Genomic DNA, 57,671 nt, shown 5'->3' on the forward strand with positions numbered 1-57,671 from the left:
CGAGAAAGTCGCGATGAGGTAGCTGTACGCTGCGTCGGCCGTTCACGCCAACATGGAGTGTGTTCGCGTGAATGGCCGATTTTGTGTGAGCACCCCCGAAGCGATTACGACGCGGGGGTGCTGCTCGCGCGCACGATGAGCTCAGGCTCGAGCTGCACGGACTCGGGTACCTCGTTATTGAGTACCGACAAGAGCAGCGTGAAGCCGTGTCGACCGATCTCGTGCATCGGCGAGCGGACGCTGGTGAGGTTCACGCCGGTGGCAAGCGGGGTGTCGTTGTAGCCGCACAGAAGAAAATCGCGTGATGTCTGAATGCCTCGCTCGCTCAGGTACCCCTTGGCGCCGATGGCCGCAAAGTCGTTCGTGGCGAAAACACCTTCGGGCGTCCCCGCAATTTCGAGAATCCGTTCAATTGCCAGGCGCCCGTCCTGCGCGTCGAAGCCGTTGTAGACCGTGGTGATGTTTTCGTCGGGAATGCCGTGAGCTCGCAGCGTCTCCACGAATCCCTCGGTTCGATCCACACCAGTAGAGGCCCCCGGCCGTCCTGCGAGGACACCGAAAGTTCTGCATCCGGCGTCGAGAAGATGCTCTGCGGCGAGCCTCCCTCCGAGCCAGTCGTTGCCAGTTGCGGAGATTTGACCGGGAAGTCTCCGGCTCACGAGGACATACGGGATGCCTCGTCGTTCGAAGTCGGAAAAGAAGCTGGGAGTGTCAAGCCGGGCGTCGCCGAAGAGGAACCCTGACACTCGATGCTCAAGCATGGTGTCGGTTAGGCTTCGCCGCGCTTGAAGGCTGTCATGCGAGCTCGAAACTATTGAGAAGTAGCCGTGCTCGGAGGCTGCTTCACTGATCCCCTCGTAAATCGACGCGAACACATAGTCCTGCAGCCTCGGCGCGATGACACCGACCATATTGGATCGTGCTGTGCGAAGCGACGCGGCATAGGGGTTGCGTGTGTAATTGAGTTCGCGAGCGAGCTCGTGAATGCGGGCGGTCGTCTCAGGGGATGCCCACCGGCTGGATCCTTCAGACGTGTCATTGAGGACTCTTGAGACCGTTGAGGGACTCAAACCCAGCTGCTGAGCCAAGTCTTTAAGCGTGACCGCTTCCGAACGCCTCATTCCCGGTACTTTCCTGTATCTGCTTCGGTCCCTGGCGACTGGCCAGCCCCAAAAAGAACCGGGCAGGAACGCTCGATACGGTCAGGGAACTATGTGCTGAACTACTCACCCTATTCTATTTCGGCCCACGAGAGGACACGTGCGCGAATCAGCGTGGAAACTCGTTCCGGACGGAAACGGGATAAGACGATCAAGGACTGCGGATCGGGAGACCCGCAGTCCTTGAACAACTGACTTCGCGCTTCGAACGAGAACTCAGATCCCGCCGCGCTGCACGAGCTGAGAGGCGATGACGTTGCGCTGAATTTCGTTCGTGCCTTCTCCGACGATCATGAGCGGAGCGTCGCGGAAGTAGCGTTCGACATCAAACTCCGTCGAGTAGCCATACCCGCCGTGGATGCGTACCGCGTTGAGCGCGATCTCCATCGCCGTCTCGGAGGCGAAGAGCTTTGCCATGCCCGCTTCCATGTCCGCGCGCTCCCCGCTGTCGTACTTCTCCGCTGCGAGGCGAGTGAGCTGGCGGGCCGCGGTCAGTTTGGTTGCCATGTCGGCGAGGTAATGACCGATCGCCTGATGCTTCCAGATCGGCTTTCCGAACGTCTCGCGATCCTGCGCATATTTCAACGAATCATCCAGGGCGGCTGCAGCGACGCCGAGGGCCCGGGCTGCGACGTTGATGCGGCCGGTCTCGAGACCGCGCATCATCTGGGGGAAGCCCTTGCCCGGAACCGTACCGAGGATCTGTGCCTTGGGCGTGCGGTAATCCGCGAAATTGAGTTCGCACGTCTCAACACCCTTGTATCCGAGCTTCGGGAGATCCTTCGAAACCTCGAAGCCTGGGCCGGGCTCCACGAGAACGATCGAAATTCCCTTGTGCCGAGGCTCGGCGGAGGGATCCGTTTTGCACATCAGAGCGATGAGGCCGGATCGACGTGCATTGGTGATCCACATTTTGGCGCCATTGATAACGAGATCGTCGCCCTCCTCGCGTGCGACCGTTGTCATCGCTTGCAGATCAGATCCGCCGCCGGGTTCGGTCAACGCCATCGTGGCGCGCAGTTCGCCGGTAGCCATGCGCGGAAGGTATTTCTGCTTCTGTTCTTCGGTCCCGAACTCAGTCAGTAGCTTCGCAACGACCGTGTGCCCGCCCATCGCTCCCGTCAGGGTCATCCAGCCGCGCGACAGTTCCTCAGCGACCTGCGCGTAGCAGGGCATCGAGACGGGCAATCCGCCGTACTCCTCGGGAACCGCAAGTCCGAAAATGCCGAGCTCTTTCATCTGCTCGATCCATCGCTCCGGATATTCGCCAGAATGCTCTACCTCACGAACCGTCGGCTTGACCTCGCGTTGGATGAAGGCGCGAACAGTCTCGACGAGGAAGGTCTCTTCTTCATTGAGGTGCGGCATAGTGGCTCCTTTGCTGATGCGACGTGAGTACCGAAGCCCAGAAACGATCCGAGCCGTCAATATGAAATATAATATAGAAAAAGTGATGCGACAACCCGCGACGGCGCGGAGCGTATCGAGCCGCAAAGGACGCGAGGCGGAACTCAATAGAATGTATTCGCGAACTTTGGGTTGCCGACGGACGCAGTTTCTGACGCGAGAAATGCGCCGTCGGAAGCAAGGATCGATGGAGGGATCTTGAGATGCAGCGACGACAACTGAGCGATGAAGTGGCATCGCATCTGCGACAGTCGATCATGGCCGGAGAGCTCGCTCCCGGTGCATCGGTGCGTGCCGAGGCCGTCGGTGAGGCGCTCGATGTATCGGCGACGCCAGTGCGCGAAGCCCTGCACGCACTCCGGGCAGAGGGATTTCTCGAGCTTGTGCCGCGCAAGGGCTTCACCGTTCGACCGCTCGTTGCGGACGACATTCGCGACATCTTCGAGGCGCACGCACTCGTTGCAGGTGAACTCGCCGCTCGCGCCGCCGTGCGCATCACTGACGAGCAAATTGCCGAACTCGGAGAGAACCAGAAGCGGCTCATGGAGGCCGCGCAACGCGGCGACAAGGGGCAACTCGACAAACTGAACGACGGTTTCCACCGCGCCGTGTATCTCGCATCCGGCTCAGAGCGGTTGCGTTGGGCCCTCGGAAACTTTGTCAAATACGTTCCAACGGCGTTCTACGCTCAGATCAGCGGGTGGCCCGAAATCACGGCGCAGGATCACTCCGCGGTGTACGAGGCGGTCGTCAGCCGCGATCCCGAGGCCGCGCGATCCGCGATGTCCCAGCACATCCGCAACTCAGGGGAGAAGCTGGCTGAATACTTCGAGCAGCGGCAGAGCGCATAGCTCGAAGCGCTGAAACACCGCGCGTGGGGGAGAGGGGATTATTCATGGCTGGGCTTACCGCACTGCAGGGCGTTACCGTCATTTCGCTCGAGCAGTTCATCGCCGGACCGTATTGTACTTCCCTTCTTGCAGACGCCGGTGCGGAAGTCACGAAGATCGAACGCCCTAGCTCTGGGGACCCTCGGCGCGCGTATGAGCCAGGCGTCGGTGAGGGCGACGAATACATCAGTAGCGGCTTCGCGTCATACAACCGCGGCAAGCGATCGGTCGAGCTGGCTTTGAACACTGACGCCGGTGTCGCTGAGCTCGAACACTTGCTCGCCGATGCTGATGTGCTGGTCTGCAACCTCCGGCCGGGATCCCTGTCCCGCATGGGTCTCGCGCCAGAGCTGTTGCGGCAGCGCTTTCCGCGACTCGTCATCTGCGAGATCACGGGTTTCGGAGGAACCGGAGGCGAGGCCGCAGAATGGCCCGCCTTCGATTCAGTGATCCAGGGAATGGCTGGACTCGCGAGCCTCATCGGCGAATCCGACGGCCCGCCGACGCTCGCGCCCATGGGCACGACTGACATGCTGACCGCGGTGTACTCGGCAGTGGGCATCCTCATGGCGCTCGTGCAGCGCGGTCGCACGGGTGAGGGGAGCCTGGTCGATGCCGCCATGTTCGATATCACCGCGGCGTTCCTCGAACGTCCGCTCACGCTGCACGAGTTCACAGGGACGGTGCCTCGGCGGGGCATCGATCGTTTCAGCCCGGTCGGTATGTTTCGCGCAGGCGATGGCGGCTGGCTCTCGATCGTCATCCCGACGGACGAGATGTGGCGACGCTGCGCAGAGGCAATGAGGGACCCGGGGCTCACGAGCGATTCGGCTCTCGATTCCGTGCTGAAGCGCGCGGACCGAATGCATGATCTCGTGATCCCGAAATTAGAGGCGTGGGCCGCGGGGATGACGCGCGACGAGGCTGGTGAGGCGCTGCGCGCCGCGGGTCAACCTGTTGGTGTGGTGCAAGACATTGACGAGGTCCGGGCGAATCCGCACCTCGCGCACCGCGAGCTCTTCGTGCCGATGTCGGATCCAGCCGCACTGCATGCGGATGGAACGCCGATCTCGCTTCCGCGCCTGCCGCTGCTCTTCGACGGGCAGCACGCGGTACCGGGCCGGGTGCCGCGGCTCGGGGAGCACAACGGCGCCACCGGAGCTTAGAGCGGTCTCCCTCGAACTCGCAGTGAGGAAACGCGTGCGCGGCCGGGCGGCTGCCGGCCGCGCACGCCAGTGCGGTGCTTCGCAGGATCAGCTTGCGGCGGGCTGGTCGGCTGAGGCAGCCGCAGCAGCCTCAGCTGCCTCCTGCGCAAGCAATTCGCGCAGTTTGAAGTGCTGCAGCTTGCCGCTCGGGTTCTTCGGTAGCTCCGAGACGAAGCGGATCTCTCGCGGGTACTTGAACGGCGCGATCTGCTGCTTCACGAAGTCCTGGATCTCCTTCGCGGTCGCCGGGCTCGGATCGGTGCCCTCGGTGAGCACGATGAAGGCGGTGACTAACGATCCGCGCAACTCATCGGGCTTGCCGACGACCGCGCTCTCGAGCACGCTGGGATGCGAGTCGACGGCAGCCTCGACCTCGGGTGCTCCGATGTTGTAGCCCGATGAGACGATCATGTTGTCGCTGCGCGCCTGGTAGTGGAAGTAGCCGTCGTCGTCGCGCATGAACGTATCTCCGGTGACGTTCCATCCATTGATGACGTACTTCGTCTGGCGCTCGTCGTTCAGGTAGCGGCACCCGATGGGGCCGCGCACTGCGAGCCGCCCCAGTTCGTTGGTGCCGAGCTCGTTTCCTTCGTCGTCGAGGATCACCGCACGGAACCCGGGCACCGGCTTGCCGACTGCTCCGGCCCGAATGTCGTCGCCCGAGGCGGAGATGAAGACGTGCAACATCTCGGTGCCGCCGATGCCGTCGATCAGCCGGAGCCCGGTCGCCGCCTCGACCGCCTCGCGCGTCTGCAGCGAGAGCGCCTCGCCCGCCGAGACCGCCGTGCGCACGCTGTGGAGCAGGTCGCCGCGCCCCTCCTTGATGATGACGCGGTACGCGGTGGGCGCGGTGTAGAGCACGGTGACGCCCGCCGCCTCGACGTGCTCCGCGAGTTCGAGCGGTGTGGCGCGCTCGACGAGCAGCGACGCCGCCCCGAAGTACAGCGGGAACACCAGCAGGGCGCCGAGGCCGAACGTGAATGCGAACGGCGCGGAGCACGCGCAGATGTCGTCGGGCTGCAACTTCACGATGTGGCGGGCGAAGGTGTCCGCGTTCGCGAGGATGTCGCGATGGAAGTGCATGGTGACCTTCGGCACTCCGGTCGTGCCCGAGGTCGGGCACAGCAGGGCGACGTCGTCCGCCGCCGTCTCCACGTTCTCAAACGTCGTCACCTTCATCGCGGAGGTGCGCTGCAAGTCGTGAGCGGAGTCGCCGCCGACCGGAACCACCGTGACCCCGTTCGCCCGAGCCGGCTCCTCGATGTCCGCGAGGAAGCGGTGGTCGGTGATCGCGATGCTCGGCTTCGTCAGCTCGATCAGCTGGTTCACCTCGGCGGCGCGCAGTAGCGGCATCGTCGTCACGACCACACCGCCGGCCTTGAGCACACCGAGCCAGGCGGCGACGAGCCACGGTTCGTTCGGCGCGCGCAGCAGCACGCGGTTACCGGGCACCAGGCCGTGATCCTCGACGAGCACGCGCGCCACTTGGTTCGACCGGGCGAGCAGCTCGCCGTAGGTCCAGCGCTCGCCGTCGGGGGTGAGCAGCGCGAGGCGATCCGCCCCGAACCGGGCGACCCCGTCGTCGATGAGCGCGGCGGCAGCGTTGAGGCGGTCGGGGTAGATGACGTCGTCGATCGTGAATTCCAACACCGGCCAGAGCTCTGCCGGCGGCAGGTGATCCCGCGCGAAAGTGTCGATGTGGCTCGTCGGCGATAGCTCCATCAAAAGAGATTCCTCTCGTGTACTTCGTTGTATTCACGATGACGTGGCGCGCGGTCACGCCCCTTGCCCCGTTATGCGGTTTGCATTACGGGCGTCACGAACATGCAATGTAGCACAGGTTTCGCGGGCTCGATCACATGTCGTGAAGATCTCCTTACCGCTGCCTCGAACGACATGCTCTCGCCGTTTAGGGCGACCAAAAAAACCGGGGGCGGATCCGCCCGCCGTCGTATCGCAACGCATCTCCATGCCTGTCGCGGATGCCAGCGCCAGACGCCGGGCATAGCAAGGCGAGCCCTGACATCAGTAGGTGGCCCCGCACGGTGCAGTAGATTTGTCCACCGCTTGAGGCTGAGGGGTCAGCGCTCGTACGCTCGGGGTGACGGGCGGGGAGATGCCGCGCGCGTTTGTTCCACGAGCGGAGGACCCATGATTTCTGCAGCACTGACGCAGCGCATTCGCGCGGCGGTCGAGGCCGGATTCGATGAGCAGCTGCGAGCGACAGCAGAACTCGTCGCGGCGCCGTCGCTCCGAGCTGACGAAGAGGCTGCGCAGGATCTCATCGAGGCGCGACTCTCGGCCTTCGGACTCGAGGTCGACCGTTGGAAGATCGCGTCGGACGAGCTCGAAGCGCACCCGGGCTACGGGCCCTCGACCGTGGACTACACCAGGATGTCGAACGTGGTCGCGACTTACCGGCCCGAGCGCGAAACGGGCCGCTCGCTGATCCTCAACGGACACATCGATATCGTGCCCGAGGGTCCCGAAGCACAGTGGTCGCGTTCGCCATGGGATGCCGAAGTGCGAGATGGCTGGATGTACGGGCGCGGCGCCGGCGACATGAAGGCCGGGCTCATCGCGAACCTGTTCGCCTTCGACGCGCTGCGCCGAGCCGGTCTCGCGCCGCAGGGGCGGATCCATTTGCAGTCGGTCGTCGAAGAGGAGTGCACGGGCAACGGCTCGCTGGCGGCCCTTCTGCGGGGCTACACCGCAGATGCCGTGATCATTCCGGAGCCCGAAGAAGACGCACTCGTGCGGGCGAATGTCGGGGTGCTGTGGTGCACGATTCGAGTGAGCGGCGAGCCCACGCATCCGCGCGAGATGGCGAACGGCTTTAACGCGATCGACGCCGCCTACCAGGTGATCGGGGCACTGCGGGAGCTTGAGAGCGAGTGGAACGCGGAGAAGGATCGGCACCGCTACTTCGAGGACCTCGATCACCCGATCAACTTCAACATCGGGGGTATTCGCGGCGGTGACTGGCCGTCGAGCGTGCCCGCGTGGTGCGAACTGCGCTTGCGGGTGGCGCTGTATCCCGGGATGACGGCGGCGGAGGCGCTCGCCGCGGTCGAGGATTGTGTGCGCGCGGCGGCGGCCGGGTCGGGGTCCGCGGGGGAATCGGCCCGGCACTCGTTCGATGTCGAGGTAATTCCTGATGGGTTCTTCTCTGAGGGATACGTGCTCGAGCCAGGGAGCGACGCGGAGGCCCTGCTCGAGGTGACCCACCGCGCTGCGTTCGGTCACGAGCTGACGAGCTTCACGACTCCGGGCTACCTCGACGGCCGCGTCTTCGTGAACTACGGCGATATGCCGTGCCTCGTGTACGGTCCGGTGTCGGAGAACATCCACGGCTTCGACGAGCGCGTGAGCATCGAGTCGATTCGCCGGTGCACCGAATCGATCGCGCTCTTCATCGCCGAGTGGTGCGGCGTCGAGGAGATCGAGGAGTCGAGCGCGGCCTCCGCAGCTTCGGCCGCCTGAGCTCGGTCGCCTTTTGCTGGCGGGTTTCGCCATTGCGTTTTGCTGGCGTGTTTTGCAGGCTTGGCGATACGAGAACTGCATCAGGCTCGGCCGCCTGAATCCCTAAGAATGTCGGCGGTCGTCGGTAGCCTGGAATCACCTGCCCGGGCGTGCTCGGGCGCCCGTCATCCCGAGAAAGGAATCCCATGGCGTATCGAGTGCAAGGCGTTGTCGTCCGTGAGAAGAACGCCCCCGCGACCATCGAAACGGTGATCGTGCCGGATCCGGGTCCGGGCGAGGCGATCGTCGACATCATCACGAGCGGTGTCTGCCACACCGACCTGCACTACAAGGTCGGCGGCATCAACGATGAGTTCCCCTTCCTGCTGGGCCACGAGGCGACGGGGCGTGTTTCCGCTGTTGGCGAGGGCGTCACTGAGGTCGCAGTGGGGGATCGCGTGATCCTCAATTGGCGCGCCGTGTGCGGGCAGTGCCGCGCCTGCGCCAAGGGGCAGCCGCAGTACTGCTTCGCGACACTCAATGCATCGCAGAAGATGTCCCTCGAAGACGGCACGGAGCTCACCGCCGCTTTGGGCATCGGCGCCTTCATCGAGAAGACCCTCGTCGCTGCGGGGCAGTGCACGAAGATCGACGAGGAGTCGGATGCGGCCGCGGTCGGCCTGCTGGGCTGCGGCGTGATGGCGGGCATCGGCGCCGCGATCAACACTGCGGACGTGCAGCGCGGCGAGTCGGTCGCGGTGATCGGCTGCGGCGGCGTCGGCACGGCGGCGATCGCGGGCGCGCAGCTCGCGGGAGCGACGACTATCATCGCGGTCGACATCGACGACGCGAAGCTCGAGCAGGCGCGCCGCTTCGGCGCGACGCACACGGTGAACTCGCGCTCGGCCGACGCGGTCGAGGCAATCCGTGAGCTGACCGGCGGCTTCGGTGCCGACGTGGTCATCGACGCGGTGGGCCGGCCGGAGACCTACCTCCAGGCGTTCTACGCGCGCGACCTCGCGGGCCGCGTCGTGCTCGTGGGTGTGCCGACCCCGGAGATGCAGCTCGAGCTCCCGTTGCTCGACGTGTTTGGGCGCGGTGGGTCGCTGAAGTCCTCGTGGTACGGCGACTGCCTGCCGAGCCGCGACTTCGCGATGCTGATCGACCAGTACAAGCTGGGTCGACTCGACCTCGACGGTTTCGTGACCGAGCGCATCGGGCTGGGCGACGTCGAGGCGGCATTTGACCGGATGCACGACGGCACAGTGCTGCGTTCGGTCGTGGAGCTCTAATGGGCGCGCGCATCGAACGTCTCATCACGAGCGGCACCTTCTCGCTCGATGGCGGTACCTGGGACGTCGATAACAATGTGTGGATCGTCGGTGACGACTCCGAGGTCATCGTCATTGACCCGGCGCACGACGCGGCCGCGGTTGCGGAGGCAGTTGCCGGTCGCAAGGTCGTCGCGATCCTGCTCACCCACGGGCACGACGACCACATCCGCGCAGCGCGCGAGACGGCGGAGGCGCTCGACGCTCCGCTGTACCTGAACCCCGCCGACGGGATGCTGTGGCAGACCGTGTATGAGGCGGCGCCCGACGTGGAGATCGCGGACGGTGATGTGTTCTCGGTTGCTGGAGTGGATCTGACCGCGCTGCACACGCCGGGGCACTCGCCGGGCTCGACCTCGTTCAGTGCTCCGGCGCTCGGCGCGGTGTTCACCGGGGACACGCTCTTCCAGGGCGGGCCCGGTGCGACCGGGCGGTCGTTCAGCGACTTCCCGTTGATCATCCAGTCCATCCGCGAGCGCCTGCTCACGCTTCCCGCCGAGACCGTCGTTTACACCGGGCACGGTGACACCACGACGATCGGCGATGAGGCGCCGCACCTCGAGGAGTGGATCGCGCGCGGGCACTGATCGGGTCGGCGCCGGGCGCGCGCGAGCGCGGGCGCTCAGCGCGTGAGCTGCTCGGCCACTGCGTCGAGTACGGACTCGGGGGAGCCGAGCGCGTCGTACACGGCGACGAGCACGCGCCGCTCGGCGGGCGCATCGTTCTCCGACAGCCAGGGAGCGTAGAGGGCCGTGAGCTGCCGCAGGTCGTCGCTGAGCGCGCGGCTCGCGTCGCTCACGCGCCCCCGCAGCCACGAGCGGAGCGCCGAGTTGTGGGCGGCGACGAGAGACGCCCCGAGTGTGGGCGCCACCCACGACGGCGTGCCGGGCTGCTGCACCTCGCGGATGTAGCGGGTGTACACCCGCTCGTACCGATGCGTGATCACCAGTTCTCGGTCTCGCAGCGCGGGGGTCAGCCTCATGAGCTCGAAGCGCAGTCGCGCCGCATCGGGGTCACGGATGAGGAGCCGTAGCACGTCGGTCGTGCCCTCGACGAGCGCCGCAGTCGGCTCGAGCGTCGTGCGCTCGAGCCCCTCCTCGAGCTGAGCGAGGGCGTGGTCGTGGTCGGCGAACACGACGTCGTCCTTGCTGCCGAATCGCCGGAAGAACGTGCTGCGGCTCATCCCCACCGCAGCCGCAAGGTCCTCAGCCGTCGTCGCCTCGTAGCCGTGCTCCGCGAGAAAACGGATCGCGGCGGTTGAGCTCTCGGGGATCGTCCCCTGCGCGTTCGCTGGCATGCCCTCGAAAGTATCACAGCAGACGCGATTTGGGACTCAGTTCCATCATGCACCTGTGAAGCCGACGCGGTGCGGGCTGGGTGATCCGCCGTCCGCGACCCGCTTGACTTGGCACCGCGTCTCAGGCAGTCTCGATCTCGAGCGTCGGCGCCCGCCGGCGAGCGAGAGGAAGCGATGCCGAAGTCGATCAGTCCGCAGGGAACCGCCGAGCCGGAGTACGAGCTGTGGGAGCCGATTGATCCCGACGTGACCGGAGTGTTCCGCGACGTGTCGGCGGAAGACCGGGCCTACTGGGAGCGAGCGCGCGCCTTCGTGCAGGACGAGGTGCGTCCGGTGATCGCGGGCATCTGGGAGCGCGCCGAATACCCGCTGGACCTCGCGCGCCGCCTCGGCGAGCTCGACCTGCTGCGCGACGGCCTCGATGTGCCGGGATTCCCCGAGCAGAGCCTCCTCGCGGCGAGCCTCACCACGATGGAGCTCTCGCGCGGCGACGGCTCGATCGCGACGATCGTCGGAGTACAGGGCGGCCTCGCGATGCGCTCCATCGCCTACTGCGGTTCGGAAGAGCAGAAGGATCGCTGGCTCGAGCCGCTCGCCCGCGGCACCGAGCTCGGCGCGTTCGCGCTCACGGAGCCCACGCACGGTTCGGACTCCGTGAGCCTCGAGACGCGCGCCGAGTCGAGCGACGGCGGGTACCGCATTACGGGCCACAAGAAGTGGATCGGCTCGGGCAGCGTCGGGCACGTGTCGGTCGTGTGGGCGCGCGGCGACGACGGGAAGGTGCAGGGATTCCTCGTGCCGCAGGACAGCGCGGGGTATCGCGCGCGCACGATCGAGCAGAAGGTGTCGCTGCGGGCGATCTGGCAGGCGCACATCGAGCTCGACGGCGTGCAGCTGCCCGCGAGCGCGCGGATGCCGGGCGCGAACTCCTTCGCCGACACCTCGCGCGTGCTGCAGGCCACTCGCCTCGGCGTCGCGTGGGGCGCGCTCGGGCACGCGACCGCCGTGTACGAGACCGCCGTGCATTACGCGCAGCAGCGGGTGCAGTTCGGGCGGCCGCTCGCGGCGTCGCAGATCGTGCAGGCGCGGCTCGCCGAGATGCTGAGCGCGCTCACCTCACTGCAGACGCTGCTCATGCAGCTCACCCGGGCCGAGGAGCGCGGCGAGCTCTCTGGGCCCGGCGCCTCACTCGGCAAGTTCACGGCGACGCGCACGGCTCGCGACCTCGCTCGGAACGCGCGCGACCTGCTCGGCGGCAACGGAATCTTGCTCGAGAACCGCGTCGCGCGCCACTTCGCCGACGTCGAGGCGCTGCACACCTACGAGGGCACCGAGACCGTGCAGGCGCTCATCATCGGGCGCGACATCACGGGCGTCTCCGCCTTCGCCTGAGCGGGCGCAGATCGCGGTCAGCTGCGCTCAGTCGCGCTCAGCGGTCGAGCTCGGTCTCCGCGCGCTCGGGCAGCTCGACCGCCGCCGTCAACGGTCGACCCTCGCGCACGAGCCGGCGCTTCGTCACGATCCACATCACGCCGAGCACGACGAACCAGATCGGCGTGCAGAGCAGCGGCAGGCGCGTGTCTTCCGCGAGCATCAGCGTGACCAGGATGAATGCGAAGAACGCGAGCACGACCCAGGGCACGACGCGCGCGAGGGGCGTGCGATACGTGGAGCTCGCGTGCCGGTCCGGGTGCAGGCGCAGGTACCGGAGGTAACTGATCGCGATCATGCTCCAAATGAAGAGGATGAAGGTCGAAGCCACTGACGTCACGAACGTGAAGGCCTCGATCACGCTGTCTCCGAGGAGCAGGATCGGTACGGCCGAGAACACGAATACCGCCGAGAAGAACACCGCGCGACGCGGCACGCCCCGCGAATCCGTGATGCCGAAGCGCGCGGGCGCGTGGCCGTCGTGCGCGAGCGCGTGCATCATTCGGGTTCCCGAGTAGAAGCCCGAGTTCGCGCTCGACGCGGCCGACGTCAGCACCACGAGGTTGATCGCGAAGGCGGCGGCGCCGAAGCCCGCGTACGCGAACGTGGTGACGAACGGGCTGCGATCCGGATCCAGCTTGTCCCACGGGGTGATCGCCATGATCACGGTGAGCGCGCCGATGTAGAAGACGAGCACGCGAAGCACGATCGAGTTGATCGCGCGCGGAAGGTTGCGGTGCGGATCCTTCGTCTCGGCGGCGGCGGTGCCGACGAGCTCGACGCCGATGAAGGAGAAGATGCCGAGCTGGAAGCCGAGGAGAAACCCGCTCGCGCCGAACGGGAAGAGCCCGCCGTGATCCCAGAGGTGCGCGAGCGACGACGTCGTGCCGGTGTCGGGATTCTCGAAGCGAGTGACGAGCAGCACGATGCCGGTCGCGATGAGGGCGAGGATCGCCACGATCTTGATGATCGAGAACCAGAACTCGATCTCGCCGAAGAAGCGCACGGGCTGCAGGTTGAGCAGGGTGAGCACCGCGGCGGTGATGAGCGCGGGCACCCAGCTCGGGATGCCGGCGTTGATGTAGGAGACGTAGCTCGTGATCGCGATGATGTCGGCGACGCAGATGACCACCCAGGTGATCCAGTAGGTCCACGATACGAAGTAGCCCGCCCACGGCCCGATCAGATCTTTCGCGATGTCGCCGAACGTCTGGTAGTTCAGGTTCGACAGCAGGAGCTCACCGAGGGCGCGCATGAGAAAGAACATCATGCAGCCGATCACGGCATAGATGAAGAGCACCGAGGGGCCGGTGAGGCTGATCACCTTGCCCGAGCCGAGGAACAGCCCCGTTCCGATCGCCCCGCCGATCGCGATGAGCTGCAGGTGCCGGTTTGACAGGCCTCTCTGCAGCTTTTCGTGCGGCGCCTGCGCAGCGGTCTCTGTCATAGCGGTCCTCTCGATTGACGGCGCAATGAGTCTAGCCCCGAGGGCGCTGCCGCGATCCGCCGCCCCGGTTAGCTGAGCCGGAAGCCGAGGCCCTCGAGCGCGGCACGCACTGCAGCCTGCGCTTCGCCGGCGCTGAGTTGACCGGTGAGCCAGCGGCCCGAGAGACCCTCGACGAGGGATGTGAGGATCAGCGCGAGGCCGGCGGGGTCGCCCACGGGGCCGCGATCCGCCGCTTCTCGCACCGCCTCGCGCACGAGCGCCTCGACCGTGCGCTGCCAGCTCTCCGTCGAGCGGCTGACGGCCCCCGCGGGCGCCGCTTCGAAAACGGCCGCGGCGCGCACCTCGTTCCACGCGATCGAGCCGGAGCGGATCGCCTCGCTGTCGCCGAACTCCGAGCAGAGGAGGGCGGCGAGGCGGTCAGCCGCGGGCGCGTGCTCGGGAACGCCGCGGGCCCGGTCGACCGCCGCGGCCGTGACATGGTCGAGCGCCGCCTGCATGAGGCCGTCTCGGTCGCCGAAGTGGTAGGCGAGGAGCCCGATGGAGACGTCCGCCTGCCGGGCGACCTCCTGCATGCGGAACCCCCGCAGGCCGGCGCTCGCGATGACCCGCTCGCACGCACTGAGGATGCGCTCGCGCGCGTCGTGCACCACTGTGGCACCCCTATCTCGCGCGCCCGCTTGACAGGCGCCCGCTGAGAACTGAAACTGTTTTCAGGTTACGCGTCAAGGCGTGCATCGGCAAGCGCCCGGACTTCTCAGCGGCACGAGCCATCGCGCCGCGCGACGCAGCACAGAAACGAGGAATACATGGGCGACCCCGCCGCTCCCTTCACACTTATCGAAGCGTCGATCTCCGACGTGCTCGGCGCGCTGCGGCGCGGTGAGATCACCAGCACCTGGCTCACGCAGCGCTACCTGGCGCGTATTGAGGCCTACGACCGCGGGCCCGACGGCTTCAACGCGGTCGTCGTCGAGAACTCCGCGGCGCTCGCGCAGGCCGGGGAGTCGGATCGGCGCTGGCGCGAAGGGACCGCGCGGCCGCTCGAGGGCGTGCCCTTCACGGTGAAGGATTCGTACATGGTCGAGGGGCTCACGGTCGCCTCGGGATCGCCGGCGTTCGAGCGCCTCGTCGCCCAGTGGGACGCCTTCACGGTCGCGAAGCTCCGGGAGGCCGGCGCCGTGCTCATCGGGAAGACGAACATGCCGCCCATGGCCGACGGCGGCATGCAGCGCGGCGTCTACGGCCGCGCCGAAAGCCCGTACAACCGCGAGTTCCTGGCTGCGGCCTACGCCTCCGGCTCCTCGAACGGCTCCGGCGTTTCGACCGCCGCGAACCTCGCCGTGTTCGGTATGGGGGAGGAGACCGTGTCTTCGGGCCGCAGCCCCGCCTCCAACAACGGGCTCTGCGCCTACACGCCCTCCTGGGGCATCCTGAGCATCCGCGGCAACTGGCCGCTCTTCCCGGCGCGAGACGTGGTCGTGCCGCACACCCGCTCGATGCCCGACATGCTTCGCGTGCTCGACGTGCTCGTGCAGAACGACGACATCACGCGCGGCGACTTCTGGCGCAATCAGAGCGTCGTCGAGCTGCCGAAGCCGAGTGAGCACCGGCCGAAGAGCTACCTCGACGTGCAGGATCCCGACGCGCTCCGGGGCAAGCGCTTCGCGGTGCCGAAGATGTATCTCGGCGAGGATCCGAATTTCCCGATCGAGGTGCGGCCCTCGATCCTCGCCCTCTTCGATCGTGCCCGGAAGCGCCTCGAGGCGCTCGGAGCCGAGATCGTCGAGACGGACTTCCCGCTCATCGAGCAGTACGAGGGCGACCGCCCGGGTCAGGAGAACGTCGGCGCGCTGGGCGTGCTGCCCGAGGGGTGGATGGACACCGAGTTCAACCACTTCCTCGCCTACGGGTGGGACGACTTCCTCCGCGCGAACGGCGACCCCGCGACCCCGAACCTCGGCGCCGTGGACCCCGACACGATCTTCCCGCAGCCCCCCGGGTCGCTGCCCGACCGGTATGAAGAGGTCGAGGACTACGAGAACCGGTACCGGGCAACGGTCGCGATGGCGCAGCAGGGGATCAGCGACCCCCGCGAGCGCCCCGACTTCGCCGACGGCCTCCGCGCGCTCGTGCGGCTGCGTGAAGATCTCTTCGAGTCGTGGCTCGAGAAGAACGGCTTCGACGGCGTTGTGTTCCCCGCGAACGCCGACGTGGGGGCGTGGAATGCCGACGTCGATCAGGCGGCGGCGGATCGGGCCTGGGCGAACGGCGTCTTCTTCTCCAATGGCAACTACGCGCTGCGCCACCTCGGCATCCCAACCGTGACCGCGGCGATGGGTGTGATGGAGGACATCGGCATGCCGGTCGGCATCACATTCGCGGGCCGCGCGTACGCCGACCTCGAGCTGCTCGCCTATGCCGGGGCGTTCGAGGCGGGAGAGGACGGATCGCTGCGCCGGCCGCCAGCGTCGGCCCCCGCGCTCCCCGAGGATTACGTGCGCGGCACGATGTAACGAACGAGCGCGGCGCCGAGAAATCGGCGCCGCGCTGTTTCGTTTCGGGCTATTCGACTTTGCGTCGTTGGGGTGCCGTTACTCGGCGTCGCGCTCGGGCCCGGAGCTCGAGAGCGGCTCAGTCAGCGGTTCGGAGACCGGGACATAGCGGTCGATGCTGAGTGCGAGGCGACGCAGGAGCACGCCGAGTCGATCCCGCTCCGATCGCGGAAGGCCGTCGAGCAGTCGCTCCTCCGAGTCCGTGAGGCGGGTGATCGCCGCGTCGACCAGCGTGAGCCCCTGCGGCAGCATTTCGACGAGCACGCCTCGGCCGTCGTTCGGGTCGGTGAGTCGGCGCACGAGACCGCGGTCTGCCATCCGGTCGATCCGGTTCGTCATCGTTCCGCTCGATACCATCGTCTGCTGACCGAGTAACTTCGGGCTCTGCCGGAACGGCTCGCCGCTGCGCCTGAGCGCCGCGAGCACGTCGAACTCCCACGACATCAGACCGGAGCGCTCGAACGCGTGCGCCCGTGCGCGATCGATGTACTTCGTGAGCCGCCACATCCGGGAAAATATGGCGAGCGGTGCAAAATCGAGATCGGGGCGGGCGGCCTCCCAGTCAGCGATGATCCGATCGACCTCGTCCTCGTGTTTCATCCCTCTATTATCTGACGCGAAGTCGTGAGAGGGCCTTGCGACTGGCACTTCCGACCGTGAAGCCGTGGCAGACTAGAACGGTGTCGCGTGCGGCACGATCCGCCTTAGTGTAATGGCAGCACGACAGCCTTTGGAGCTGTTCGGTCTAGGTTCGAATCCTGGAGGCGGAACGGAACACAGCGGCGCCCGCTGCGGTTCTGCCCCGGGGGTGCGCTCTTGGGGTCCTGTCGGTCGGCGAAGGGACAACATGGCAGAGCAAGTGGCGGTCGTCATTCTCGCGGCGGGGCAGGGGACTCGCATGAAGTCCTCCCTCCCCAAGGTGCTGCATCGGATCGGCGGGCGCTCACTCATCGCCCACGTTCTTGACGCCGCGAGCGGCCTTGAGCCCGCGCAGATCGTTGCGGTGGTGCGCCACGAGCGCGAGCGCGTCGCTGCCGCGATCCTCGACCACGCGCCCGACACCACGATCGTCGACCAGGACGAGATTCCGGGCACCGGTCGCGCGGTCGAGCAGGCGCTCGCCGCACTGCCGTCCGACTTCGACGGCTCGGTCGTCGTGCTCTCGGGCGACGCCCCGCTCATCGACACCGCGACCCTCGAGGGTCTCGTCAACGGGCACCTCTCCGAGGGGCGGTCGATGACGCTGCTCTCCGCCGTGTTCGACAATCCGACCGGCCTCGGGCGGATCCTGCGCGATCCGAGTGGTTCGGTGCTCGGCATCGTCGAGGATAAGGACGCGGACGAAACGCAGCGGCGGATCACGGAGATCAACGGCGGCATCTACGTGTTCGCGCGGCGCGCGCTCGAGGCGGCGCTCGCGGCGATCGACACGAACAACGCGCAGGGCGAGAAGTACCTGACCGACGCGGCGGCGCGGATCCTGTCGAGCGGCGGCGCCGTGGACGCGGTAGCCACCGACGATCCCTGGACGATCGCGGGAGTCAACGACCGGGCGCAGCTCGCCGAAGCGGGCCGTGAGCTCAACGCGCGCATCGTTCGCGCGCACCAGCGGGCCGGCGTGACGATTCAGGATCCGGCGACGACGTGGATCGACGCCGACGTGTCCATCGAGCCCGACGTCGAGGTGCTTCCGGGCACCTTCTTGCAGGGGGCGACCTCGATCGCGAGCGGCGCCGTGGTGGGGCCCGACACGACGCTCATTGACTGCGAGGTGGGTGCGGATGCGCGGATCCGCCGCAGCGAAGCGACGCTCGCAGTGTTCTCCGCGGGCGTCGATGTGGGGCCGTTCGCCTACATTCGCCCGGGAACCGAGCTCGGGGCCGGCGGCAAGATCGGCGCCTTCGTTGAGACGAAGAACGCGCAGATCGGCGACGGGAGCAAGGTGCCGCACCTGAGCTACGTCGGCGACGCGACCATCGGCACCGGCAGCAACATCGGAGCCGGCACGATCGTCGCGAACTACGACGGCGTGAAGAAACACCAGGCCGTCGTCGGGGATGGCGTGCGCATCGGCTCGAAGAACGTGCTCATCTCGCCCGTTACGATTGAGGACGGCACGTATACGGCGGCGGGGACGGTGGTGCGGAAGGATGTGCCCGCGGGCTCGCTCGCACTGAACGTGGCGCCGCAGCGGAACATCGAGGGATGGGTCGCCGAGAACCGCCCGGGCACGAGCACGGCGGAGGCGGCGCAGCGCGCCGCTGAGCGCAAGAAGTAACAGCAACGTGGAATTTTCAGCACCTATGAGGAGCATGCAGCGATGAGCACAATTGAGATGGCCGGGCAGAAGAAGCTCGTCCTGATCACCGGCAGGGCCTACCCCGAGCTGGCCGAGCAGGTCGCCGCGGAACTCGGGGCGGAACTCGTGCCGACCGATGCTCGCACCTTCGCGAACGGGGAGCTCTACGCGCGCTTCGACGAGAGCGTCCGCGGTTCGGATGCGTTCGTGATCCAGTCGCACACGAACCCGATCAACGAGTGGCTCATGGAGCAGCTCATCATGGTCGACGCGCTCAAGCGCGCCTCGGCGAAGCGGATCACGGTCGTCGCACCGTTCTACCCCTACTCGCGCCAGGACAAGAAGGGTCGCGGGCGCGAGCCGATCTCGGCGCGCCTCGTCGCCGACCTGTTCAAGGCCGCCGGCGCCGACCGCATCATGTCGGTCGATCTGCACGCTCCGCAGATCCAGGGCTTCTTCGACGGCCCCGTGGACCACCTCTTCGCGATGCCCGTGCTGCTCGATCACTTCAAGAAGACCATCGATCGCGACGATCTCACCGTGGTTTCGCCCGACATGGGGCGCGTGCGAGTCGCCGACGTGTGGAGTGACCGCCTCGATGCGCCGCTCGCGATCATTCACAAGCGCCGCGACCCGCTGGTGCCGAACCAGGTCTCGGTGCACGAGATCGTCGGCACGGTGAAGGATCGCTGGTGCGTGGTGGTCGACGACATGATCGACACGGGCGGCACGATCGCGAAGGCCGCCGAGGCACTGAAGGCCAACGGCGCGCGCGGCGTGACGATTGCCTGCACGCACGCGATCTTCTCGGGCCGCGCCATCGAGCACCTGTCGCAGGAGTTCATCGACCAGGTCGTCGTCACCGACACGCTGCCCGTGCCGCCGGAGAAACGCTTCGACAAGCTCACCGTGCTGTCGATCGCGCCGCTCCTCGCGAAGGCGATCCACGAGGTCTTCGAGGACGGTTCTGTGACCTCGATGTTTGAGGGCGCGGCCTAGCAAAAACGCATCGCGTTTTTGCTCAGCCGCGGTGGCGCCACCCGCGCCAGCCTACGGAGTGTTGCGAGAGGTGGCGGCCTAAGAAAAACGCATCGCGTTTTTCACCGGCCGCGGTGGCGCCACAGCTGACGCGGTAGCGTCAGCACGAAATGCGCGATAACGCTTTCGCGTTCTCGCCTGAGCATTTCGTGCCCGTCAGACAGTGGATAGCTCGTCGCGCGGATCCACCTTCGGCGTGTCGACCCGCCCGGCGGGTGATCCACTGTCTGATGAGCGAGGGACAGAACCGCGAAGCCTGGGTGAAAGCCCGGCGGCGACCGAGGAACGGTGAGACGGGCGCGACGAGACGCGGTAGACTTGTATGATGACCTCTTCCGAGAACGCTGCCCCGAACGAAACTGAGGGCGAGCGCATTACCTTCGCAGACCTGGGCCTCGCGCCCGAGGTGCTCCGCGCGGTGACGGAGGTCGGATACGAAACACCCTCCGCGATCCAAGCCGCCACTATCCCCGTTCTGCTCGAAGGGGCCGACGTCGTCGGTCTCGCGCAGACCGGCACCGGCAAGACCGCAGCCTTCGCGCTTCCGATCCTCTCCCGTATCACGCCTGGCCAGGGCGTCCCGCAGGCACTCGTGCTCGCGCCTACCCGTGAACTCGCTCTCCAGGTCTGCGAGGCCTTCGAGAGCTACGCCTCGCACCTCCCCGGGGTGCACCTCCTGCCCGTCTACGGCGGCCAGGCATACGGCCAGCAGCTTTCGGCGCTTCGCCGCGGCGTGGACATCGTGGTCGGTACCCCCGGCCGCATCATGGACCACTTGAAGCGCGGTTCGCTCGACCTGACGCAGATCACGCACCTCGTGCTCGACGAGGCCGACGAAATGCTCAAGATGGGCTTCGCCGAGGACGTCGAGACGATCCTCGCCGACACCCCCTCGACGAAGCAGGTCGCGCTCTTCTCCGCGACGATGCCGGCGCAGATCCGCCGCATCTCGCAGCAGTACCTGAACGACCCGCGCGAGATCAAGATCGCTGGCAAGACGCAGACGAGCGCGAACATCACGCAGCGCTACAACGTCGTGTCGTACACGCAGAAGCTCGATGCGCTGACCCGCATCCTCGAGGTCGAGAACTTCGACGGCCTCATCGTCTTCACGCGCACCCGCGGAGACTCGGAGCAGGTAGCTGAGAAGCTGCGCGCTCGCGGGTACTCGGCTGCCGCCATCAACGGCGACATCGCGCAGGCTCAGCGCGAGCGCACGGTGCAGGCGCTGAAGGATGGCAAGCTCGACATCCTCGTTGCCACCGACGTCGCCGCCCGCGGGCTCGACGTCGAGCGGATCAGCCACGTCATCAACTACGACCTGCCGATCGACACCGAGTCATACGTGCACCGCATCGGCCGTACGGGCCGCGCGGGTCGAGCTGGCGACGCGATCAGCTTCGTCACGCCGCGCGAGCAGCGCCTGCTGAAGGCGATCGAGAAGGCCACGAAGCAGCCGCTCACGCAGATGCCGCTGCCCCGTATCGAAGAGGTCAACGCGACCCGCCTCTCGCGATTCGACGACGCGATCACCGCGGCGCTCGAGGAGACGAAGCGGATCGAGGCGTTCCGCGACATCATCGATCACTACGTGCGTCACCACGATGTGCCCGAGCAGGACGTCGCAGCGGCACTCGCCGTGGTCGCCCAGGGGGATACACCGCTCCTCCTCACCGAGGACGACGACCGCAAGTTCGAGCGCGACCGCAAGCAGGCCGCGAAGTTCCTCGAGGACGGCCCGGCGGGCCGCGATCGGCCCGCACGGGAGGATCGCGGACCCCGCGAGCGCCGCGACGACCTGCGCATGTACCGCATCGAGGTCGGTCGCCGTCAGAAGATCCAGCCGGGTCAGATCATCGGTGCGATCGCGAACGAGGGCGGGCTCACCCGTGACGACTTCGGTCGTATCCAGATCCGCGACGATTTCTCGCTCATCGAGCTGCCGGCGAAGCTCTCGCCCGACTCAATTGCCAAGCTCTCCGAGACGCGCATCAGCGGCAAGCTGATCGAGCTCCGCGAGGACAGCGGGGCGGCGTCCCGCGGCAAGGGAAGCTGGGAAGATCGCGGCGGACGCGGTGGTCGTGACGACCGCGGTGGGCGCGGCGGGTACGACCGCGGTGGCCGTGATGACCGTGGTGACCGTGGCGGCTATGACCGGGGCGGGCGCGGCGATCGCCAGGATGGCGGTGACCGCTGGTCGCGCGACGACCGCGGTGGACGCTCAGGCGGCTACGGGCGCGACGATCGCGGTGGACGCGGTGGGTATGAGCGCGGCGGCAGCGACCGTGGTGGCTACGGCGGGCGCGACGACCGCGGCGGCCGAGGCGGCAATGACCGCGGCGGCTACGACCGTGGAGGGCGTGGCGGCTACGACCGCGGCGGTCGCGATGATCGCGGCGGACGAGACTTCGGCTCGGATCGCGCCGACGGCAAGCGCAAGCCGCGCTGGTAACTGATCAGCGGTAGCTCTGCGCGATGCGCTCCGCCGCGTCGTGCAGAGCATCCACCACATCGCTGATCGCGTCGGGCACTTTGAAGTGCACGACCGCGATCGCCGCGGGCGGTTCGCCCGCGATCCGCAAAGGCACCGCTATGCCCGTGACGTCGTCGATGACCTCCGCCCGGCTGATGGCGTAACCTCTGCGTCGCGCCTCGCTGCCGGCCCGGCTCATCTCCGACTCGCCGAGGTACGCCTTCCGCTCAGCGCGCGACAGGGACGACTCGATCGCGTGGCCGGGTGCGCCGCGGTGCAGTGGATGCCGCACGCCAGGGTTGCGCGCGATCGCCGCGGACACGTTCGACGGCGCCGCCGTGACCAGCGTCACGACCTCGTCGGCGTCGAGCACCGTGACGAAGGTGGTCATTCCCAGCTCGTAGGCGACCTCCGTGATCACCGGCATCGCGGCCGTGTGCAGCGCGGGGGCGACGCCGCGAGCGAGCACCATGAGCTTCGGCCCGAGGCGGATCATTCCGTTCTCGTCGCGCGCTACGAAGCGGTGGTGCTCGAGTGATCGCAGGATCCGGTACGCGTTCGAGCGGTGCACGCCGAGGCGGGCTGCGAGGTCCGCGATGGAGAGCGGCGTCTCGGCCTCCGCGAGCACCTCGAGGGCGCGGAGTCCGCGGGACAGGGTTTGCGATCCCGCGGTACCGGGGGACTCGCTCGGTGCGCTCATAGGTCCATTCTCTCGGAACACGCGCTTGCGCGGAGTCGCCCCACGCGAACAGGGCGCTGCGCTACGAGCGTCCCACGTTGCGCGACGGTCGCGAGCTCCGTCGATGCAGCAGGGTGCCGATCCACGTCACGAGCCAGAGGGCCACGCCAATGAGGAGCAAGAACCCAGCGATCTCGTACTGCAGCCAGTCCTCGCGGCTGCGCGCCCAGGGCCCGGCGAGGGCGAGCGACAGGAGGCCTCCGAGGATCGGAATGATCGTGGGCGCCCTGAAAGCGTCCTTCGTTCCGTCCTTGTCGCGACGCAGCACGAGGAGGGCCACGTTGACCGTCGCGAACACGCAGAGGAGCAGGAGCCCGGTGGTGCCCCCGAGCGAGGCGACCACGCCGTCGTCGGAGTTCAGGTTGACGTAGACGACCAGGCCGATTGCGAGTGCCGTGCTGAACACGATGGCGACCCACGGCGAGCGACGCTTGGGCAGCACCTTCGCGAGCACGCGGGGGAGCACGTCCTGTCGAGCCATGCCGTAGAGGAGGCGGCTCGCCATCAGCATGTTGATGAGCGCCGTGTTGACGACGGCGAACACCGTGAGGAACGGGAAGATCGCGTCGACCGGGATGCCGGGGGCACCGATGCGCACGACGTCGAGCAGGATGCCGGCGTCGGGGTTCTTCGGGTTCAGCAGGTCGCCCGGCGGAATCACCATGATCACGGTCACCGCGACGAGCATGTAGATGATGGCGCAGATGCCGAGCCCGGTCAGCATAATGCGGGGGAAGTCGCGGCGGGGATTCTTGCACTCCTCGACGAGGTTGACCGAGTCCTCGAAGCCGACCATCGCGAAGAACGCGATCGCCGTCGCCATGGTCACCGCGGCGAACGCCCCGCGATCCTCCGGGGTCTCGAACACGACGAGCCTCGATACATCGCCATTTCCGTTTGCGATCGCGATGATGCCCACGAGGATCACCGCCGCCATGATGGCGAGTGTCACGATGGTGAGCACGAGGTTGAACTTGACGCTCTCGCCCACGCCCCGCAGGTTGATGAGCGCGAGCACCACGATGATCGCGATCGCCGCGAACATCGTCGCGTTCGCGTCCTGCGGCACACCCTCGAAGAACTGCCCGAAGCCGATCAGTAGGTTCTTACCGACGAGCGTCGCAGAGGTCGCTGCGCTCGTGATCCCGGATGACGCGACCGCGAACGCCACGATGAACGTCACGAAGTGCACGCGGAAGGCTTTGTGCGCGTAGAGCGCCGCGCCGGCGGCGTACGGGTACTTTGTCACCAGCTCGAGGTACGAGAACGCGGTGAGCGTCGCGATGACGAATGCCAGCAGGAAGGGGAGCCACGCGGCGCCGCCTACCTCCCCGGCGACGCGGCCCGTAATCGCGAAGATGCCTGCGCCGATGATGTCGCCGATGATGAGGAGCAGCAGCAGCTTCGGCCCGATGACGCGCTTCAGCGGCGAGCCGTGCTCTCCGTCGTGAACCGGATCGTCGCCGAAGGCCGCGACCGCCTCGGTGTTCACCTGCGTCATGAGTGCCCTCTCGCCGTCACGGGCCCCGTCGTATGCTCGGACCCTGTGATCGAGCGCACGCGGAGCGTGATTCCCCTGAGCGCCACCTTAGCGCGGACCACGGAGAGGGAGGAGGGATCCGCACAGGCATTGCGGCGGCCGCCGCAAACCGCTAGAACGAGCGAGGCCCCCGGAACCCGAAGGATCCGAGGGCCTCAGCCACGGTCGTACTGCGCGCCGTGGCGCGCGATCCGCCGCCTGCGCAGCGGAACCGTGCGGCTTACTTCGCTGCGAAGCGGAAGAGCTTCTTGTTGGCGAACTCGAGCATGCCGACCTTGCCGAGCTCGCGGCCGTAGCCCGACTTCTTCACGCCGCCGAAGGGCACGTCCGCGCCCTCGAGGCCTGCGCCGCCGATGAAGACCATGCCCACGTCGAGCTGGTTTCCGACCTGCTCAGCGCGCTCGAGATCGTCGCAGATGATGACGGAGCCGAGGCCGTAGGGCGAGGAGTTCGCGAGGTCGATCGCCTCCTGGTCGCTCGACACCTTGTAGAGCTGCGCAACGGGGCCGAAGAGCTCCTGGCTGTAGACGTCCATCGAGGGGGTGATGTTCGTGATGACAGATGGCGTGTAGACGTTGCCGTTCGGCGTGTTGTCGCCCACGAGCACCTCTGCGCCCTGGTCGATCGCGCCCTGCACCTGCTTGGTGAGCGTCTGCGTTGCGTTCGACGACGACAGCGGACCGAAGTCGCCCGACTCGTACGACTGTCCCGCGATCGCAGCCTTGAACTTCTCGGCGAACTCGTCGAAGAGGGTGTCCATGACGACGATGCGCTTCGAGCCATTGCAGGCCTGGCCCGTGTTCTCCATGCGGCCGCCGATGGCGTGCTCGACGGCGTGGTCGAGATCCGCGGTGTCGAGCACGAGGAAGACGTCGGATCCGCCGAGCTCGAGCACGCACTTCTTCAGTGCGCGGCCCGCCTGCTCCGCGACGATCGCGCCTGCGCGCTCCGAGCCGGTCAGCGAAACACCCTGGATGCGATCGTCGGCGATGATGCCCTCGATCTGGTCGTGGGTCGCGAAGACGTTGACGTATGCACCCTTCGGGAAGCCCGCGTCGAGGAAGAGCTGCTCGAGCGCGAGTGCCGACTCGGGGCACTGGGCCGCGTGCTTCAGGATGATCGTGTTGCCGAGGATCAGGTTCGGCACGGCGAAGCGCGCGACCTGGTAGTAGGGGTAGTTCCAGGGCATGATGCCGAGGATCGTGCCGGTGCCCTGGAAGCGGAAGAACGACTTCAGGCCGTCCTCCACCTCGAGCGGCTCATCCGCAAGCCACTTCTCAGCGTTCTTCGCGAAGGCGGCGGTGATCTGGCCCGAGAACTCAGCCTCGCCGACCGACTGATCGAGCGGCTTGCCCATCTCGCGGTTGATGATCTTGCCGAGTTCTTCCTTGCGCTCGTCGAAGAGCTCCGCGGCGCGCTGCGCAAGGGCGGCGCGCTCAGCAACGGTCGTCTTGCGCGCCCAGGTCTGGTACGCCTCGTGTGCCGACGCGAGCGAGGCCTCGATCTCCTCGGTAGTCGCGTCGGGGTACTCGGCGACAGTCTCGCCCGTAGCCGGATTGATGACGGCGAACGTGCTCATAGGTGACTCACTCCTTAGTGATCGTCGGTGTTGTGCACGTTCAGTCTTCCATACGTGGCGGTGCAGCACTACTGCCCGCGGATGAGAATCCGCGACTCGCCCGCGGGTGCACAGCGGAAATCGGGCGTCTTCGTTGCACATTGCTGCGGATTCCGTTGCGGCTGCGACGTCAGGCGGCGAGGCGGATCGCGGAGCGTCACCCGTACCGGAACTCCTCGGCCCGCCCGCGCGGGAGCGGCCAGGAGTGTCCGTGGCCGTGGATAGGATGAACGCTGTCGTTCACCGAACCTCATTGAGGAGGAGCCGCAATTGGCGAAACCCACGCTCAGCAACGCAACCGATACCGGTCACCTTCACGTCGGTAAGGGACTCAACCAGGGCGCTCTCGGCGTGGTCGGCTCTACCGTCATTGGCCTGGCTTCGACGGCGCCCCTCTACTCGCTCGCGGCGACGCTCGGCTACGTCATCGTCGCCGTCGGCGCGCAGGCGCCGCTCGTATTCATCGTCGCTTGCATTCCGATGGTGTTCGCTGCGTTCGCGTATCAGGAGCTGAACCGCGAGATGCCCGACTGCGGCACGACGTTCGTGTGGGGAGCGAAGGCGTTCGGCCCGGTCGCGGGGTGGATCGGGGGATGGGCGGTCGCAGTCTCGGCCGTCATGGTGCTCGCGAACGTGGGCGAGATCACCGGCAAGTACTTCTGGCTCCTGCTCGGGAATGACGAGTTCGCTGATAACCGGGTGATCGTGGTGATCACGTCCGTCGTCTTCATGGCGCTCATGACGTTCGTCAGCACGATCGGCGTGCAGATCGGCGAGCGCCTGCAGATGATCCTCATGACGATCCAGATCGTCGCGATGGTGCTGTTCGGGGTGCTCGCGCTCTGGCACGCGCTGGACGGGAGCAACGCGGGATCCGTCGCCTTCGACTGGCACTGGTTCAACCCGGCGGAGCTCACCTCCTGGTCGGGCTTCATGGAGGCGGTGCTGCTCGCGCTCTTCATCTACTGGGGCTGGGATACCTGCCTCGCACTGAACGAGGAGACGAAGAACCCGCGGAAGACGCCGGGCCGCGCGGCGCTGTCGACGATCGTTGTGCTCATCGTGCTCTATGTGGGCATCTCGATCGCGGTCATGATGTTCGCCGGCTTCGGTGACACCGGGTACGGCCTGACGAACCAGGCGAACCTCGACGACGTGTTCTCGGTGCTCGGTGACGCGCTCTTCGGGCCGTGGGGCTGGTTCCTGCTCCTCGGCGTCATGCTGTCGGCTGCGTCGTCGACGCAGACGACGATCCTGCCCACCGCCCGTGGCACGCTCTCGATGGCCGTGTATCGCGCCCTGCCTGCGAAGTTCGCGGAGCTGCACCCGCGCTTCAAGACCCCCTGGTTCTCGACCACGGTGATGGGTGCCGCAGCGATCGTCTACTACGTGGGCATGTCGATCCTGTCGGAGGACATGCTCGCCGACTCGCTCACCTCGATGGGTCTCGCGGTCGCGCTGTACTACGCGATCACCTCGTTCGCTTGCGTCTGGTACTTCCGGGACACGCTCCGCGACAGCGCGCGCAACCTGTGGATGCGCGGCATCCTGCCGGCGCTCGGCGGCGTGCTGCTCGGGTACGCGTTCGTGCAGTCGGCGATCGACATGATCAGTGTCGACTACAGCTACACCGTGATCTTCGGGATCGGTGGAGCGTTCGTGATCGGTGTGGGCGCCATCCTGCTCGGCTTCGTACTGCTCGGCATCTGGTGGCTGCGCCCGAACGCCAAGCCGTTCTTCCGTCGCGAGAGCCTGAATCGCGACACCCCAGTCCTGGTTCCCGACGAGTAGGCTGAGCGGTCAACACGACGTGCAAGGGACGTGCAAGGGAGTACGCCATGGAGCAGTTCGACACAGTCATCATCGGCGCGGGCGTTGCGGGCCTGACGGCGGCGCGGATCCTCTCGCGGCACGGCCAGCGGGTCGTGGTCGCCGAGGCGCGCGATCGCGTGGGCGGGCGTGTCTGGAGCGAACGTTACGCTGGTGGTCGGCATGACGCTGACGGTCGCGATGACGTTGGCGGTCGCGATGACGTTGATGACGTTCATGACGGCGCGAGTGTCGGTGGCGTTCATTTGGGTGGCGTTCGTGGCGTTGACACTGGCGGCGCCGGCCCGGTGCGCGATCTCGGAGCCTCGTGGATTCACGGCATCGATGACAACCCGCTCTACGACGTTGTGCGCGCGCACGACATGCGCACGGTCGAGTTCACGGTCGGGAGCTATCAGCCCGGCGGGCGGCCGATCGCGTACTACGGGCCCGACGGCGAGCGGCTGTCGGACGAAGGGGTGCGCGAGTTCGTCGCGGATGTGGCGGCGTGCGATGCGGCGCTCGTTGGCGTGGTCGCCGAGTCTCAGCCCGGCTCCACCTTCGCCGATGTGATCGACCGCGCGCTCGCCCGACTCGCGTGGGATGACGAGCGCAGCGCGCGGGTGCGCGAGTTTCTGCGGCACCGCGCCGAGGAGCAATACGGAGTGCGCGCCGATCTGCTTGACGCGCACGGGCTCGACGACGACCAGGTCGAGGGCGACGAAGTGGTCTTCCCCGACGGCTACGCGGCTCTCGCGGAAGGCCTGGCCGACGGCCTCGACGTGCGCCTCGAGCAGGCGGTGCGGCGGGTCGAGTGGTCTTCGGACGGGGTGCGGATCGCCACGGGGCGCAGCGAGTTCCGCGCCCGACGGGCCGTCATCACCGTGCCGGTCGGAGTGCTGCAGTCGGACGACTTCACGATCGATCCGCCGCTTCCCGAGCCGGTCGCCGGGGCGCTCGCCGGCTTGCGCATGAATGACTTCGAGAAGGTGTTTCTGAGTTTCTCCGAGCGGTTCTGGGACGAGGACGTATACGCGATTCGGCGGCAAGGGCCCGACGCCGAGTGGTGGCACTCCTGGTACGACCTCACCGAGCTCGACGGCAGGCCGACGCTGCTGACCTTCGCGGCCGGGCCAGCGGCGCAGACGACGCGGCAGTGGACCGACGACGAGATCGTCTCGTCGGTGCTCGAGTCGCTGCGCGAGATCTACGGGGTGCGGGTGACCGACCCTGACGAGGTGCGGGTGACGCGCTGGCGCGACGATCCCTTCGCGCGCGGCTCGTATGCGTACCTCGTGCCCGGCGCGAGTCCCGAGGTGCACGAAGCGCTCGCGATGCCGATCGGGGCGACGGGTGCGGAGGAGGAGCCCGGTGATGCGTCGCAGGCCGTGCTGCATCTTGCGGGCGAGGCGACGTGGGGTGAGGATCCCGCGACCGTCACGGCCGCGCTGCGCTCAGGGCATCGCGCCGCCGAGCGCATCCTCGGGGAAGCGATCGACTTCACCGAGCTCGCGCCGGAAGCGCCGACGACGACCGCCGACTGAGATCGGGGTGGCGGGCAAGTGCCCGAGGCGCATGTGCGCGCTGGTGCTCGCGCTCGTGCGAGGTACCTCGGCTGCGGCGCGGGCAGTGGGCGCTGGGCTGGATCCGCACCCGCCGCCGGCTCGCCGCTAGGGGAGCGGAATCGTGACCGTTCCGGTCTCGGGCGGCGGCTCGATCGAGCGGCCCTTGAGGTCGGGCATCCACTTCATTGTGCCGATGGCGATCAGCGCGCAGACGACGAGGAGCCCCCCGGACACGACGATCGCTCCGGGGGCATCGGCGGCGTCGATCGCAATGCCGGCGAGCGCTGAACCGGTGGCGACGCCGACGAGCTGACCGGTGCCGATCCATCCGAATGCCTCCGCGGTTTCCGAGAACTTCACCTTCGCGCTCACGATCGTCGAGATCGCCGCGAACGTGGGCGCCGTTCCGAGGCCGCCGATGAAGAGCACCGCGCACAGCCACCAGATGTTGAGACTGAGGAGGCACGCCAGGGTGCCGGCGAGGACGAGGAGGATGCGGAGTGCCGTGGAGAACGGTCGCAGATCCCGATGCCCGATGAGGAGGCCCCCGACGAGCGATCCGCCCGCGAACACTGCGAGCACGATGCCGGATTCAATGCTGCCGTGGCTCTCGCCCGGGCCGGCGAAGGCCCTGACGATGCCGGCTTCGATCGCGGCGAACGATGCGACGAAGAAGAAGCTGATGACCGTCGCGATGACGACCGCGGGGTAGCGCAGCACAGCGCCGAGGCCGCGCTTCGAGCGCTTCAGGTGCACCTGGCCGAGGGCGGGGCTCGAGATGAACCACGCGCCGCCGAGCACCATGAACCCTGCCGCGACGCAGAGGCCCGCGGCGGTGCTGAACTGCGAGGTGACGAAGACCGCGATGACCGGCCCGATGACCCAGATGATCTCCTGCGCTGCGGCGTCGAGCGAGAACAGGGGCGACAGCTGGTTGCCGGGCACGAGCTTCGGGTAGAGCGTGCGAACGGCGGGCGTGATCGGGGGCGTCGAGAGGCCCACGAGGAACGCGATCACCGCGACGATGACGAGCGGCAGATGCACGACGGCGATCACGACGAGCAGCGCGGCGCACACGATCGAGGTGGTGGTGAGCACGGGGCGCATGCCCCAGATGCCCATGAAGCGGCTGCTCAGCGGGCCGGAGATGGCCTGGCCGACGCTCTGGGTGGCGAGTACAAGGCCCGCCGAGGTGTAGTCGCCGTAGGCGAGCTGGATGTGCAGCAGCACGATGATCGACAGCATTCCGAAGGGGAAGCGCGCCATGAGTTGCGACCCGAGAACGCGGAATACTCCCGGGTTGCGCCCCAGGTCACGATACACACCCATCAGGCGATTATACGGGCGATTTCCGCGGAATTCGAGAGGCTGGGCTGCTGATTCGAGCGCGTTTGGGGTCGGCGCGCGCGGATTCGGTGGCGCTCCACGTGAGGCGTGGTCGCAAGAGGTGCAGCCTCGTGGTGTCGGGTGTCGCTTTGCGGGGCGCCCTTTCGAGCGCCCCGCAGGTCGTGCGGGTTAGGCGCCCGGGGTGCTCGTCGAGTAGACCGAGCCGCCCGAGCTCTGCGCGCGGCGACCCTGGCGACGGCCGCCCTCCGAGCCCTGGCGCGGCTGCTGAGCGCGTCCCGCGCCCTGCCCGCGCTGACCGGACTGTCCGGCGCCTCGAGACTGCTGGCCCTGGCTGCTCTGGCCCGCGCGCTGACCCTGGCCGCCCTGGCCGGAGCGCTGGCCCTCGCCGGCGCGGCCCTGGCCAGCGCCCGCTGATCCCGCGCTGCGACCGCGGCCACCGCGGCTGCGCTTGCGCTTCGCGTTCGCACCCGTGCTCGAGCCCTGGCCCGCCGGGTTGTGCCCCGCGGCGCGCTGCTGAGCGGCCTGGGCCTCGCCGCGACGGCGCTCGATCTCGCGAGGGTCGACGCGCGGAGCGACCTCACCGATGAGTGCGAGCACCTCGGGGTCGATGTTCGCCGCGTTCGGATCGACCTGGCGGGGCGTCACGCGGATCTTCGCCGCGCGCATGATCTGGCGCATCTCGCCGCGCTGCTCGGGCAGCACGAGCGTGACGACGTCGCCCTCATTGCCGGCGCGCGCGGTGCGGCCCGAGCGGTGGAGGTACGCCTTGTGCTCGACTGGCGGGTCGATGTGCACCACGAGGTCGACCCCGTCAACGTGCACGCCGCGCGCAGCGACGTCGGTCGCCACGAGTACCTTCGCCTCGCCCGAGACGAACTCCGCGAGGTTGCGATCGCGCGCGTTCTGCGACAGGTTGCCCTGCAGCTCGACCGCGGGAATGCCGCTCGCCGTGAGCTGCTTCGCGAGCTTCTTCGCCTGGTGCTTCATGCGGGTGAAGAAGATACGGCGGGCGGTGCCCGACGCGAGCGCCTCGATCAGCGCATCCTTCTGCGACTTGCCGGCAACCTCGAACACGTGGTGCGTGAGCTGCGGCACGGGGCTCTCGGCGCTGTCGACCGAGTGCAGGATCGGGTTGTGGAGGTACTTCTTCACCACATTGTCGACGCCGTTATCGAGCGTCGCGCTGAAGAGCAGGCGCTGCCCGGCCTTCGGCGTCGCGTTGAGGATGCGGGTCACGACCGGGAGGAACCCCATGTCGGCCATGTGATCCGCCTCGTCGAGCACCGTGATCTCGACGCCCGAAAGGTCCACGAGACGCTGCTTCATGAGGTCGTCGAGTCGGCCGGGAGCGGCGACGACGATGTCGATACCGCCCTCGAGCGCGACCTCCTGGCGGCGCTGCGGCACGCCGCCGAAGATCGTGGTGACCTTGACGCCGACGGGATCGGCGAGCATCTTGACGGTCTCCGCGATCTGGGTGACGAGCTCGCGCGTCGGAGCGAGCACGATGGCGCGCGGGCGGCTCGGGCGACGCTTCTCGGCGGCGCCCTCAGCGAGGTTCGCGACGAGCGGGATGCCGAATGCGATGGTCTTGCCCGAGCCGGTGCGGCCGCGGCCGAGCACGTCGCGCCCGGCGAGCGTGTCGGGCAGCGTGTCGCGCTGGATGGGGAACGGGGCGGACTTGCCGTTCTTGGCGAGTGCGTCCGCGATCGGAGCGGGGACCCCGAGGCTCGCAAAAGTAGGGGTCGCGGTGGTGTTCTGGTCGGTCACGGGGACCTTTCGGACGTGGGCGCGGGCCGTCGTGCGGTGCAGGCATCACGATTCAGGATCGGACGCGCAGGCTTAGGTGACGAGCGGCATCGCGGCAATATCGGCGAAGGCGCGGTTGCGCATTCGTTCGCCGCGGAGAGTCTGCGGCCTGACGACCGAACTCGCGGTCGTCGCCTGCAATCAGCGACGCACGGGCTGGAAGAAAATCCGGCACGTAGCCTCCAGTCTAGCGGGTCGGTCGCTGGGAGCGCCCCCGGACCGTGGATTCTGCGGTCGGGCTGGCGAGGCACTGATTCGTGGCAGCGGATCGCCAGAGCGCCTGCGACCACACATGGATGGGCAACCGCGCGCGGAGGTGGTCGGCTGCCCGTGATCCGCCGCCCGTCAGGCAGTGGATAACCCGTCGTGCGGGCCGATTCGCGGCGTGTTGGTCCGAAAGTGCGGCTTCCCACTGTCTGATGAGTTTGCCCGCGGGGAAGGGCCTGGGGCGGACGTGCTCCGGTGATCCACTGTCTGATGAGCTGGCCCTCCGCGACCACCACCATCTGCGCAGCCGCAGAAGAACCCGCGATCTTCCGCGCGATTTTTGCGGCGGATCGCCCCTCGCGCCCGCCCCGGTCTGCCACCATGAGGGCATGGCACGCATTACGATTCGCGACTTTCACGACGACGACCTCGACGCGGTGGTGCGCCTGTGGTGGGAGGCCCGGTCGTCGGGCGAGCGCCCGGTGTACTCGCTCGCGGAGGTGACGGCCTCGTGCCGGCAGGACCATGCGGTGGTTGCGGTGCGGGACGACGAGGTCGTGGCGGCAGCGGTGGGGCGCGCCGCGCACGCGCAGGGGTGGATCGTGTTCTTCGGGGTCGCCGAGCACGCTCGCACGGGTGACGTGACCGGTGGCCTGCTCGACGCGCTCGAACGCAAGATGGCCCCGCTCGGCCTCGGAACGCTCTCGGTGCTCATGCCCGAGGGCAGCCGCGTCGACCTCCTCACCTCGAACGGTTTCCAGCTCGAGCACAAGCTGCGCTACCTCGAGCGCCAGATGCCGGTGCAGCGGCGCGAGCTCGAGCTGCTGAAGGATCTGGGCGGGCGGATCCTGCCCCGCCATCTCTGGGAGCAGGTCGCGGGCATGCGGCACGAGAAGCAACTGCTCGAGGAGCGGCTCGTCGCCCCGCTGGCGCAGCCTGATCTGGCGGATCGCTACGGCGTCGTCCCGCCGCACGCCGTGATGCTGTTCGGGCCGCCCGGCACCGGCAAGACGACCTTCGCGAAGGCCGTCGCTTCGCGGCTCGATTGGCCGTTCATCGAGGTGTTCCCGTCGAGGCTGGGTGACGGCGTGTCGAGCATGGCGGCGCAGCTGCGGAGCGTGTTCGAGCAGATCTCGGAGCTCGAGCACGGCGTCGTGTTCATCGACGAGGTGGAGGAGATCGCGTCGCAGCGTAGCGACCCGCCGACGCCGACACAGGGGGTCACGAACGAGCTGCTGAAGATCGTGGCCGATTTCCGCGACCGCGAGGGCATGCTGCTCGTCTGCGCGACGAACTTCGTGCGGGCGCTGGACGCCGCGTTTCTGCGGCACGGCCGATTCGATTACGTGTTGCCGATCGGACTGCCCGACGCGGAGGCGCGCGAGGCGATCTGGCGGCGATACGTGCCCGAGAGCGTCGCGCCGAGCATCGACTTCGCGCAGCTCGTCGTGCTGAGCGAGGGGCTGACGCCTGCGGACATCGAGTATGCGGCGCGGCGGGCGTCTCAGGACGCACTCGCGCGGGAGCTGCGCGGTGGCGGTGGGGTTGATGCGGGTGATGGCGGCATTGCTGCGGGTGGGGCTGGTGCTGGTGGGGCCGGTGCTGGCCGTGCTGCGGGCGATGACGGGCGTGTGTCGGGTGGCGGATCGAGGACCGCGCTCAGCACCGCTGACTATGCGGCCGCGCTCCGCGTGACGCGTGCCACCGTGTCAGCCGAGCAGCAGGCTGCGTTCTCGGAGGATATCGAGGCGCTCGCGCGGTTGTAGCAGTGAGTACGGTGTCTCGAGCATCAATGTCGGTGGCTGCCGATAGCGTCTGAGTACCGGCCGCACGCGGCTCGCGTCGCCGGAGCTGACGAAGGGAGCGCGCATGTTCTTGCAGGATGTCGCCGAGATTTCGGGCGGGCGCGAAGAGGCGCCGTCGTCTGACGCGGGTACCTGCGAGCCTCGGCTGCGCGTCGTGACGAGCGCGAGCGATCTCACCGCCGCGAGCCAGTGCGAGTTCGCGTTCCTGCGGCGGTTCGACGCGAAGCTCGGGCGTGACGTTGACGTGCCGCCCGACGACGATCCGATGCTCGCTCGCGCCGCTCGGCTCGGCGACGCGCACGAAGATCGCGTGCTCGAGGAGTACGTTGCGAACCTCGGCGAAGGCACGGCGGGGGAGCCGGGCGGCGTCGTTTCGATTGAGCGACCACAGTCTATGTCGGCGGAAGATCTTTCAGCCGTCGCGTTCGACACGGTGACGGCGCTCACGGGCGGCGCTGAAGTGGTGTTTCAAGCGACGTTCTTCGATCCCGCCCAGCGCGCCGGAACGGGGAACGACCCCGAGATCGGATTCGTCGGCTTCGCCGACTTCCTGCGACGCACGCCCGAGGGTATGTACGAGGTGCAGGATACGAAGCTCGCGCGGCGTGCGAAGGTCACTGCGTTGATGCAGCTCGCCGCGTATGCGGAACAGCTCGAACGCGTCGGGGTGCCCGTATCAGACAGCGCAGTGCTGATCCTCGGGGACGGAGCAGTATCGCGGCATCGGATCGCCGACATCGCGCCGGTGTTCCGGTCTCGACGTCGGCGAATGCACGCCCTGCTCACTGCGCGTTATCGGGCGGTCGGCGTCGATGGCAGTCGACAGAGCGCCCCTGCGGTGGCGTGGGGCGCGCCCGACGTGGCCGCGTGCGGAAGATGCGAGGTGTGCGCGCAGGAGGTCGAGCGGACGCGCGATCCGCTGCTCATCGCGGGCATTCGCGGGAGCCAGCGCGATGCGCTGATCGGCGCCGGGTTCACGACGATCGAGGCAGTCGCGGGGTTGTCAGGCTTTGGGCGAGACTGGGTGCGTCTCGAGTCGTTGCCCCAGGTGCCCGGCATTGCCCCCGCGGTGCTGCACCGGCTTGCCGATCAGGCGTGGCTGCAGAGCGCAGCGTCGCAGATGAAGAATGGCGCGCCCCCGCCGTTTCTCGTGACGGATGCGGCAGCGCTCGCCGCGATACCCGAGCCTTGCGAAGGCGACCTCTTCTTCGACTTCGAGGGTGACCCGCTGTACCGCGAGGCTGGCGCCGACGACTCAGCTCGGTGGGGAATCGACTATCTCTTCGGCATGGTCGACCGCGAGGAGCAGTTCTCCGCGCTCTGGGCGCATGACCTGGACGCGGAGCGGGTGGCGCTCGAGGAGTTCCTCGCCCTGGTGTCAGAGCGTCGACGTGCGTTCCCTGACATGCGCATCTACCACTACGCGGCTTACGAGCGTACGCACCTCGCGTCGATCGCCGCCCGACACGGAGTCGGCGAGGCGGAGGTGGATGAACTGTTCCGGGAGCACGTGCTCGTCGACCTGTACCCGATTGTGCGCGCGGCGCTGCGCGTCGGTTCCCGCTCCTACTCGATCAAGAAGCTGGAACCCCTCTACATGGGAGACGGGCTTCGCGACGAGGAAGGCGTGACCTCGGCTGCCCAGTCCGTGACCGAGTATGCCGACGCAAGCGCGCTGCTCGCTTCTGCGGACTCTGCTGATCGTGAGGAAGGGCAGCGGCGCCTCGACGCGATCGCCGACTACAACCGCTACGACTGCGTGTCGACGCTGCGGTTGCGGGACTGGCTGCTCGACATCGCGATGTCGCACGGTGTCACACCGTACCAGCCCGCGGAGCGCGCTCCAGAGGGCGGACCAGAGCTTGAGCTCAGCGCAGTCAGCCGGGAGCTCGCGACGCACGCCGCTGCGCTCGCCGCCGACGGACACCATGATGATCGCGCGGCTGTGGCGATCGCGTCGAGCGCGGTCGACTACCACGAGCGAGAACAGAAGTCCTTCTGGTGGGCACACTTCGCCCGGCTGATCGACCCGATCGAGGACTGGGCAGATATGCGTGACGTGCTCGTCACGGATCCCGCCTCGAGCCGGGTCGAGGAGACGTGGCACCTGCCGCACCGTGCGAGAGTCGAGCGTCGACACGTGAGGCTCGGGGGCGCGGCTGCTCCCGGCTCCAAATTCCGGGATGGTGGCGACGTCTTCGCGGTGTACGCGCACCCCGCGCCCTTCCCGCAGTACGGCGCAGCGCCGGGCTCGCGTGGCGCGCGGCAAGCGAAGATCCTCGAGGGCCGCGACGACGGTGCCACGATCCAGGAGTCGCTGCCGCAGGGCGTCGAGCCGTTCGACGAGCTGCCCGTTGCGCTCACGCCCGGGCCACCGCCGCGCGCCGGTGCGCAGAAGGGGGCGATCGAGGAGTGGGGCTCGACCCTCGCTCGGGCGCTCGACGCCGGCGATTTTCCGAGCGACGCGGTGGTGGACCTCCTGCGGCGACGCGAGCCACGCCTTGCCGGTGGCGGAGGACTCGTTTCGCCCGATTCGGAAGACGCACTGCGAGAGGTCGGAGGGGACTTCGAGATGGGGCGCATCGGCGCGGTCATCGCCTCGCTCGTGCGCCTGGATCGCTCGGCTCTGGCGGTGCAGGGGCCGCCGGGCACGGGGAAGACGTATCTCGCCGCCCGAGTGATTCGCCGACTCGTCGAGCACTACGGCTGGAAGATCGGGGTGGTCGCGCAATCACATCGTGTTGTCGAGAACGTGCTCGAGGGCGTCGTGCGCGCGGGACTCGATCCGGCGCTCGTCGGAAAGGCCGCGCAGCGCGGGGCACCGCCTGAGGATGTTGCCGCGGCACCGTACACGGTGCTCCCGAACGCGGGGCAGTCCGCGTTCCTGGCGGGCCATCAGAGGGCCTGCCGTGGCGCGGTGATCGGAGGCACCGCATGGGACTTCAGCAATCCCGAGCGCGTGGCGCGGCAGCAGCTCGACCTGCTCGTCGTCGACGAGGCTGGCCAGTTCTCGCTCGCGCCGACCATTGCTGCGGCGGTGTCCGCAAGCCGGCTGCTGCTGCTCGGAGACCCGCAGCAGCTGCCCCAGGTCTCGCAGGGCACGCACCCGGAACCCGTCGACACCTCGGCGCTCGGGTGGTTGCTCGGCGAACACGGCACCATGCCCCCGAGCCTCGGATACTTTCTCACGGAGACTCGACGGATGCGGCCTGAGCTCGCTGATGTCGTGTCCGAGCTCTCCTACGAGGGGCGGCTCCGCGCGCACCCGTCCACTGCAGGCCGGGAGGTTCTGGGGGCCGGCGAACCCGGGCTGCACTGGCATCCCGTGACGCACGCGGGGAACTCGACGTCGTCCGAGGCTGAGGCGGAACGCGTCGTCGAGATCGTCAAGGGGGCCCTCGCAGGGAGGCTGCGAGAACCCGGCGTTCCGGAGCGCCCGCTCGAGCCTGACGACCTCATCGTGGTCGCCCCCTATAACGCCCAGGTCGAGTGCGTAGCCGCAGCGCTGCGTCGCGCCGGATTCGACACCGTGCGGGTCGGCACGGTCGATAAGTTCCAGGGTCAGGAAGCGGTGCTCGCGATTGTGACGCTCGCCGCTTCGAGCGCCGCCGATGTGCCGCGCGGCGTCGAGTTCCTGCTCATGCGGAATCGTTTGAACGTCGCGATCAGCCGAGCGCAATGGGCGGCGCACCTCGTCTCCTCCGATCGTCTCGGTGATGGGCTGCCGACGAGCGCCGAGGGACTCGCGGCTCTCTCGGGCTACCTGCGCCTTGTGGAACGGGCGCACATCGCTAACGTGGAGGCATGGTGAATCGCCGAGGACCCGTCAAGACGCCGCCGCTGGGCGCACGCGAACCGATCTCGCTCGATGATGACACCCCGGAAGCGGCCGTCGACGCGACAGCTGAAGCGGCGATTGCACCCGCCCAGGGCGAGCGACGGGCGTCGACCCGTGCGGTGGGGGACACCGGCAAGATCGCGGTGACGCCTCGCATTTCCCAGCGCTCCGCGATTCCGGCGTTCGAGGTAATGCGCATCACTGACGAGATCGCGCGGAGGAGGGCCGGCGGGCACGATGTCGTCTCGCTCTGCGCAGGGGAGCCCAGCGCGAGGCCCGCGCCCGGTACGTTCCAACCGGCCGGCTACACCGGACCCCTCGGCACTGCGCCGCTGCGAGAAGCGGTCGCGGGCCACTACCGCGAGTGGTACGGCGTGGAGGTCGACCCTGCGACCGTCGCGATCACGACGGGTTCGTCAGGAGCATTCCAGCTCGCGTTCCTCGCGGCATTCGACCCGGGCGACCGCGTGGCGCTGGCGAGCCCCGGCTACCCCGCCTACCGCAATATCCTGACGGCGCTCGGTGTGCAGGTCATCGAGATCCCCACCGGACCCGAAACGCGATACCAGCCGACGCCGGCGCTGCTCGACGCTGCCGTTGAGGAGCACGGCGACCTGGCGGGCCTGATCCTCGCGTCACCGGCGAATCCCACTGGCACCATGCTCGACCGCGCGGCGCTCACTGCCCTCGTCGCCTGGTGCTCACTGCGCGGCGTGCGTCTCGTGAGCGACGAGATCTACCACGGGATCACCTTCGACGCGGCGGATACCCGGGACTGTCGTGGCGTGACCGCGCGAGAGCTCGATCCCGAGGCGATCGTCATCAACTCGTTCTCGAAGTACTGGGGGATGACCGGCTGGCGGCTTGGATGGGCACTGCTGCCGGACTCGATGGTCGCCCCCTTCGAAGCGCTCGCCTCGAACTTCGCGCTCTCGCCGCCGGCGCCCGCGCAAGAGCTCGCGCTCACCGCTTTCGACGCCGAGACCTACGCCGAGCGCGACGCAATCGTCGAGGGCTTCGGGCGGGCGCGGCGACTGATCCTCGACGCGGAGGCCGAACTCCAGTGGGGTGTCGCGGCGCCGTCTGACGGAGCGTTCTACTACTACTCCGAACTCGGTCCGCAGCTCGAGCGGTTCGGAGACTCCGTGACGTACTCGCGACAGCTCTTAGCGGGGGCGAACGTCGCGGTGGTACCCGGCGTCGACTTCGACCCGGTGAACGGGGCGCGGGCAGTGCGCCTTTCATATGCAGCGGGAGAGCCGGCCGTGGCCGAGGCGCTCGAGCGCATCCTCCGCTTCCAGCGCTCATAGCGGACGAGGCGCATCGCACGCGCGAGTCCGCGGAGGCTCGCGCAGCCGGCCGAGCTTGAGCAGCCGGCCGAGCTTGAGCAGCCGGGCCAGCTTGAGCAGCGAGGCCCCGCTGCGGCGGGCGGATCAGCCGAGACGGATGGGGGTGCCCGCGGCGACGCCGATCCGCGCCTGCAGCGCGTCGCTCACCGCGGACGCCTCGAGATCCGTGATCCCGAGCGCCTTGACGACCTCGCGTGACACATCGCCGAGTGACACGACAACCGCCGTGACCGACTCGGCGAGCGGTCCCTCCAATGCTGCGACGGACCGGGCGAGTGCCGAGCGGGTCGACTTGGCGAGCGCTGCGTTTGACGGCGCGTCGGTCTGAGCGAGCGGCACCTCAGCACGGGCGTAGGTGACCCCATCACCGGTCACGACCTCGCCGATGACGAGATCGCCCTCGCGGCGCACCTGGGCCTCGAGAACGGTGCTCGTGGAGCCCGATGCAACCGTGGTGAACGGGAGGGGAATGCCCGAAGGGGCGCCCCCGTCATCACCGTGGTGATGATCGGGCGACGCCCCTCCGAATGAGAACTTCAAATCCATGCGATTCAGCGTACGCCTTAGGCGTTCGCCGCAAGCACCTCATCGACGCTCGAGAAGGCGAGCTCCGGGAATGCGTCGGAGACACCCTTGAAGGTGAGCACGCCGTCGTGGGCGTTCAGGCCCTTCGCGAGCGACTCATCTGCCTGCAGTGCCTTGACCCAGCCCTTGTCGGCGAGCGCGACGACGTAGGGGAGCGTCGCATTCGTGAGCGCCGCGGTCGAGGTCTCGGGAACAGCACCCGGCATGTTCGCGACGCAGTAGTAGATCGAGTTGTGCACCTGGAAGGTGGGATCGTCGTGCGTCGTCGGGCGCGAGTTCTCGAAGCAGCCGCCCTGGTCGATCGCGATGTCGACGAGCACCGAGCCCGGCTTCATCTGCGCGACCATCTCGTCGGTGACGAGCTTCGGCGCCTTCTCACCCGGGATGAGCACGGAGCCGATCACGAGGTCGGCGTCCTTCAGCGCCTCGGTGATGTTGTGAGCGTTCGAGGTGCGCGTCTGGATGCGACCGCCGAACTCGTCTTCGAGCTGCTTGAGGCGCGGGATCGCGATGTCGATCACGGTCACCTCAGCGCCCATGCCGAACGCGATGCGCGCGGCCTGCTCGCCGGCGGCGCCGCCGCCGATCACGACGACCTTGCCGCGGCGGGTCGCGGTGACGCCGCCGAGCAGCACGCCGCGGCCGCCGTTGGCCTTCATCAGGGAGTAAGCGCCGACCTGAGCGGACAGGCGACCAGCGACCTCCGACATCGGAGCGAGCAGCGGCAGCGCGCGGCCGGCCTGCACGGTCTCGTACGCGATCGCGGTGGTGCCCGACTCGAGCACCTTCTCGGTCAGCGTCTTGTCAGCGGCGAGGTGCAGGTACGTGAAGAGCACCTGGCCCTTGCGCAGCTTGTCGTACTCGGCCGCGATGGGCTCCTTGACCTTGAGGATCATGTCGGAGTCGGCCCAGACCTTCTCCGCACCCTCGACGATCGTGGCGCCGGCAGCGGCGTACTCATCATCAGAGATTGCGGATCCCTCGCCCGCGCCGGCCTGCACGAACACCTCGTGGCCACGACGGGTGAGCTCGACGACGCCGGCCTGCGTGATCGCGACGCGGTTCTCGTTGTTCTTGATTTCGGTAGGAATACCGACGCGCATGAGATGCTCCAATGGAATCTGCGGTGTACTGATTCTGTGCTGAACCGCCACCGCGCCGGGCTCGGCGAGGTATGTGCGGTCGAACCTTTACATTGTGCAGTATGTTCGCCAGTTATACACTTACTCTGAATTCTCTTCGGTGCAGCGGGCTCAAGTTGCACCAATGTAAGTGAAAGACGGTGGCTGATGGGCGAAACTACGAAGAATCTGCGCGGTGCAGCAGAACTCGACGATGTGGATCGCAAGATCATCGCCGAGTTGCAGGCGAATGGCCGCATCACGAATGCCGAGCTCGCCGAGCGCGTGGGGGTCGCGGCCTCGACCTGCATCGCGCGTGTGCGCAGCCTGCAATCGCGCCAGATCATCACCGGTTTCACGGCCACGGTGGACCCGCGCGCGATCGGCCTCGACCTGGAGGTGCTCGTCAGTGTCACGGTGCGATCAGGGGCACGACAGCGGATCACCGAATTGAGTCAGGAGCTGCGGCGCCTGCCCGAGGTCATGCAGCTCTACTTCCTCGGCGGCGTCGAGGACTTCATCGTGCACCTCGCGGTTCGCGATTCGGATCACGTGCGAGACTTCGTCGTTGAACACCTGTCGGCGCACCCCGCAGTGTCGTCGACGCGCACGAGCATCGTGTTCAGTCATCACCGCAACCCGGTGCGGATGGAGGACTGAATCCCGCCCGACCCGTGCGGCTGGCACCTCGCGGCGGCTGACCGCGCCTCACCGGCCGCGACCGCACCTCAGAGCGCCGTCGGCGAGTTGCGCGCCTCGTGCGCGTCGAGTGCGAGTTCCGCCGCGCGGAGGGTGTGCGAGCTGTACCGGCCGATGGCCCGCTCCTCGAGGAGCGCCTCGCGCTGGGCGTCGAGCGCCACTCGGAGGAGTCGGCGATAGCAATCCGCCTGCGACTCCTGGGAGCGAGTCGACACCGGCCCGGTGGAGGGCGCTCCCGGAAACGCCAGCGGCGCGAGCGCGCTCTTCGCGTTGAGCCGCACGCGCTTCAGCACGTCATCGTTCGGCAGCACGTGGCCGTCGGGGTGCGCTTCGTCTGCCTCGAGCTCATCCTCGAGGGCCGCGTCCACGGCCTCGAAGAGGTCGTGGCTCAGCGATTCCATCTCGGCGGCATTGGACTTGGGGTTCGCGCCCTTCGGCCACAGCTTCCGAATGAAGATCGGGAGCGAGAGGCCGTGGAGGAGCAGCGTGATGACGGCGATCAGGAACGCGATCAGGATCAGCTGGGGTCGATACGGCACGCTCGTCGGGATCGACTGGGCTGCCGCCAGCGTCACCACGCCGCGCATGCCGCTCCATGACAGCACCGCGCCGTCGCGCCACCCGAGCTGCTGTTCCTGCTCGTGGGCGAGATCCGCCTGCGAGCGCTGCTCGAGGATCTCGAGCCTGCGGAGCCTTCGCGAATCAGTGTCGCTGCGTCGTGCCCGCGACAGGATTCGTGTGAGCCCGACGCTGCGCTGCTCAATGCGGTTCTGGTCGCCCCGCATGGTCCAGACCAAGGGGAAGATGAAGAGCGCGCGAAGCAGGATCAGCAGCACCACGAGTCCGATGGCGAGGAGTGCGACGCGCTCCAGCTGGAGTTCCGTCTCGTGCACTTCGTCCAGCAGCGTATGCAGCTGCAGGCCCATCACGAGGAAGACCCCGTTCTCAAGCGCGAACTGCACCGTGCGCCAGTTCAGGCGCTCATTCATGCGGGCCTGAGCGCTGAATCGCTTCGCGGCGTGGTGGCCGGTGTACAGGCCGGTGACGACGACCGCGAGCACGCCGGACGCACCGATCTCCTCGGCGGGCATGAACGCCACGAAGGGCACGACGAACGAGAGGATCGTGTCGTAGACCGGGTTGCGGAGCTTCGAGCGGATCCACACGGTCACCAGGCCCATCACGAACCCGATGGCGATGGCGGCCACGACGGAGAAGGCAAAGGATCCCGCGGCGTCCCAGAACACGAAGCTGCCGGCGACCGCGGCCAGTGCGGTCTTCAGGAGCACGAGCGAGGTCGCGTCGTTCACGAGGCTCTCGCCCTCGAGGATGGACACGAGGCGATCCGGCATGCCGAGCCGCTTACCGATCGAGGTGGCGGCGACCGCGTCGGTCGGGCTGATGACCGCGCCGAGGGCGACGCCCACCGGGAACGGGATCACGGGGACGAGTAGGTGCAGGATGAGCCCGACCACCACGGCGGAGATGATCACGAGCAACACGGAGAGTCCGACGACCGGGCGGAAGTTGCGGCGGAAGTCGATGAGCGGGACATTGACGGCCGCGGCGTAGAGGAGTGGTGGGAGCACCCCGATCAGAATCACTTCGGGGTCGATCTCGACGCGCGGCACGAAGGGCAGGTAGCCGGCGCCGATTCCGACGACAACGAGAATGAGGGGAGCGGCCACGCCGATCCTGCTCCCGAGGATCGAAGTGCCCACTAGAACAATGACAGCGGCCACCGCGATCATGCCGAATTCCATAGAACGATTCTAGAGGCGCGTGTTTGCGGTACCTCCGCGGGGTATCACTCGTCCTCTATCTCTCCTTCCTGGGCAAGCCTGACGGGCTGTGCCTCGAGGCAATGGAACCGCGCCCATTCCGTTGCGGCGGGCTCCACGCCCCGGGTCTCGACGTGCTCGCCGGGCAGCGGCGTCACGTCGATTCCACCTCCGGCCGCTCGCCGTCGCTTCCACGTGCCGACGACGCGGCCGCGCTGTACCACGGTCGCCAGGAACATGCCGTTTCGGCCCGGCACGATTCGCTCGAAGTGCGCGGGATCGAGCTGCGGCGCGCGCTCCGAGTATCCGAGGAGGTGCTCGTCGAAGGCCGCGAGGAGTTGCCACTCGGGAACCTCGCCCGGGGCCATTGTCGCGCCGCTTCCGAGCAGCTCAGGATCGACCCACAGCACGCCTGACGCCCCGGCCACGGGGGCGCCCGCGTCGTCCAGCGCTCGCGCCTCGACGAGCTCGCCCGCGTCGCTCGCCAGGGCGATCGCGTGGCGGGCCTCGCGCACCGTGAGACCCGACCACCACGCGAAGTCCGTCGCGCGCACCGGGCCGCGCGCCCGCGAATACCGCGTAGCCAATTCGGCGAGAGCCGCGTCACCCTCCAGCAGGCGTGGCCGCATGATCCACTCATCAGCGCGCACGAGCAGCGGCTCACCCGACGAGCCCACCGGCCCGAACACCGCGAGCCCGTTCTGGCAGAGCCACCAGATGACGTGGTACCGCCAGTTGCTCTGCCACTCGATACCGGCCTCGGTCCAGTGCGTAGCCAGTTGATCGCGATCGAGCCCCCGTGACGCGGCGAGGGCGGCCAATGAGGTCTCGACGAGGCGATCGAGCACCGCGTCGCTCATGCCGAGGTAGGCGCGGCGCTTCGGTGCACCGGCGAGCACGCGATGATTCGTCGCGCCCTGCATCCAGCCGATATCGTCGGCGCTCACGATGTGCACAGTGCCGCGCATCGGCCAGGAGCGCACGATCCGCCGTTCCGCGAATGCCGCCTCGACATCGGATATAGTCGTGCCGGGCGCCCGGACGCCGAGTGCCCAACGCGCCGAGCGCCAGTCCTGCCCCTGCACCGCGAGCATGCGTCGCGCGACATTGGCGATGCGCTCGGCGCCGCTCGGCGCGGATTCGGATGCAGTGCGCTGCGCACTCCCGGGCTGAGCAGGATCCGCCAGCCCGGAGCCAGCTGGCCACGCCACCGTGCCGGGCCCCGCATCCACCGCGCCGGGCCCCGCCTCCACCGCGCCGGGCCCCGCCTCCACCGCGCCGGCCACGCCCGCTCTCGCCAAGCCGAGCGCCCGCATGCGCATTGTTAGCACGTCACTGGGAGAGAGGTTCTCGGTCATGCGCTCAGTGTATGACCGGCCTCGGACATTGATGGAGGAGCCGACCGGGCGAGGTGATCCCTCGCCCGAAAATCGGCTTAGAACCGCGCGCGGGCGTACTGCGGCGGCACCAGTGACTTCGCCGCCGGTGCGCGCAGCTCGTGCGCCCACGAGATCGGCAGGTGAGGGTTCGTGAGCAGCGGTCGGCCGAGCGTTACCACGTCGGCCTGGCCCGTCGCGAGGATGCTCTCGGCCTGCTCAGAACCCGTGATGAGCCCGACGGCGCTCACGGGCAGCGCATTTTCGGCGCGCAAGCGAGCCGCGAGCGGCACCTGGTACGCGGGCCCGACGGGGATCGAGGCGCTGGGAGTATTGCCGCCGCTCGAAGTATCGATGAGGTCCGCACCGTCTTCGGCGAGCCAGGTCGCGACCTGAGCGGCCTCCTCGACGTCGAAGCCGCCCTCGGTCCACTCGGTCGCAGAGACGCGAACCACCATCGGGAGCGACGGGTGCGCCGAGCGAATGCCCTGCACGATCTCGCGCAGCAGGCGCGCCCGGCCCTCGAGCGAGCCGCCATAGGAGTCGTCGCGTCGGTTCGACAGCGGAGAAAGAAACTGGTGCACGAGGTAGCCGTGCGCGGCGTGCACCTCGACGACGTCGAAACCGGCCCGCACCGCGCGACCCGCGGCGTCGATGAAGGCGCGGACGATTCCCGCGATCTCCTCAGTCTCCAGCGCGCGCGGCTCCGCGTAGTCGCCGAACGCGACGGCCGATGGAGCGACGGTCTGCCACCCGCCCTCGCTCTCGGGCACGCTTCCCTCGGGGAAATCGGGCAGCGAGGGGTAGGTCGAACCCTTGCGACCCGCGTGCGCGAGCTGCACGCCGATCTTTGCGCCGTGCGCGTGGACAGCATCGGTGATGCGCGTCAGTGCCGGCAGCTGCTCGTCGCTCCAGATGCCGGGGCAGCGCGGGCTGATGCGGCCCTCGGGCGTCACGCCCGTCGCCTCCATGAACACCAACCCGGCGCCGCCGCGCGCGAAGCCGCCGAGATGCTGCAGGTGCCAGTCGCCGACGACGCCGTCCTCCGAGTCGACCGAATACTGGCACATCGGTGCCACCCACAGACGGTTGCGGACTTCGAGATCGCGAAGGGAGAAGGGACGGAAAAGGATCGGATCAGCCATAACGAGGGAGCCTACTCCTCTTGAATGGCCGCACTGCACGGCCTCGCTGAGCATCAATGTCGGTGGTCTGTGCCACTGTTGTCGGGAGACCTACACCGCTCACATCGAAGGAGGCCCCGTGCACGAGATCAAGTGCCCGCACTGCGGAGAAGCGTTCGCCGTCGACAAGGCGGGGTACGCCGACATTGTGAAGCAGGTGCGAGACAGCGAATTCGAGGCGCAGCTGCATGAGCGGCTCGAACTCGCGGAGCATGACAAGCGGCGCGCGTTGGAGCTCGCCGAGTCGAACGCGGCGGGGCAGTTGCAGCGGGCGCAGGCGGAGAAAGACGCCGAGATTCAGCGGCTGCAGTCCCGGGTGGAGGCGAGCGAGACCGCGAAGAAGCTTGCGGTCGCAGAGGCTCTCGGGGCGGTCGAGAAGGATCGCGATGCGCTTGCCGCCGAGCTCGTTCAGGCGAAGCGCGAGCAGCAGGCCGCGATCGAGCTGGCCGAGGCGAAGCTCGGTGCGCAGCTGCAGGAGGAGGTCGCTGCGCGCGATAAGGAGTTGCAAGAGCTGCGTTCGAAGCTGTCGTCGACCGAGCTCGCGAAGCAGCTGGAGATCTCCGAGGCCGTGGGCCGGGTCGAGCGGGAGCGCGATGAGATTCAGGGCGTGCTCGAGCGCGCTGAGCTCGAGAAGGAGCTCGCGGAGCGCGCATTGAAGGAGCGCTACGAGATGCAACTGCGCGACCGCGATGATGCGATCGAGCGCCTCCGCGATATGAAGGCGCGGCTCTCGACGAAGATGATCGGAGAAACGCTCGAGCAGCACTGCGAAACGACGTTCAACCAGATCAGGGCCACCGCCTTCCCGAACGCGTATTTCGAGAAAGACAACGACGCCCGCACGGGGAGCAAGGGAGATTACATCTTCCGTGACCGTGACGTTTCCGACGTTGAGATCGTTTCGATCATGTTCGAGATGAAGAACGAGGCCGACGGCACCGCGACGAAGCATCGCAACGAAGACTTCTTGAAGGAGCTCGACAAAGATCGGCGCGAGAAGGGCTGCGAATACGCCGTGCTGGTGTCGCTGCTCGAGCCCGAGAGCGAGCTCTACAACAGCGGCATCGTCGACGTTTCGCATCGCTACCCGAAGATGTACGTGATTCGGCCGCAGTTCTTCATCCCGCTCATTACGCTGCTGCGGAACGCTGCGTTGAACTCGCTGAAGTACAAGGTGGAGCTCGAGCACGTGAAGTCGCAGAACATCGACATCACGAACTTCGAGTCGGAGCTCGACTCGTTCAAGGACGCCTTCGGGCGCAACTACGATCTCGCGTCGCGCCAGTTCCAGGAAGCGATCAAGCGCATCGACACCTCCATCGCGGAGATGCAGAAGGTGAAAGACAACCTGCTGAAGTCGGAGAACAATCTGCGGCTCGCGAACGACAAAGCGCAGGGCGTCACCATCAAGAAGCTGACGCGCGGCAACCCGACCATGCAGACGAAGTTCGCCGAGATCGAGCGCGGTGAGGCGGCGCCCGAACGTGAGGACGAGTCGGAAGACGCCGAGTTTTTCGAGGGTGCGCGCGTATGAGCCTCGGAGCGATCCTCGACTCGACGCACTTCGCGGAGGCCGACGAGGCCTACGCGGCCTTCGAGGAGTGGGCTTGGGAGGAGCGGGCGCTCCGCCTGTACCCCGCTCAGGAAGAGGCGGTGCTCGGCATCGCGCTCGGCAGCAACGTGATCCTCGCGACGCCGACCGGCACCGGCAAGTCGCTGGTCGCGCTCGGGGCGCACTTCGTCGCGCTCTCCGAGCAGCGGCGGACGGTGTACACGGCGCCGATCAAGGCGTTGGTCAGCGAGAAGTTCTTCGACCTGGTCGACGTCTTCGGGGCGGACCGGGTCGGCATGGTGACGGGGGACACCTCGATCAATCCCGACGCGCCGATCCTGTGCTGCACGGCCGAGATCCTGGCGAACCTGGCGATCCGCGACCGCACCGCCGGCGGCATCACGCAGGTCGTGATGGATGAGTTCCACTTCTACGCGGAGCCCGAGCGCGGCTGGGCTTGGCAGGTGCCGTTGCTTCTCATGCGAGACGCGCAGTTTCTGCTCATGTCGGCGACGCTCGGGGACGTGACCGAGCTGGCCGATGATCTTTCGCGCCGCACGGGGCGCGACACCGCGCTCGTCACCGGGGTCGAGCGACCCGTGCCGCTCTCATTCGCATACGAGGTCGCGCCAGCGCACGAGGTGGTCGAGCGATTGATCGAGGATCGGCAGACGCCCGCATACCTTGTGCACTTCAATCAGTCGCACGCGGTCGAGCAGGCGCAGGCGCTCTCCAGCATTCGGATCGTCGATCGCGCGGGCCGCGACGAGATCGCCGCCGCTATCGGCGACTTCCGGTTTTCGACGGGCTTCGGCTCGACGCTCTCCCGTCTGGTGCGCTCGGGCATCGGCGTGCACCACGCGGGCATGCTTCCGCGCTATCGCAGACTCGTCGAGCAGCTGGCTCAGCGCGGGCTGCTGCGGGTCATCTGCGGTACCGACACGCTCGGCGTCGGCATCAACGTTCCGATCCGTACCGTCGTCATCACGGCACTCACGAAGTTCGACGGTGAGAAGATGCGTCGGCTCTCCGCTCGCGAGTTCCACCAGATCGCCGGTCGGGCGGGGCGCGCGGGCTTCGACACCGAGGGCGACGTGATCGCGCTCGCGCCAGAGCACGAGGTCGAGAACGCCAAGTCCGCGGCGAAGGCCGCTGCCAAAGCTTCCGGCGGCAAAAAGGTGAAGCCCGCGAAAAAGAAGTCGCCACCGCAGGGCTTCGTCGCCTGGAGCGAGGCGACCCTGGAGAAGCTCGTCGGCTCGCAGCCCGAGGCGCTCGTCAGCCGCATGCGCATCACCCACTCGATGGTGCTCGGGGTCATCGGACGCGGCGAGAGCCGCGAGGGTGAGGCGCTCGAGACCATGCGGACGCTGGTGTTCGACAGCCATGAGCCTCGCGCGGTGCAGTTCACCCACGCCCGCACCGCGCTCGCGATCTTCCGCACGCTCCGGCAGGGCGGCATCGTCGAGGTCCACACGAACGAGCGGGGGGAGCGCCTCCTCAGGCTCACGGTCGAATTGCAGGCGAACTTCGCGCTGAATCAGCCGCTCTCACCGTTCGCCCTCGCGGCGATCGAACTGCTCGACCCCGACTCAGCCGAGTACCCGCTCGACGTCATCTCGATCATCGAGGCGACGCTCGAGGATCCGCGCGCGATCCTCCGCGCGCAGGAGCACCGGGCCCGCGGTGAGGCCGTCGCCGCGATGAAAGCGGAAGGCATCGAGTACGACGAGCGCATGGAACTGCTCGAGGCGGTCACGCACCCGCAGCCGCTCAAGGAGCTCCTCGACGAGGCGTTCACCGAGTACACGAAGGAGGTGCCGTGGGCGCGCGACTTCGCGCTCCGGCCGAAGTCCGTCGTGCGCGACATGATCGAGCGAGCGTTCGGGTTCCGCGATCTGGTCTCCTTTTATCAGCTCGGGAGAGCCGAGGGCGGTGTGCTCCGTTACCTCAGTGACGCCTACCGCGCGATTGAGCGCACCGTCCCCGAGCAAGCCAAGAGCCTCGAACTCGAGGAGCTCATCGACTGGCTCGGAGAGGTCGTGCGGCAGGTCGACTCGAGCCTCATCGACGAGTGGGAGGCGCTCTCCCAGCCGGATCCCGAGGCGTTGCGTACGGCTCGGGCGATGCTCGGGCTCGACGCGGACGATGGCGCGACGGCCGCGGCACTCGCGCCGCCCACGCGATCCGTGCTCACGAATCAGAGCGCGTTCCTCGTGATGCTGCGGAACGCGCTGTTCCGCAGGGTGCAAGCTGCGTCATTCGAGCGGTACGCGGAGCTCGGGGAGCTCGACGGTCCGCACGGCTTCGGCGAGCAGCGCTGGCGCGAAGCGCTCGCGGACTACTTCGACGAGTACGACGATATCCGCGTCGACGCCGACGCGCGATCGCCGCGCCTCCTCGAAGTCGATCGCAGCAGCGCGCTCGAGGGGTTCTGGCGCTTCCGCCAGGTGCTGCTCGACCCGGCCGGGAATCGCGACTGGGGGATCGAGGGCTCCCTCGACCTCGCGGAATCCGAGGCCGAGGGGGAGCCCGTCGTCCGTGTGGAGCGGGTGGGCGCGCTCTAGGCGAGCGGCCCTACGCCCCGCCTCGCACAGCTCCGGCGCTACGCCCCGCCGTTCCCCGAACCCTCGCCGGACGCGTCGCTCGACGAATCCGCCTGCACGGCGGCACCCGATCCGTTCGCCCCCGTCGATGCCTCGTTCGAGGAGCCGGTCACCTTCGCGATCTCGGCGTCAGTGAGTGCACGCCACGGAGAGTCCTGCGGCTGCACGAGCGCGGCGTCGGGGCTGTCGCCGGCCGAGTACCACTTCGCCTCGTAGCCGTCGCCGTCGAACATCACGCGATCTCCGCGACGGTACTCGGCGTCCTTATCCCACTTCGCGTAGGTGTCTGCCGGAAGCTTCGGGCGCTCGATCGGCTTCTCGCCCGGCAGCACCGGCCCGAGCAGGCGCCACGGCTGCGAGCCGTTCTCGGCCGCCTGATCCGGCTGGTCGCCCTCGGTCCACCACTTCGACTCGTAGACATTACGGTGCCACACGACCTTCGTTTCGGCTGGGTATGCGGTCACCTCGCTCCAGATCGGGTACGGGCTCGTCTCGGGGTCGTCCTCGACGAGCTCGACCGGTCCGTCGTTCTCGACCTCCTCGGCGACCTGCGAGATCGCGCCCGAGCGGTGCTTGCGCAGAATCTTCGAGAAGTCGCCCTTCTCCTGCACGACGCCACTGCAGTTGTCGGAGACCGTCTTCGGATCCGGCCAGTTCGCGTCGCACTCCCGATCGCGGTTCAGCGACCACATCGACATGCGCGACATGCCGTGCTCGTGCGCGAGCGCCGAGAGCTTCTGCGCGTCCTCGAGCGTGAACACGTCCTTGCGGGTGTCGTTCTGGCCGATCATCGGCGTCGCGGAGACGCGGCTCCAGGCGGTCGCGTCACCGATCGGCGCGTCGATCTCCTGGTACAGCGAGCGCAGCTGCGAGTGCGTCGCCTCAAGGCTGCTCTCGACGGCGGGGTAGAAGTCGTTCTCGCGCTCCGAGTTGTAGTTCATTGTCATGACATTGACGCCCGCGAGGTCGACACCGGCCTTCAGATACGCGCGGATCGCCCGGAGGCCCTCATAGGTCAGCCCGTCCGGGGCGACCGGCAGCGTCAGCCACACGTCGAGCCCGTCCTTCTGGGCGTCCTGCACCTTGCGAATGGCGGCCGCCTGGCGCGCGACGCCCTCCTCGCTCGAGAGGAAGGTGCCCTCGATGTCCATGTCGATGCTCGCGAGATCGTAGCGATCGATCACCTCGGAGTAGCTCTCCACGAGGCGATCCTCGTCGGCGCAGTCAAAGGCGATGTCGTGGTTCGCCTGCCCGCCGAACGACACCATCGCCGATCCGCCGAGGTTTCGCAAGCGCTGCAGCTTGCGGTCGAGATCGAGCGAGTGCTCGGCCTCGTCAAGGTTGTAGTAGCCGCCCCAGGTGGGCTCGCACGCATCTGCCGAATCCGCGACGATGAACGACAGCACAACGTTCTTCTGCCCGTCTTCGCCCGGGGACTCGAACGGGAACATCGGGGTCGCGGTGACATCGACGTACGCGTCGAACCAGGGGGTGCGCTCCGCGGCGACCTGCGAGTCCTCTACGCGCGTCCACGCGTAGATGCCCCCGCTGATGAGTCCCGCGATCACCACGAGTACCACACTCAGTCGCGCCCACGACAATTTACGACCCGGGTACCACTGAGCCATTTGACATCCCCTTACCCTGCCCTCGCCCACGGTTCGGGTCTGGGATACTCCCTATGTCGGTCTCTACCGTCAGCTATGCTATATGAGCGATCACACGCTCGCGCACGCAAGACGGTCATTTCTCCCGCCTCGCGTGCAAGACACCGGCGTCGCGATGACCGTGCGAGAGCCACGCCGTCAGCGCCGACACGCGGTAAACAATTCCTGGGGGGTCAGGGGTGGGACAGACGACGGACACGAGCGCGCCTTCGCGTCGGCGGCAGTGGGGCGCAGAGCGCAGATCCGAGCCGCTCGCAATCATGCACTCCCAGCCGAGTGCGGGCTCGATCGTGTGGGCTCGCGCCGCCATCGTGATCACGGTGCTCGCGTGGTTCACCTACATGATCACGACGATCGTGCGCATGGTGATCGAGGGGCCGACCGAGTCCTTCATCTTCCACGTGCAGACGTGGGTGTACGGGCTGACGGTGACGGCGCTCACCTTCTCCGCGCTCATGTACCTCATGGCGCGCTACGGCGCTCTCGTGCGCTTCAAGGAGCACCGGCGCGTGGAGCGGGCGCTGATCGATCAGCACTTCGCGGAATCCGATGCCGATGTGACGGTGCTGATCCCGAGCTACGACGAAGAGCCCGAGGTCGTGCGTTACACGCTCTGGTCGGCGGCGCTGCAGGAGTTCCCGTCGGTGCGCGTCGTACTGCTCATCGACGACAAGGACACGAACCTCACGGGGGAGGCCCTCGACCGCCTCAACCAGACCCGCGGGCTCCTCGGCGACATCCAGACCCAGCTCGAGGCCCCGCTCACGCAGGCGACCGAAGCCATGCGCGTGTTCCAGGAGTCGACGCCAGAGACGACCGGCCCCGAAGATGCCCGCCGCGCCGCTGAAGCCTACGCCGCAGCTGCCGCCTGGCTCGACGAGTTCGCCGCGAACGAGCCGGTGAACGACCACATGGCTGAGTTCTTCGCCGAGCAGGTGCTGCTCGGCCTCTCGAACGACCTCCGCCTCACGCGCCTCGCGCTGCACGCCGCCTACGAGCAGGGCGGGTCGCCGGATCGCGAGCGCCTCGAGCAGCTCTACCGTCGTCTCGTCTGGATCTTCAGCGCCGATATGCGCTCCTTCGAGCGCAAGAAGTACGCGTCGCTGTCTCAGGAGCCGAACAAGGCGATGAACTTGAACTCGTACATCTCGCTCATGGGCGGTCGCTACCACGTGTCGAACGAGACCGGCGTGCAGCTGCTCGAGCCGATCCGCGAGGGCTCCGAGGAAGAACCGGACCTCGTCGTTCCCGATAGCCGCTACCTCCTCACGCTCGACGCCGACTCGCAGCTGCTCCGCGACTACTGCGTGCGGCTCGTGTACTTGCTGGAGCAGCCCGAGAACGAGCGCGTCGCGGTGACGCAGACGCCGTACTCGTCGTTCCGCGGCGCCCCGACCCGCATCGAGCGCATCGCGGGCGCGACGACCGACCTGCAGCACATTCAGCACCAGGGGCTCACCTACTTCAACGCGACCTTCTGGGTGGGTGCGAACGCCGTGATCCGCAAGGCTGCGCTTGCCGATATCGCGGTCACGGAGACCGTCGGCGGCTTCGAGATCACGACGTACGTGCAGGATCGCACGGTCATCGAGGACACCGAGTCGAGCGTCGATCTCGGGGCCCACGGCTGGTCGCTGGAGAACTACCCCGAGCGTCTGAGCTACAGCGCGACCCCGCCCGACTTCGGCTCGCTCATCGTGCAGCGCCGCCGCTGGGCGAACGGCGGCCTCCTCATCATGCCGAAGCTTCTGGAGATGATCCGGGTGCGCAAGCACACGCCGGCGCGGGTGCGCCTCTCCGAGAAGATGCTCCGCACGAACTACATGTCGTCGCTCGCGTGGGCGAGCTTCGGCCTCATCTTCCTGCTGTTCTTCCCCTTCGACTCGCGGCTCCTGAGCCCGCTCGTCGTGGCGGCGGCGCTCCCGTACTTCATCTCGCAGGCCCTCGACCTCCGCGCGAGCGGGCACCGCCTCAGCGACATCTTCCGCATCTACGGCTTCAACCTCGTGCTGCTGCCGGTGAACCTTGCGGGCGTGCTGAAGTCGCTGCAGCAGGGAGTCACCGGCGAGAAGATTCCGTTTGCGCGCACGCCGAAGGTGACGGGCCGCACCGCGTCGCCCGCGATCTACGTGATCCTGCCGTTCGTGATCATCGCGTTCTCGGTGATCACCGCGTACCGCGATTTCATGCTCGGCAATTGGGGCAACTTCATCTTCGCGGCCTTCAACGCCGTCATGGCGACGTGGGCGGCGGTCTCCTACATCGGCGTGCGCGCCGCGATCGTCGACGCCGTGCTCGGCATCGTCGGCTGGCTGTACGTCGCGCCGAAGCCGCCGAAGCAGAAGCGCAAGAACCTCGTCGACCCCGACGCTGAGGTGAACTGGCAAGCGATCCTGTACCACGGCGACCGGCGTCTGCGCCGCGACCTGGCCCGCTCGAGCGACCGGCGTCGCCGACTCGGCGGCGTGCGCAAGGAGGTCTCCGCGGTGGCCGCGCTCGGCACCCCGGTCGTCGTACGTGAGGGTGTCGCGCCTGGCGCGACCGAGACGATCGTGCTCGATCCCGAGGCGGCGCACGACGTCGGCGAGGTAATCTCGCGTTCGCTCGCGACGCAGAAGCGCAAGGGTACCGGCGAGGCCGGCTCGGAGGGCTAGTGGCGGTAGTGCGGCGAGGGGCGGCGGATCACCAGTCGTCGCCCCTCCGCACGGCCTCGGTGAGTAGCGCGATCACCCGTCGTCGCCCTTCCGCACGGCCTCAGTGAGCAGCGCGATCGCACGCTCGCCCGCGACGCCAAGTTCCGTGAGCTGCCGGGCGGCCTCGCGCGCCACCCCCGCCGCGGCCGCCTCGACGGGGTCGCCGACCGCCGCGATGAACGTCCCCGCGCGGCCGCGCCCCTCCGCGATGCACTGCTCCTCGAGCGCGCGGTACGCCGAGGCAACCGTGTTCGCGGCGACACCGAGGTGCGTCGCGAGCGACCGTACCGTGGGTAGCCGGGCTCCCGACGAGAGACGGCCGTCGGAGACCGCTGCCACGACCAGATCGCGAATCTGCCGAAACGGCGGCTCGCTCGATGCTGAGTCGAGCTGAAAGAGTTCGAGCGTGCGATCGGCCATGCCCTCAGCGTAACGCTGCCCGCGATCCGCCACCCCGCCCGTCCCACCCCATCTACAATCGGGGTAACTTCGACCGCGTGTCGGGGCACCCGTCCTCCTCAACACGCACCGAAAGGTACCCCGATCCCAGCGTGCGCTGAATCACGCACGCAGACGGCGGTCGAGCGGCGCCGCCCCACTAGAATCGCACCATGCGTCTCGGAGTGATCGACGTCGGATCCAACACCGTCCACCTGCTCGTCGTCGACGCGCACCCCGGCGCGAGCCCGGTGCCGTACCACTCGCAGCGCTCGGTGCTGCGGCTGATGCGCTACCTCGACGACGACGGCGCGATCTCGGAGGACGGCGTCGCGCGCATCGTCGAGGCGATCCGCGAGTGCGTCGACACGGCGCGGCAGATCGGCGTCGACGACCTCATCGCGACGGCGACGAGCGCGATCCGCGAGGCGGCCAACGGCGAGGAGGTGCTCGCGCGGGTCGCGCGCGAGACCGGAACGCAGCTGCGGGTGCTGTCGGGGGAGGACGAGGCGCGGATCACCATGCTCGCCGTGCGCCGCTGGCTGGGCTGGTCCGCGGGCGAGATCCTCCTCTTCGACATCGGCGGCGGCTCGTTCGAGATCGCGCAGGGAGCCGACGAGTATCCCGATGTGCAGGTGTCGCTGCCGCTCGGTGCGGGGCGATCCACCATCAATTTTCTGGTCGAGGATCCCCCCTCGCGCGATGCCGTCTCGCGCTTGCGCGCTCACGCTCGCGAGGAGTTCACCCGAGTGCGCGACGAACTCTTCAATGGGCGGCCGCGCCCGAAGCGGGTGGTCGGCACCTCGAAGACGATCCGCTCGCTCGCGCGGCTCGTTGGCGGCCCGGCCGATCCAGTGACCGGCGACCTCGCCCAGCTGCACTACGTGGGCCTGCGCGAGTGGGAGCCGTCGCTGCGTGAGATGCCAGGCGCCGTGCGCGAGTACCTGCCGGGCATCACGCCGGAGCGGGGGTACCAGGTGCTCGCGGGCGCGATCGTGCTTCGGACCGCGATGAAGGTGTTTGACGTGAGCACGCTCACGATCTCGCCGTGGGCGCTCCGCGAGGGCATCGTGCTCCGCTACATCGACGCGCTCGACGGCCGCGGGGCGGAGCCGGTGCGCGACGCGGCGCGGTAGAGCGGGCGCGAGAGCCTGCTGCGCCGCGCCGCGCCCGCGGGCGCTCGGCACTCAGCGTGAACCGCGCCGAGGGGACGCAAGTGGCCGCTTCGGGCGCCGCAAACGGCCAGAAGCGTCGCATGGGCGCACAACAACCCGGCGCTTTCCCAGCCCGCGGCGATAGCTTGGCTGCAGCAAGGGGAGTACTCCCGCTGGCAGTGAGCCCGTCATTACGGATGCGACATCGCATTCCGGGCCACTGGCCCCGGGTGCTCGGTGGGTGACCGCCGACGGCACGGGGTGGAGGAGACCTTGGTGGTTTCACCAACCCCTTGGAGCGCACATGCAGGTCACGCCGCTGGTCTGGATCATCACGATCCTCGTCACAATCGCCTTCTTCGTCTACGAGTTCTTCGCGCACGTGCGCAAGCCCCACGAGCCGAGCATCGGGGAATCGGCGCGCTGGTCCGCCTTCTACGTCGGCTTCGCGCTGCTCTTTGGCGTCGGCATCGGGGTTGTTTCGGGCTGGAACTACGGCGGCGAGTACTTCGCGGGCTACCTGACCGAGAAGGCGCTCTCGATCGACAACCTCTTCGTGTTCCTCCTCGTGATGGGCGCGTTCGCGGTGCCGAAGCGGTTCCAGCAGAAGGTGCTCATGATCGGCATCATCATCGCGCTCGTGCTGCGCGGCGCGTTCATCGCTGCTGGTGCGACGCTCATCGAGAACTTCAGCTGGATCTTCTACGCGTTCGGCGCGCTCCTCCTCTTCCTCGCGTGGCGCCAAGCGTTCGCGAGCCACGAATCCGACCCTGCGAACAGCCGGTTCATGCGCTTCGTGCGGCGCACGCTCCCGGTGACCGCTGAGTACGACGAGGATCGCCTGAGCACACGAATCGGCGGAAAGCGCCTGTTCACGCCGATGTTCTTGACAATCGTCGCGATCGGCTTCGTCGACCTCATCTTCGCGGTCGACTCGATCCCCGCGATCTACGGGCTCACCAACGAGGCCTACATCGTGTTCACCGCGAACGCGCTCGCGCTGATGGGGCTGCGGCAGCTGTTCTTCCTGATCGGCGGACTGCTCGAGCGCCTGGTCTACCTGTCGCAGGGGCTCGCCGTGATTCTCGCATTCATCGGCGTGAAGCTCGTCTTCCACGCGCTGCACGTGAACGAACTGCCGTTCATCAACGGCGGGGAGCCGATCCTCTGGGTGCCCGAGATCCCGATCTGGTTCTCGCT

The 57,671-nt window shown here is 67.7% G+C and carries 40 protein-coding genes and 1 tRNA gene (1 of these 41 running past the window's edge); 22 read left to right on the forward strand and 19 right to left on the reverse strand.

From position 1 onward, the window contains the following. Window positions 1-104 precede the first annotated feature (104 nt). Both WFH00_RS11430 and WFH00_RS11435 read right to left on the reverse strand, forming a co-directional pair. On the reverse strand, window positions 105-1,088 hold the full coding sequence (locus WFH00_RS11430; RefSeq protein ID WP_442918848.1) for a LacI family DNA-binding transcriptional regulator: 984 nt from the start codon (window positions 1,086-1,088) through the stop codon (window positions 105-107). Window positions 1,089-1,376: 288 nt separating this feature from the next. Then, the gene (locus WFH00_RS11435; RefSeq protein WP_336660974.1) at window positions 1,377-2,528 is read right to left on the reverse strand and encodes an acyl-CoA dehydrogenase family protein; all 1,152 of its coding nucleotides are present in this window, start codon (window positions 2,526-2,528) and stop codon (window positions 1,377-1,379) included. A 269-nt stretch (window positions 2,529-2,797) separates the two neighbouring features. Here WFH00_RS11435 and WFH00_RS11440 point away from each other — a divergent pair, with 269 nt between their 5' ends. Beyond that, window positions 2,798-3,418, forward strand: a complete 621-nt coding sequence (locus WFH00_RS11440; protein ID WP_336660975.1) for a GntR family transcriptional regulator — start codon at window positions 2,798-2,800, stop codon at window positions 3,416-3,418. A 44-nt stretch (window positions 3,419-3,462) separates the two neighbouring features. Further along, window positions 3,463-4,623 (forward strand): CaiB/BaiF CoA transferase family protein, encoded by a 1,161-nt coding sequence (locus tag WFH00_RS11445; protein WP_336660976.1) that lies wholly within the window; start codon window positions 3,463-3,465, stop codon window positions 4,621-4,623. 87 nt (window positions 4,624-4,710) lie between these two features. On the opposite strand, the gene WFH00_RS11450 is transcribed toward WFH00_RS11445, so the two are convergent. Further along, window positions 4,711-6,384, reverse strand: a complete 1,674-nt coding sequence (locus WFH00_RS11450) for an AMP-binding protein (RefSeq protein ID WP_336660977.1) — start codon at window positions 6,382-6,384, stop codon at window positions 4,711-4,713. 429 nt (window positions 6,385-6,813) lie between these two features. Here WFH00_RS11450 and WFH00_RS11455 point away from each other — a divergent pair, with 429 nt between their 5' ends. The 3 genes from WFH00_RS11455 to WFH00_RS11465 all read left to right on the forward strand — a co-directional run bounded on the left by WFH00_RS11455 (window position 6,814) and on the right by WFH00_RS11465 (window position 10,042). Then, a complete protein-coding gene (locus tag WFH00_RS11455; protein ID WP_336660978.1) occupies window positions 6,814-8,145 on the forward strand; it encodes an ArgE/DapE family deacylase in 1,332 nt (443 codons plus the stop codon). A 185-nt stretch (window positions 8,146-8,330) separates the two neighbouring features. Continuing rightward, window positions 8,331-9,416, forward strand: coding sequence for an S-(hydroxymethyl)mycothiol dehydrogenase (locus WFH00_RS11460; protein WP_336660979.1), 1,086 nt, complete (start codon window positions 8,331-8,333; stop codon window positions 9,414-9,416). Beyond that, window positions 9,416-10,042 carry an MBL fold metallo-hydrolase gene (locus WFH00_RS11465; protein WP_336660980.1) on the forward strand — a complete coding sequence of 209 codons (627 nt, stop codon included), beginning with the start codon at window positions 9,416-9,418 and terminating at the stop codon, window positions 10,040-10,042. Before WFH00_RS11460 ends, WFH00_RS11465 begins: the two co-directional genes overlap by 1 nt. 35 nt (window positions 10,043-10,077) lie before the next feature. Here WFH00_RS11465 and WFH00_RS11470 read toward each other — a convergent pair whose 3' ends face one another. Next, window positions 10,078-10,752 carry a TetR/AcrR family transcriptional regulator gene (locus WFH00_RS11470; RefSeq protein WP_336660981.1) on the reverse strand — a complete coding sequence of 225 codons (675 nt, stop codon included), beginning with the start codon at window positions 10,750-10,752 and terminating at the stop codon, window positions 10,078-10,080. Between the two features lie 174 nt (window positions 10,753-10,926). Here WFH00_RS11470 and WFH00_RS11475 point away from each other — a divergent pair, with 174 nt between their 5' ends. Next, entirely contained in the window at window positions 10,927-12,144 is a 1,218-nt protein-coding gene (locus WFH00_RS11475) for an acyl-CoA dehydrogenase family protein (RefSeq protein WP_336660982.1), read from the forward strand. 37 nt (window positions 12,145-12,181) lie between these two features. On the opposite strand, the gene WFH00_RS11480 is transcribed toward WFH00_RS11475, so the two are convergent. Then, window positions 12,182-13,630, reverse strand: coding sequence for an amino acid permease (locus WFH00_RS11480; RefSeq protein WP_336660983.1), 1,449 nt, complete (start codon window positions 13,628-13,630; stop codon window positions 12,182-12,184). A gap of 68 nt (window positions 13,631-13,698) precedes the next feature. Further along, window positions 13,699-14,280 (reverse strand): TetR/AcrR family transcriptional regulator, encoded by a 582-nt coding sequence (locus WFH00_RS11485; protein WP_336660984.1) that lies wholly within the window; start codon window positions 14,278-14,280, stop codon window positions 13,699-13,701. 156 nt (window positions 14,281-14,436) lie between these two features. On the opposite strand from WFH00_RS11485, the gene WFH00_RS11490 reads away from it, so the two are divergent. Then, a complete protein-coding gene (locus WFH00_RS11490) occupies window positions 14,437-16,143 on the forward strand; it encodes an amidase (RefSeq protein ID WP_336660985.1) in 1,707 nt (568 codons plus the stop codon). Window positions 16,144-16,221: 78 nt separating this feature from the next. On the opposite strand, the gene WFH00_RS11495 is transcribed toward WFH00_RS11490, so the two are convergent. After that, window positions 16,222-16,782 (reverse strand): MarR family winged helix-turn-helix transcriptional regulator, encoded by a 561-nt coding sequence (locus tag WFH00_RS11495; protein ID WP_336660986.1) that lies wholly within the window; start codon window positions 16,780-16,782, stop codon window positions 16,222-16,224. Window positions 16,783-16,880: 98 nt separating this feature from the next. Between WFH00_RS11495 and WFH00_RS11500 the strand changes: the two genes are divergently transcribed. From WFH00_RS11500 to WFH00_RS11515, 4 genes are all read left to right on the forward strand, one after another. Continuing rightward, window positions 16,881-16,952 (forward strand) — tRNA-Gln (locus WFH00_RS11500). Window positions 16,953-17,029: 77 nt separating this feature from the next. Beyond that, window positions 17,030-18,460 (forward strand): bifunctional UDP-N-acetylglucosamine diphosphorylase/glucosamine-1-phosphate N-acetyltransferase GlmU, encoded by a 1,431-nt coding sequence (gene glmU, locus WFH00_RS11505; protein WP_336660987.1) that lies wholly within the window; start codon window positions 17,030-17,032, stop codon window positions 18,458-18,460. A gap of 42 nt (window positions 18,461-18,502) precedes the next feature. Beyond that, window positions 18,503-19,480, forward strand: coding sequence for a ribose-phosphate diphosphokinase (locus WFH00_RS11510; RefSeq protein ID WP_336660988.1), 978 nt, complete (start codon window positions 18,503-18,505; stop codon window positions 19,478-19,480). Between the two features lie 364 nt (window positions 19,481-19,844). Further along, the gene (locus WFH00_RS11515; protein WP_336660989.1) at window positions 19,845-21,971 is read left to right on the forward strand and encodes a DEAD/DEAH box helicase; all 2,127 of its coding nucleotides are present in this window, start codon (window positions 19,845-19,847) and stop codon (window positions 21,969-21,971) included. Between the two features lie 4 nt (window positions 21,972-21,975). Here the strand turns inward: WFH00_RS11515 and WFH00_RS11520 are convergent, their stop codons facing one another. From WFH00_RS11520 to WFH00_RS11530, 3 genes are all read right to left on the reverse strand, one after another. Then, window positions 21,976-22,692: an IclR family transcriptional regulator gene (locus WFH00_RS11520; RefSeq protein ID WP_336660990.1), complete on the reverse strand. Its 717-nt coding sequence runs from the start codon at window positions 22,690-22,692 to the stop codon at window positions 21,976-21,978. 61 nt (window positions 22,693-22,753) lie between these two features. Next, window positions 22,754-24,232, reverse strand: coding sequence for an APC family permease (locus tag WFH00_RS11525; protein ID WP_336660991.1), 1,479 nt, complete (start codon window positions 24,230-24,232; stop codon window positions 22,754-22,756). A gap of 259 nt (window positions 24,233-24,491) precedes the next feature. Next, window positions 24,492-25,850 carry an NAD-dependent succinate-semialdehyde dehydrogenase gene (locus WFH00_RS11530; protein WP_336660992.1) on the reverse strand — a complete coding sequence of 453 codons (1,359 nt, stop codon included), beginning with the start codon at window positions 25,848-25,850 and terminating at the stop codon, window positions 24,492-24,494. 309 nt (window positions 25,851-26,159) lie between these two features. Here WFH00_RS11530 and WFH00_RS11535 point away from each other — a divergent pair, with 309 nt between their 5' ends. Beyond that, the gene (locus tag WFH00_RS11535; protein ID WP_336660993.1) at window positions 26,160-27,680 is read left to right on the forward strand and encodes an APC family permease; all 1,521 of its coding nucleotides are present in this window, start codon (window positions 26,160-26,162) and stop codon (window positions 27,678-27,680) included. Window positions 27,681-27,727: 47 nt separating this feature from the next. Further along, entirely contained in the window at window positions 27,728-29,242 is a 1,515-nt protein-coding gene (locus WFH00_RS11540) for a flavin monoamine oxidase family protein (protein WP_336660994.1), read from the forward strand. A 126-nt stretch (window positions 29,243-29,368) separates the two neighbouring features. Here the strand turns inward: WFH00_RS11540 and WFH00_RS11545 are convergent, their stop codons facing one another. Together WFH00_RS11545 and WFH00_RS11550 are read right to left on the reverse strand one after the other, a co-directional pair. After that, window positions 29,369-30,592: an MFS transporter gene (locus WFH00_RS11545; RefSeq protein ID WP_336660995.1), complete on the reverse strand. Its 1,224-nt coding sequence runs from the start codon at window positions 30,590-30,592 to the stop codon at window positions 29,369-29,371. 186 nt (window positions 30,593-30,778) lie between these two features. After that, window positions 30,779-32,380, reverse strand: a complete 1,602-nt coding sequence (locus tag WFH00_RS11550) for a DEAD/DEAH box helicase (RefSeq protein WP_336660996.1) — start codon at window positions 32,378-32,380, stop codon at window positions 30,779-30,781. Between the two features lie 635 nt (window positions 32,381-33,015). Between WFH00_RS11550 and WFH00_RS11555 the strand changes: the two genes are divergently transcribed. The 3 genes from WFH00_RS11555 (at window position 33,016) to WFH00_RS11565 (ending at window position 39,579) form a co-directional block, all read left to right on the forward strand. Continuing rightward, a complete protein-coding gene (locus WFH00_RS11555; protein ID WP_336660997.1) occupies window positions 33,016-34,392 on the forward strand; it encodes an ATP-binding protein in 1,377 nt (458 codons plus the stop codon). Between the two features lie 103 nt (window positions 34,393-34,495). Continuing rightward, entirely contained in the window at window positions 34,496-38,242 is a 3,747-nt protein-coding gene (locus WFH00_RS11560; protein WP_336660998.1) for a TM0106 family RecB-like putative nuclease, read from the forward strand. 218 nt (window positions 38,243-38,460) lie between these two features. Further along, on the forward strand, window positions 38,461-39,579 hold the full coding sequence (locus WFH00_RS11565) for a pyridoxal phosphate-dependent aminotransferase (RefSeq protein ID WP_442918851.1): 1,119 nt from the start codon (window positions 38,461-38,463) through the stop codon (window positions 39,577-39,579). 123 nt (window positions 39,580-39,702) lie between these two features. Here WFH00_RS11565 and WFH00_RS11570 read toward each other — a convergent pair whose 3' ends face one another. After that, window positions 39,703-40,164, reverse strand: coding sequence for a hypothetical protein (locus WFH00_RS11570; protein WP_336661000.1), 462 nt, complete (start codon window positions 40,162-40,164; stop codon window positions 39,703-39,705). A 17-nt stretch (window positions 40,165-40,181) separates the two neighbouring features. Then, window positions 40,182-41,306 (reverse strand): alanine dehydrogenase, encoded by a 1,125-nt coding sequence (gene ald, locus WFH00_RS11575; RefSeq protein WP_336661001.1) that lies wholly within the window; start codon window positions 41,304-41,306, stop codon window positions 40,182-40,184. A gap of 186 nt (window positions 41,307-41,492) precedes the next feature. Here ald and WFH00_RS11580 point away from each other — a divergent pair, with 186 nt between their 5' ends. After that, complete coding sequence (locus tag WFH00_RS11580) at window positions 41,493-41,984, forward strand: Lrp/AsnC family transcriptional regulator (protein ID WP_336661002.1); 492 nt, start codon at window positions 41,493-41,495, stop codon at window positions 41,982-41,984. Between the two features lie 68 nt (window positions 41,985-42,052). Here WFH00_RS11580 and WFH00_RS11585 read toward each other — a convergent pair whose 3' ends face one another. From WFH00_RS11585 to WFH00_RS11595, 3 genes are all read right to left on the reverse strand, one after another. Continuing rightward, on the reverse strand, window positions 42,053-43,786 hold the full coding sequence (locus WFH00_RS11585) for a cation:proton antiporter (protein ID WP_336661003.1): 1,734 nt from the start codon (window positions 43,784-43,786) through the stop codon (window positions 42,053-42,055). Window positions 43,787-43,830: 44 nt separating this feature from the next. Beyond that, on the reverse strand, window positions 43,831-45,162 hold the full coding sequence (locus WFH00_RS11590) for a winged helix DNA-binding domain-containing protein (protein ID WP_336661004.1): 1,332 nt from the start codon (window positions 45,160-45,162) through the stop codon (window positions 43,831-43,833). Window positions 45,163-45,239: 77 nt separating this feature from the next. Beyond that, a complete protein-coding gene (locus WFH00_RS11595) occupies window positions 45,240-46,325 on the reverse strand; it encodes an NADH:flavin oxidoreductase/NADH oxidase (protein WP_336661005.1) in 1,086 nt (361 codons plus the stop codon). Window positions 46,326-46,443: 118 nt separating this feature from the next. Between WFH00_RS11595 and WFH00_RS11600 the strand changes: the two genes are divergently transcribed. Further along, complete coding sequence (locus tag WFH00_RS11600) at window positions 46,444-47,898, forward strand: DUF2130 domain-containing protein (RefSeq protein WP_336661006.1); 1,455 nt, start codon at window positions 46,444-46,446, stop codon at window positions 47,896-47,898. Then, window positions 47,895-50,480: a DEAD/DEAH box helicase gene (locus WFH00_RS11605; protein WP_336661007.1), complete on the forward strand. Its 2,586-nt coding sequence runs from the start codon at window positions 47,895-47,897 to the stop codon at window positions 50,478-50,480. The genes WFH00_RS11600 and WFH00_RS11605 overlap by 4 nt, the downstream gene beginning before the upstream one ends. 38 nt (window positions 50,481-50,518) lie before the next feature. Here the strand turns inward: WFH00_RS11605 and WFH00_RS11610 are convergent, their stop codons facing one another. Continuing rightward, complete coding sequence (locus WFH00_RS11610; RefSeq protein WP_336661008.1) at window positions 50,519-52,147, reverse strand: chitinase; 1,629 nt, start codon at window positions 52,145-52,147, stop codon at window positions 50,519-50,521. 299 nt (window positions 52,148-52,446) lie between these two features. On the opposite strand from WFH00_RS11610, the gene WFH00_RS11615 reads away from it, so the two are divergent. Beyond that, window positions 52,447-54,840: a glycosyltransferase family 2 protein gene (locus WFH00_RS11615; RefSeq protein ID WP_336661009.1), complete on the forward strand. Its 2,394-nt coding sequence runs from the start codon at window positions 52,447-52,449 to the stop codon at window positions 54,838-54,840. A gap of 72 nt (window positions 54,841-54,912) precedes the next feature. Here the strand turns inward: WFH00_RS11615 and WFH00_RS11620 are convergent, their stop codons facing one another. Then, window positions 54,913-55,299: a GntR family transcriptional regulator gene (locus tag WFH00_RS11620; RefSeq protein WP_336661010.1), complete on the reverse strand. Its 387-nt coding sequence runs from the start codon at window positions 55,297-55,299 to the stop codon at window positions 54,913-54,915. 191 nt (window positions 55,300-55,490) lie between these two features. Between WFH00_RS11620 and WFH00_RS11625 the strand changes: the two genes are divergently transcribed. Further along, a complete protein-coding gene (locus tag WFH00_RS11625; RefSeq protein ID WP_336661011.1) occupies window positions 55,491-56,453 on the forward strand; it encodes a Ppx/GppA phosphatase family protein in 963 nt (320 codons plus the stop codon). 322 nt (window positions 56,454-56,775) lie between these two features. Then, a protein-coding gene (locus WFH00_RS11630; RefSeq protein WP_336661012.1) for a TerC family protein crosses the window boundary here: on the forward strand, window positions 56,776-57,671 show its 5' portion. The gene runs 88 nt beyond the window's last position; only the first 896 of its 984 coding nucleotides appear in the window; its start codon is at window positions 56,776-56,778; its stop codon lies beyond the right edge, outside the window.

Source organism: Leucobacter sp. USHLN153 (assembly GCF_037145615.1).
Classification (GTDB): Bacteria; Actinomycetota; Actinomycetes; order Actinomycetales; family Microbacteriaceae; genus Leucobacter.

Coding starts and splice junctions, on each gene's coding strand:
- WFH00_RS11530 (WP_336660992.1), bottom strand. CDS start 25,850: ATGAGCACGTTCGCCGTCATCAATCCGGCTACGGGCGAGACTGTCGCC.
- WFH00_RS11515 (WP_336660989.1), top strand. CDS start 19,845: ATGACCTCTTCCGAGAACGCTGCCCCGAACGAAACTGAGGGCGAGCGC.
- WFH00_RS11525 (WP_336660991.1), bottom strand. CDS start 24,232: ATGACGCAGGTGAACACCGAGGCGGTCGCGGCCTTCGGCGACGATCCG.
- WFH00_RS11490 (WP_336660985.1), top strand. CDS start 14,437: ATGGGCGACCCCGCCGCTCCCTTCACACTTATCGAAGCGTCGATCTCC.
- WFH00_RS11450 (WP_336660977.1), bottom strand. CDS start 6,384: ATGGAGCTATCGCCGACGAGCCACATCGACACTTTCGCGCGGGATCAC.
- WFH00_RS11475 (WP_336660982.1), top strand. CDS start 10,927: ATGCCGAAGTCGATCAGTCCGCAGGGAACCGCCGAGCCGGAGTACGAG.
- WFH00_RS11470 (WP_336660981.1), bottom strand. CDS start 10,752: ATGCCAGCGAACGCGCAGGGGACGATCCCCGAGAGCTCAACCGCCGCG.
- WFH00_RS11590 (WP_336661004.1), bottom strand. CDS start 45,162: ATGACCGAGAACCTCTCTCCCAGTGACGTGCTAACAATGCGCATGCGG.
- WFH00_RS11455 (WP_336660978.1), top strand. CDS start 6,814: ATGATTTCTGCAGCACTGACGCAGCGCATTCGCGCGGCGGTCGAGGCC.
- WFH00_RS11620 (WP_336661010.1), bottom strand. CDS start 55,299: ATGGCCGATCGCACGCTCGAACTCTTTCAGCTCGACTCAGCATCGAGC.
- WFH00_RS11465 (WP_336660980.1), top strand. CDS start 9,416: ATGGGCGCGCGCATCGAACGTCTCATCACGAGCGGCACCTTCTCGCTC.
- WFH00_RS11615 (WP_336661009.1), top strand. CDS start 52,447: ATGCACTCCCAGCCGAGTGCGGGCTCGATCGTGTGGGCTCGCGCCGCC.
- WFH00_RS11595 (WP_336661005.1), bottom strand. CDS start 46,325: ATGGCTGATCCGATCCTTTTCCGTCCCTTCTCCCTTCGCGATCTCGAA.
- glmU (WP_336660987.1), top strand. CDS start 17,030: ATGGCAGAGCAAGTGGCGGTCGTCATTCTCGCGGCGGGGCAGGGGACT.
- WFH00_RS11560 (WP_336660998.1), top strand. CDS start 34,496: ATGTTCTTGCAGGATGTCGCCGAGATTTCGGGCGGGCGCGAAGAGGCG.
- WFH00_RS11510 (WP_336660988.1), top strand. CDS start 18,503: ATGAGCACAATTGAGATGGCCGGGCAGAAGAAGCTCGTCCTGATCACC.
- WFH00_RS11570 (WP_336661000.1), bottom strand. CDS start 40,164: ATGGATTTGAAGTTCTCATTCGGAGGGGCGTCGCCCGATCATCACCAC.
- WFH00_RS11495 (WP_336660986.1), bottom strand. CDS start 16,782: ATGAAACACGAGGACGAGGTCGATCGGATCATCGCTGACTGGGAGGCC.
- WFH00_RS11580 (WP_336661002.1), top strand. CDS start 41,493: ATGGGCGAAACTACGAAGAATCTGCGCGGTGCAGCAGAACTCGACGAT.
- WFH00_RS11460 (WP_336660979.1), top strand. CDS start 8,331: ATGGCGTATCGAGTGCAAGGCGTTGTCGTCCGTGAGAAGAACGCCCCC.
- WFH00_RS11605 (WP_336661007.1), top strand. CDS start 47,895: ATGAGCCTCGGAGCGATCCTCGACTCGACGCACTTCGCGGAGGCCGAC.
- WFH00_RS11585 (WP_336661003.1), bottom strand. CDS start 43,786: ATGGAATTCGGCATGATCGCGGTGGCCGCTGTCATTGTTCTAGTGGGC.
- WFH00_RS11445 (WP_336660976.1), top strand. CDS start 3,463: ATGGCTGGGCTTACCGCACTGCAGGGCGTTACCGTCATTTCGCTCGAG.
- WFH00_RS11565 (WP_442918851.1), top strand. CDS start 38,461: ATGCGCATCACTGACGAGATCGCGCGGAGGAGGGCCGGCGGGCACGAT.
- WFH00_RS11435 (WP_336660974.1), bottom strand. CDS start 2,528: ATGCCGCACCTCAATGAAGAAGAGACCTTCCTCGTCGAGACTGTTCGC.
- WFH00_RS11480 (WP_336660983.1), bottom strand. CDS start 13,630: ATGACAGAGACCGCTGCGCAGGCGCCGCACGAAAAGCTGCAGAGAGGC.
- WFH00_RS11540 (WP_336660994.1), top strand. CDS start 27,728: ATGGAGCAGTTCGACACAGTCATCATCGGCGCGGGCGTTGCGGGCCTG.
- WFH00_RS11545 (WP_336660995.1), bottom strand. CDS start 30,592: ATGGGTGTGTATCGTGACCTGGGGCGCAACCCGGGAGTATTCCGCGTT.
- WFH00_RS11555 (WP_336660997.1), top strand. CDS start 33,016: ATGGCACGCATTACGATTCGCGACTTTCACGACGACGACCTCGACGCG.
- ald (WP_336661001.1), bottom strand. CDS start 41,306: ATGCGCGTCGGTATTCCTACCGAAATCAAGAACAACGAGAACCGCGTC.
- WFH00_RS11520 (WP_336660990.1), bottom strand. CDS start 22,692: ATGAGCGCACCGAGCGAGTCCCCCGGTACCGCGGGATCGCAAACCCTG.
- WFH00_RS11625 (WP_336661011.1), top strand. CDS start 55,491: ATGCGTCTCGGAGTGATCGACGTCGGATCCAACACCGTCCACCTGCTC.
- WFH00_RS11610 (WP_336661008.1), bottom strand. CDS start 52,147: ATGGCTCAGTGGTACCCGGGTCGTAAATTGTCGTGGGCGCGACTGAGT.